Source organism: Streptomyces sichuanensis, from assembly GCF_020328095.1.
GTDB lineage: Bacteria > Actinomycetota > Actinomycetes > Streptomycetales > Streptomycetaceae > Streptomyces > Streptomyces cinnamoneus.
In genome coordinates, this window is record NZ_JAIXMK010000038.1 from 1 (window position 1) to 55,941 (window position 55,941).

51 protein-coding genes and 1 riboswitch are annotated in these 55,941 nt (G+C 72.6%); of the genes, 12 read left to right on the forward strand and 39 right to left on the reverse strand.

What is annotated here, in order from left to right:
- Window positions 1–40: 40 nt before the first annotated feature.
- The 3 genes from LE181_RS14160 to LE181_RS14170 all read right to left on the reverse strand — a co-directional run bounded on the left by LE181_RS14160 (window position 41) and on the right by LE181_RS14170 (window position 5,984).
- A complete protein-coding gene (locus tag LE181_RS14160; protein WP_225661613.1) occupies window positions 41–1,486 on the reverse strand; it encodes an aldehyde dehydrogenase family protein in 1,446 nt (481 codons plus the stop codon).
- A gap of 387 nt (window positions 1,487–1,873) precedes the next feature.
- A complete protein-coding gene (locus tag LE181_RS14165) occupies window positions 1,874–3,472 on the reverse strand; it encodes a PucR family transcriptional regulator (protein ID WP_225661614.1) in 1,599 nt (532 codons plus the stop codon).
- A 148-nt stretch (window positions 3,473–3,620) separates the two neighbouring features.
- Window positions 3,621–5,984 carry an ATP/GTP-binding protein gene (locus LE181_RS14170; protein ID WP_225661615.1) on the reverse strand — a complete coding sequence of 788 codons (2,364 nt, stop codon included), beginning with the start codon at window positions 5,982–5,984 and terminating at the stop codon, window positions 3,621–3,623.
- Between the two features lie 240 nt (window positions 5,985–6,224).
- Here LE181_RS14170 and gabT point away from each other — a divergent pair, with 240 nt between their 5' ends.
- Entirely contained in the window at window positions 6,225–7,559 is a 1,335-nt protein-coding gene (gabT, locus tag LE181_RS14175) for a 4-aminobutyrate--2-oxoglutarate transaminase (RefSeq protein WP_225661616.1), read from the forward strand.
- 357 nt (window positions 7,560–7,916) lie between these two features.
- The gene (locus LE181_RS14180; RefSeq protein ID WP_308103130.1) at window positions 7,917–8,489 is read left to right on the forward strand and encodes a phosphatase PAP2 family protein; all 573 of its coding nucleotides are present in this window, start codon (window positions 7,917–7,919) and stop codon (window positions 8,487–8,489) included.
- Here the strand turns inward: LE181_RS14180 and LE181_RS14185 are convergent.
- Genes LE181_RS14185 through LE181_RS14200 form a run of 4 tightly spaced genes read right to left on the reverse strand, consistent with a single transcriptional unit; the run spans window position 8,449 to window position 12,744 of the window.
- Complete coding sequence (locus LE181_RS14185) at window positions 8,449–9,861, reverse strand: NAD(P)/FAD-dependent oxidoreductase (protein WP_225661618.1); 1,413 nt, start codon at window positions 9,859–9,861, stop codon at window positions 8,449–8,451. The two genes, LE181_RS14180 and LE181_RS14185, sit on opposite strands and share 41 nt — an antisense overlap.
- A gap of 5 nt (window positions 9,862–9,866) precedes the next feature.
- A complete protein-coding gene (locus LE181_RS14190) occupies window positions 9,867–10,673 on the reverse strand; it encodes an ABC transporter permease (RefSeq protein ID WP_225661619.1) in 807 nt (268 codons plus the stop codon).
- Window positions 10,673–11,590 (reverse strand): ABC transporter permease, encoded by a 918-nt coding sequence (locus LE181_RS14195; RefSeq protein ID WP_225661620.1) that lies wholly within the window; start codon window positions 11,588–11,590, stop codon window positions 10,673–10,675. The genes LE181_RS14190 and LE181_RS14195 overlap by 1 nt, the downstream gene beginning before the upstream one ends.
- Entirely contained in the window at window positions 11,587–12,744 is a 1,158-nt protein-coding gene (locus LE181_RS14200) for an ABC transporter ATP-binding protein (protein WP_225661621.1), read from the reverse strand. Before LE181_RS14200 ends, LE181_RS14195 begins: the two co-directional genes overlap by 4 nt.
- Window positions 12,745–13,089: 345 nt before the next feature.
- Between LE181_RS14200 and ybiA the strand changes: the two genes are divergently transcribed.
- Window positions 13,090–13,719, forward strand: coding sequence for a riboflavin biosynthesis intermediates N-glycosidase (ybiA, locus tag LE181_RS14205; protein WP_225661664.1), 630 nt, complete (start codon window positions 13,090–13,092; stop codon window positions 13,717–13,719).
- On the opposite strand, the gene LE181_RS14210 is transcribed toward ybiA, so the two are convergent.
- Entirely contained in the window at window positions 13,662–14,471 is an 810-nt protein-coding gene (locus LE181_RS14210; protein ID WP_225661622.1) for a DUF4190 domain-containing protein, read from the reverse strand. The two genes, ybiA and LE181_RS14210, sit on opposite strands and share 58 nt — an antisense overlap.
- Window positions 14,472–14,589: 118 nt before the next feature.
- Between LE181_RS14210 and LE181_RS14215 the strand changes: the two genes are divergently transcribed.
- Window positions 14,590–15,612 carry an adenosine deaminase gene (locus LE181_RS14215; RefSeq protein ID WP_225661623.1) on the forward strand — a complete coding sequence of 341 codons (1,023 nt, stop codon included), beginning with the start codon at window positions 14,590–14,592 and terminating at the stop codon, window positions 15,610–15,612.
- 28 nt (window positions 15,613–15,640) lie between these two features.
- Window positions 15,641–16,372, forward strand: a complete 732-nt coding sequence (locus tag LE181_RS14220; protein ID WP_225661624.1) for a glycerophosphodiester phosphodiesterase — start codon at window positions 15,641–15,643, stop codon at window positions 16,370–16,372.
- A gap of 33 nt (window positions 16,373–16,405) precedes the next feature.
- On the opposite strand, the gene LE181_RS14225 is transcribed toward LE181_RS14220, so the two are convergent.
- Window positions 16,406–17,593 carry a polyamine ABC transporter substrate-binding protein gene (locus LE181_RS14225; RefSeq protein ID WP_225661625.1) on the reverse strand — a complete coding sequence of 396 codons (1,188 nt, stop codon included), beginning with the start codon at window positions 17,591–17,593 and terminating at the stop codon, window positions 16,406–16,408.
- 118 nt (window positions 17,594–17,711) lie between these two features.
- Entirely contained in the window at window positions 17,712–19,163 is a 1,452-nt protein-coding gene (locus LE181_RS14230) for a gamma-aminobutyraldehyde dehydrogenase (protein WP_225661626.1), read from the reverse strand.
- A 184-nt stretch (window positions 19,164–19,347) separates the two neighbouring features.
- Here LE181_RS14230 and LE181_RS14235 point away from each other — a divergent pair, with 184 nt between their 5' ends.
- The 5 genes from LE181_RS14235 to LE181_RS14255 all read left to right on the forward strand — a co-directional run bounded on the left by LE181_RS14235 (window position 19,348) and on the right by LE181_RS14255 (window position 24,461).
- Window positions 19,348–19,836, forward strand: a complete 489-nt coding sequence (locus LE181_RS14235; protein ID WP_225661627.1) for an Lrp/AsnC family transcriptional regulator — start codon at window positions 19,348–19,350, stop codon at window positions 19,834–19,836.
- Window positions 19,821–21,200 (forward strand): aspartate aminotransferase family protein, encoded by a 1,380-nt coding sequence (locus LE181_RS14240; protein ID WP_225661628.1) that lies wholly within the window; start codon window positions 19,821–19,823, stop codon window positions 21,198–21,200. Before LE181_RS14235 ends, LE181_RS14240 begins: the two co-directional genes overlap by 16 nt.
- A 275-nt stretch (window positions 21,201–21,475) precedes the next feature.
- Window positions 21,476–22,213, forward strand: coding sequence for an ABC transporter ATP-binding protein (locus tag LE181_RS14245; protein WP_225661630.1), 738 nt, complete (start codon window positions 21,476–21,478; stop codon window positions 22,211–22,213).
- The gene (locus LE181_RS14250) at window positions 22,195–23,421 is read left to right on the forward strand and encodes a hypothetical protein (RefSeq protein WP_225661631.1); all 1,227 of its coding nucleotides are present in this window, start codon (window positions 22,195–22,197) and stop codon (window positions 23,419–23,421) included. Before LE181_RS14245 ends, LE181_RS14250 begins: the two co-directional genes overlap by 19 nt.
- A gap of 110 nt (window positions 23,422–23,531) precedes the next feature.
- Window positions 23,532–24,461, forward strand: a complete 930-nt coding sequence (locus LE181_RS14255) for a DMT family protein (RefSeq protein ID WP_225661632.1) — start codon at window positions 23,532–23,534, stop codon at window positions 24,459–24,461.
- A 63-nt stretch (window positions 24,462–24,524) separates the two neighbouring features.
- On the opposite strand, the gene LE181_RS14260 is transcribed toward LE181_RS14255, so the two are convergent.
- From LE181_RS14260 to rpsB, 9 genes are all read right to left on the reverse strand, one after another.
- On the reverse strand, window positions 24,525–25,538 hold the full coding sequence (locus tag LE181_RS14260; protein ID WP_225661633.1) for an ABC transporter ATP-binding protein: 1,014 nt from the start codon (window positions 25,536–25,538) through the stop codon (window positions 24,525–24,527).
- Window positions 25,539–27,152, reverse strand: coding sequence for an ABC transporter permease (locus LE181_RS14265; protein WP_225661634.1), 1,614 nt, complete (start codon window positions 27,150–27,152; stop codon window positions 25,539–25,541).
- Between the two features lie 71 nt (window positions 27,153–27,223).
- Entirely contained in the window at window positions 27,224–28,315 is a 1,092-nt protein-coding gene (locus tag LE181_RS14270) for a thiamine ABC transporter substrate-binding protein (protein WP_225661635.1), read from the reverse strand.
- A riboswitch (TPP riboswitch) is annotated at window positions 28,311–28,416 on the reverse strand. (Overlaps the previous gene by 5 nt.)
- Before the next feature lie 32 nt (window positions 28,417–28,448).
- Entirely contained in the window at window positions 28,449–29,558 is a 1,110-nt protein-coding gene (gene rlmN / locus LE181_RS14275) for a dual-specificity RNA methyltransferase RlmN (protein WP_190110010.1), read from the reverse strand.
- Between the two features lie 184 nt (window positions 29,559–29,742).
- Window positions 29,743–30,855 carry a phosphatidate cytidylyltransferase gene (locus tag LE181_RS14280; RefSeq protein WP_225661636.1) on the reverse strand — a complete coding sequence of 371 codons (1,113 nt, stop codon included), beginning with the start codon at window positions 30,853–30,855 and terminating at the stop codon, window positions 29,743–29,745.
- A complete protein-coding gene (gene frr, locus LE181_RS14285; RefSeq protein ID WP_225661637.1) occupies window positions 30,855–31,412 on the reverse strand; it encodes a ribosome recycling factor in 558 nt (185 codons plus the stop codon). Before frr ends, LE181_RS14280 begins: the two co-directional genes overlap by 1 nt.
- Before the next feature lie 169 nt (window positions 31,413–31,581).
- The gene (pyrH, locus tag LE181_RS14290) at window positions 31,582–32,361 is read right to left on the reverse strand and encodes a UMP kinase (protein WP_225661638.1); all 780 of its coding nucleotides are present in this window, start codon (window positions 32,359–32,361) and stop codon (window positions 31,582–31,584) included.
- A 162-nt stretch (window positions 32,362–32,523) separates the two neighbouring features.
- Window positions 32,524–33,360 carry a translation elongation factor Ts gene (gene tsf, locus LE181_RS14295; protein WP_225661639.1) on the reverse strand — a complete coding sequence of 279 codons (837 nt, stop codon included), beginning with the start codon at window positions 33,358–33,360 and terminating at the stop codon, window positions 32,524–32,526.
- Between the two features lie 175 nt (window positions 33,361–33,535).
- Window positions 33,536–34,384: a 30S ribosomal protein S2 gene (gene rpsB, locus LE181_RS14300; RefSeq protein WP_225661640.1), complete on the reverse strand. Its 849-nt coding sequence runs from the start codon at window positions 34,382–34,384 to the stop codon at window positions 33,536–33,538.
- 315 nt (window positions 34,385–34,699) lie between these two features.
- On the opposite strand from rpsB, the gene LE181_RS14305 reads away from it, so the two are divergent.
- Window positions 34,700–35,392 carry a M23 family metallopeptidase gene (locus tag LE181_RS14305; protein WP_225661641.1) on the forward strand — a complete coding sequence of 231 codons (693 nt, stop codon included), beginning with the start codon at window positions 34,700–34,702 and terminating at the stop codon, window positions 35,390–35,392.
- A gap of 120 nt (window positions 35,393–35,512) precedes the next feature.
- On the opposite strand, the gene LE181_RS14310 is transcribed toward LE181_RS14305, so the two are convergent.
- The 18 genes from LE181_RS14310 to proS form a co-directional block, all read right to left on the reverse strand.
- Window positions 35,513–36,070 (reverse strand): TetR/AcrR family transcriptional regulator, encoded by a 558-nt coding sequence (locus LE181_RS14310; protein WP_225661665.1) that lies wholly within the window; start codon window positions 36,068–36,070, stop codon window positions 35,513–35,515.
- 86 nt (window positions 36,071–36,156) lie between these two features.
- Complete coding sequence (gene whiG, locus LE181_RS14315) at window positions 36,157–36,993, reverse strand: RNA polymerase sigma factor WhiG (RefSeq protein WP_225661642.1); 837 nt, start codon at window positions 36,991–36,993, stop codon at window positions 36,157–36,159.
- A gap of 256 nt (window positions 36,994–37,249) precedes the next feature.
- A complete protein-coding gene (gene dprA / locus LE181_RS14320) occupies window positions 37,250–38,434 on the reverse strand; it encodes a DNA-processing protein DprA (RefSeq protein ID WP_225661643.1) in 1,185 nt (394 codons plus the stop codon).
- A gap of 13 nt (window positions 38,435–38,447) precedes the next feature.
- Complete coding sequence (locus LE181_RS14325) at window positions 38,448–40,118, reverse strand: YifB family Mg chelatase-like AAA ATPase (protein ID WP_225661644.1); 1,671 nt, start codon at window positions 40,116–40,118, stop codon at window positions 38,448–38,450.
- A complete protein-coding gene (locus tag LE181_RS14330) occupies window positions 40,118–40,477 on the reverse strand; it encodes a YraN family protein (RefSeq protein WP_225661645.1) in 360 nt (119 codons plus the stop codon). Before LE181_RS14330 ends, LE181_RS14325 begins: the two co-directional genes overlap by 1 nt.
- Window positions 40,478–40,669: 192 nt before the next feature.
- Window positions 40,670–40,978 (reverse strand): DUF2469 domain-containing protein, encoded by a 309-nt coding sequence (locus LE181_RS14335; RefSeq protein WP_126916304.1) that lies wholly within the window; start codon window positions 40,976–40,978, stop codon window positions 40,670–40,672.
- Between the two features lie 39 nt (window positions 40,979–41,017).
- Complete coding sequence (locus LE181_RS14340) at window positions 41,018–41,524, reverse strand: NUDIX hydrolase (protein ID WP_225661646.1); 507 nt, start codon at window positions 41,522–41,524, stop codon at window positions 41,018–41,020.
- Window positions 41,517–42,386 (reverse strand): signal peptidase I, encoded by an 870-nt coding sequence (gene lepB / locus LE181_RS14345; RefSeq protein WP_308103131.1) that lies wholly within the window; start codon window positions 42,384–42,386, stop codon window positions 41,517–41,519. Before lepB (LE181_RS14345) ends, LE181_RS14340 begins: the two co-directional genes overlap by 8 nt.
- A 115-nt stretch (window positions 42,387–42,501) precedes the next feature.
- Window positions 42,502–43,536, reverse strand: a complete 1,035-nt coding sequence (lepB, locus tag LE181_RS14350; protein ID WP_263868905.1) for a signal peptidase I — start codon at window positions 43,534–43,536, stop codon at window positions 42,502–42,504.
- Window positions 43,475–44,557: a signal peptidase I gene (gene lepB / locus LE181_RS14355; RefSeq protein ID WP_225661648.1), complete on the reverse strand. Its 1,083-nt coding sequence runs from the start codon at window positions 44,555–44,557 to the stop codon at window positions 43,475–43,477. Before lepB (LE181_RS14355) ends, lepB (LE181_RS14350) begins: the two co-directional genes overlap by 62 nt.
- Complete coding sequence (gene lepB / locus LE181_RS14360; protein WP_225661649.1) at window positions 44,550–45,407, reverse strand: signal peptidase I; 858 nt, start codon at window positions 45,405–45,407, stop codon at window positions 44,550–44,552. The genes lepB (LE181_RS14355) and lepB (LE181_RS14360) overlap by 8 nt, the downstream gene beginning before the upstream one ends.
- Window positions 45,408–45,452: 45 nt before the next feature.
- Entirely contained in the window at window positions 45,453–45,803 is a 351-nt protein-coding gene (gene rplS, locus LE181_RS14365) for a 50S ribosomal protein L19 (protein ID WP_071961628.1), read from the reverse strand.
- 128 nt (window positions 45,804–45,931) lie between these two features.
- Window positions 45,932–46,747: a tRNA (guanosine(37)-N1)-methyltransferase TrmD gene (gene trmD, locus LE181_RS14370; RefSeq protein WP_225661650.1), complete on the reverse strand. Its 816-nt coding sequence runs from the start codon at window positions 46,745–46,747 to the stop codon at window positions 45,932–45,934.
- Window positions 46,747–47,313 carry a ribosome maturation factor RimM gene (gene rimM / locus LE181_RS14375; protein WP_225661651.1) on the reverse strand — a complete coding sequence of 189 codons (567 nt, stop codon included), beginning with the start codon at window positions 47,311–47,313 and terminating at the stop codon, window positions 46,747–46,749. Before rimM ends, trmD begins: the two co-directional genes overlap by 1 nt.
- 125 nt (window positions 47,314–47,438) lie before the next feature.
- Complete coding sequence (locus tag LE181_RS14380) at window positions 47,439–47,678, reverse strand: RNA-binding protein (RefSeq protein WP_030267150.1); 240 nt, start codon at window positions 47,676–47,678, stop codon at window positions 47,439–47,441.
- Window positions 47,679–47,680: 2 nt separating this feature from the next.
- Complete coding sequence (gene rpsP / locus LE181_RS14385; protein WP_190109993.1) at window positions 47,681–48,115, reverse strand: 30S ribosomal protein S16; 435 nt, start codon at window positions 48,113–48,115, stop codon at window positions 47,681–47,683.
- 188 nt (window positions 48,116–48,303) lie between these two features.
- A complete protein-coding gene (locus LE181_RS14390; RefSeq protein ID WP_225661652.1) occupies window positions 48,304–48,894 on the reverse strand; it encodes a hypothetical protein in 591 nt (196 codons plus the stop codon).
- A gap of 312 nt (window positions 48,895–49,206) precedes the next feature.
- Window positions 49,207–50,622: a proline--tRNA ligase gene (gene proS / locus LE181_RS14395; RefSeq protein ID WP_225661653.1), complete on the reverse strand. Its 1,416-nt coding sequence runs from the start codon at window positions 50,620–50,622 to the stop codon at window positions 49,207–49,209.
- A gap of 345 nt (window positions 50,623–50,967) precedes the next feature.
- Here proS and LE181_RS14400 point away from each other — a divergent pair, with 345 nt between their 5' ends.
- Window positions 50,968–51,795, forward strand: a complete 828-nt coding sequence (locus LE181_RS14400; RefSeq protein WP_225661654.1) for a class I SAM-dependent methyltransferase — start codon at window positions 50,968–50,970, stop codon at window positions 51,793–51,795.
- Between the two features lie 60 nt (window positions 51,796–51,855).
- Here the strand turns inward: LE181_RS14400 and ffh are convergent, their stop codons facing one another.
- Window positions 51,856–53,412: a signal recognition particle protein gene (gene ffh / locus LE181_RS14405; RefSeq protein ID WP_225661655.1), complete on the reverse strand. Its 1,557-nt coding sequence runs from the start codon at window positions 53,410–53,412 to the stop codon at window positions 51,856–51,858.
- Between the two features lie 74 nt (window positions 53,413–53,486).
- Window positions 53,487–55,889, reverse strand: coding sequence for a [protein-PII] uridylyltransferase (locus LE181_RS14410; RefSeq protein WP_225661656.1), 2,403 nt, complete (start codon window positions 55,887–55,889; stop codon window positions 53,487–53,489).
- Between the last annotated feature and the right edge of the window lie 52 nt (window positions 55,890–55,941).

Sequence of the window (55,941 nt, forward strand, 5' to 3'; positions counted from 1 at the left end):
CGAGGGGCCGGAGCGCACTGCCCGGCTTGCGGTGTGGCCCTTACAGGCTCAGGCCCGTCAGGACCAGGACGCGCTCGTACGTGTAGTCGTCCATGGCGTAGCGCACGCCCTCGCGGCCCACGCCGGACTGCTTGGCGCCGCCGTAGGGCATCTGGTCGGCCCGGTAGGAGGGCACGTCGCCGATGACCACGCCGCCGACCTCCAGCGCGCGGTGCGCACGGAAGGCGGTCTGCAGGTCGTGGGTGAAGACGCCGGCCTGCAGGCCGTACGGGGAGTCGTTGACGGCCGCGAACGCCGCGTCCTCGCCCTCCGCCTTGGTGATGGTCAGGACCGGGCCGAAGACCTCCTCACAGGCGATCGTCACGCCGGCCGGGACCTCGGCCAGGACGGTCGGGGCGTAGGTCGCGCCCTCGCGCTTGCCGCCGGCGAGCAGCTTCGCGCCGGCCGCGACGGCCTCGTCGACCCAGGACTCGACCCGCTGGGCGGCGTCCTCGCTGACCAGCGGGCCGACGTCGGTGGAGGCGTCGGACGGGTCACCGGTGACCTGGGCCTCGACGGCCGCGACGACCTTCGGCAGCAGGCGGTCGTAGACCGAGGCGTCGGCGATGACGCGCTGCACGGAGATGCAGGACTGGCCGCCCTGGTAGTTGGAGAAGGTCGCGATGCGCTGCGCGGCCCAGTCCAGGTCCTCCTCGGAGGACCAGTCGGCGAGGACGACGGCCGCGCCGTTGCCGCCGAGCTCCAGGGTGACGTGCTTGCGCGGCGCGGAGTCGAGGATCGACCAGCCGACCGGGCCGGAGCCGGTGAAGGAGATGACCGGCAGACGCTCGTCCTGCACGAGGGCGGGCATGCGGTCGTTGGGAACGGGCAGCACGCTCCACGAGCCGGCCGGCAGGTCCGTCTCGGCCAGGATCTCGCCGAGGACGAGGGACGAGATGGGGGTGGCCGGGGCGGGCTTGAGGATGATCGGGGCGCCGACGGCGATGGCCGGGGCGACCTTGTGCGCGCTCAGGTTGAGCGGGAAGTTGAACGGCGCGATGCCCAGGACCGTGCCGCGCGGGACGCGGCGGGTCAGCGCGAGGCGGCCGGTGGAGCCCGGGTCGGTGTCCAGGCGCTGGGCCTCGCCGGCGTTGAAGCGGCGGGCCTCCTCGGCGGCCCAGCGGAACACGGAGACGGCACGGCCGACCTCGCCGCGGGCCCACTTGATGGGCTTGCCGTTCTCGGCGGAGATCAGCTGGGCGATCTCCTCGGTGCGCTCGGCGAGCCGCTTGGCCACGTGGTCGAGGGCGGCGGTGCGCACGTGCGCGGGCGTCGCGGCGAACTCGTCGCGCACGGCGTGCGCGGCGGCCACGGCCTCCTCGACCTGCGCCTCGGTGGGCACGCTCACGGTGCCGACGAGACGACCGTCCCAGGAATTCGTGACGTCGAAGGTCTCCTCGCCGGTGGCCTCGCGGCCGGCCAGCCAGAACGCGTGGGGAGCAGTCACGGATTCCCTCCGGGGGGTACAGACGAAATGGGCTCCCTCACCGTAGGGCTGCGGCGGGCCGGGGTCGTTTGTCCGTCATGGAGCACGGTGGGGGGTGGGTGCGCCGCATTGGAAGGGGTGGTGTGCGTCCGGTCCGGCACCGCCGGACGTCCCGGGGGTCGCGCGCCGTCGCGGCGGCAGGTGTTCCCCGTACACCCCTTCCCGGAACCGGGGCTCTGCCCCGGACCCCGGGGGCGAGGGCCACCGCGGCCGCCCGCCCGCGGGGCTCCGGGGCGGCAGCCCCGGGGAACGGGGGAAGGGAGGGACTGGGGACCCTCCCCCGCGCCGACCGGCGCCCCGGCGGTGCCGAACCGGCGCAGCCCGCACATCCGCCATCCGCCATCCGGACTACTCCGACGGCCCCGCCGTCGCCTTCAGCGCCAGCCACAGCTCCATCCGTGCGTCGGGGTCGTCCAGCGAGCGGCCCAGGATCTCCTCGACGCGCCGCATCCGGTACCGCAGCGTGTGCCGGTGCACGCCGAGGTCCGCGGCGGCCGCGTCCCACTGTCCGTGCCGGGCGAGCCAGGCCCGCAGGGAGGCGACCAGGTCGCCGCGGCCCTTGGCGTCGTGCTCGTACAGCGCCCGCAGCATGCCGTCCGCGAAGGCCCGCACGGCGTCGTCGGCCAGCAGCGGCAGGACCGAACCGGCGGAGACCTCCTCGTGCTCGACCAGCACCCTGCCACGGCGGCGGGCCACCGACAGGGCCTGCTCGGCCTGGCGGAAGGCCGTCCCGGCGGCGGCCGGGGCGGCGGGGGCGGAGACGCCGAGGCTCGCCTCGGTGGCGGGGGCGGCCTCGGCGGACCCGGTCCGGCGGGCCTCGGCGGCGCGCGCGTGGGCGATGCAGGCGGCGACCACGGCGCCGCCGTCCGGCGCGAGGACGACGATGCGGTGGCCCTCGGGAACGGCCAGCACCGGCTCCGCCGCCCGGCTCGCCGCGGTGTCGACCGCGTCGGCCAGCGCCGCGAGGACGGCATCGGCGTCGGCCTGGCCCTCGGCCGTCTCGGCCACCACGATCCGGAACGGCGCGTCCAGCAGCCCGCCGTACAGCTCGCCCGCCACCGCCCGGGCGTTCTCCGGCTCGCCGGCCAGCAGCATGCGCAGCACCGCGGCGCCCAGCCGCTGCTCGGCGTCCTGCAGGGCGCGCGAGCGCTCGGTGGTGAGGGTGAGCAGGGCGATGGCGGAGTGCACGGCGTAGCGCTCGGCGGTGCCGAGGGGGGCGTCCGTGCCGACGGCGAGGACGCCGCGGGTGCGGCGGCCGGAGCCGAGGGACTGCAGTTCGACGCGGTCGCCGCCCTCCTCGGCGTCGTCGGAGCCGACGACGGCGGTGGCGGGGGCGGGCCGCTCGCGCAGCCGTTCGACGTCGGCGCCCAGCCGGGCCGCGCGCCGGGCCGCCCAGTCGGGTGCGGCGGCGACGACGGCGCCCGAGGCGTCGTACAGCGCGGCCCATCCGCCGAGGTGGGCGGCGAGCCGGGCGATCAGGGCGGCCGGCCCCTCGGGGGCGAGGGCGGCGCGGGTCAGTTCGCGCTGGGCCTCGAAGCCGGCGGTCACCGCCCGGTACTGGTCGGCGGCGATGGCCGCGGAGACCGCCTTGGTGATGGCCAGGAAGGGGGTGCGGCGCGGCACCTCCAGGAGCGGCAGCCCCTCCTCGCGGGCCGCCTCGACCAGGGCGTCCGGCACGTGCTCGTAGTTGACGCCGACGGCGAAGCCGAGCCCCACCACACCGGCGCGGACCAGGCGCCGAACGTAGCGGTGCATCGCCTCCCGGTCCTCGGCGTCGATCTTCATGGCCGTGATGAGCAGCAGTTCCCCGCCGTCCATCCAGGGCACCGGGTCGGCCAGCTCGCTGACGTGCGCCCAGCGGACGGGGGTGTCCAGCCGGTCCTCGCCCGCGAGCACGGTGAGCTTGAGCGCCGAGTGCTGGACGAGCGAGGCGAGGGTGGGCGGCATGGGCGCGAACTTTCGGCGGGGCGGAACACGGGAAACGGCGGAACGGGGGGCGGTCCGGGAGGAACACGGAGAGCCCGGAGAGGGATTACGCCGTCCCGTATGAACGGCTCTCCTCAATTCTGCCAGGTCGGCAGGTTGCCCCCGCCCTTCAGCCGCGCAGGTCCACCAGCAGCGGAGGCACGTGTTCCCCGCCGACCGTCGTCAGGGACAGCACGGCGTGGTCCGCGGGCACCTCGCGCGCCAGCTCCGAGGCCGACCAGCGCTCCCGCTCCACCTTCCGTACGGTCACCGCGTCCCGGGTGACCGCCTGGCCGGTGACGAGCCGGCGCAGGGCGTGCACGGCCCGGGTGAGCGGCTGGTCGGCGAAGACGGCGTGGTGGGCGACCTCTCTGGTCTCGACCCATTCGGTGCCCCACGCCTCCGCGAACCGCCGGCCGTCCCAGGTCGTCACCCCCGAGAAGGCCATGTGGCAGCCGGCCGCGCCGAGCAGGGCGATGTGCAGGCCCTCGGGCACGTCGTCGACGGTGCGCAGGGCGAGCACCGCTCCGGCGTTGGCCGAGCGCAGGCGCTGGACGCCGCGGACGGTGCCGGCGGTGAGGGTGCCGGTGGCGTCGTCGAGGACCAGGCAGGTGAAGAGCGAGCGGTCGGCGCGGGCCGTGGCCATGGCCGTGAACTGGGCGAGGATCAGCCGGGCGAGCAGCCGGGACGCCTCCGTGTGGGCGCGCTCGGGCAGATCGATGCGGACGCGCAGCGGGTGGTGCTGCACGGAGCGCAGGGAGAAGGGCCGGGCGGTGGGGCCGACGGCGAAGAAGTCGGCGAAGGCCGGCCGGTCGAGCAGGGCCACGCGGTCGGCGAGTGCGGGGCAGGGGTCGGAGGCGGAGCCGCTCTGCCTCAGCCGGGCCTCCAGCTCGCGCAGCATCGCGGGGTGCCCGTCCTCGTCGAGCTTGCGGCGCAGACCGGCCAGGACGGACGGGGTGCCGCTGAGGAGCTCGTAGAGCTCGGGGACGGCCGGGAAGCGGCCGTGGGCGGCGTGGTGGGGGCCCAGCAGCTGGGCCAGGGCGGTGGCGGCCCGGCGGGTGTCGACGCCGGGGAGGTCTCCGACGAGGCCCTCCGCGAGGAAGGCGGCGGCCTCGTCGGGGTCGGTGGCCCCGCCGTAGAGGTCGAGGTCGTGCAGGGACGTGCCGTCGCCGGGCTTGACCACGACGTCGTAGGCGTCGTCGGGGCCGAGGGGCGTGCCGGCGGCGCAGACGGCGACGACGCTGCACCGGCGGGCGAGGGCCTGCAGGGCGAGGGACTCGGTGACGGGCCTGATGAGGCGGTGGGTCTTGCCCGCGCCGGGCGGCCCGACCGCGAGCAGTGACGTGCCGAGGACGGCGGGGTCCAGGGCGACGCCGGAGCCGCGGCGCTCGTAGGGGTTGCGGGCGTGGTCCGCGCTGCGGCCGATGCGGACCTGGCCCGTGAGCAGGTCGTGGGTGGCCGTGCGGGAGGGCAGGTCGCGCTCGCCGGAGGGGTGGGCCCAGGAGGCCGCGCCGTGGCGCAGGACGGTGTCGGTGAACGAGGCGAGCCGGGCGTGGTCCGTGCGCGCGGCCGTCCAGGCATGGCGGACCCGGACGCAGTCGACGTCGTTCATGCGGCCGGCGGCGAGCTCCGCGGCGAGCCGCTCGGCGGCCTCCGGCCGGCCCGCCTCCCGCAGCTCCGGCCAGTCCGCCCGGCCGGGGGCGGCGGGGCCTGGCGGCGGCGCGGCGGGCCGGGGCTGGCCGCGGCGGAGGGTGCGCAGGAGGCCCGGCCAGTCGCCCAGCCGTGCGAAGGGCCACAGGAGGGCGGCGACGATGAGGGTGTAGAGGCCGTAGACGACCACGGCGGCGCGGTAGTGGTCGCCGCCGCCCTGCAGCCAGGACTCGGGCGTGAGGACGAAGACCGGCTCGATGACGGGCAGCGTGCCCTTCCAGGTCAGCAGCTGGATGAGGCCCGCGAGGAGCGCCGCGGCCGCGGCGCGGGAGGGCTGGGGGCGGCTGCTGACGAAGCGCCGGAGCAGCTCGGGCCAGTTGCCCAGGCGGCCGAAGCCGTAGATCAGCAGGCCGGCGATGACGGCGCGGTAGACGATGGTGGCCTCAACCGCGTCCATCGTCGCCGGGCCGCCCATGACGCCGGCGCGCCACCACTCGGGCGGGGTGACCAGCTTCATGGGGACGCGCCAGTAGGGGATGTAGCCGTTCCACAGCAGGGTCCACAGGAGCACGCCGGACAGCAGGGAGATCAGCGCTCCGGACACCAGCGCGCGGTCCGGTACCCGGTCGGGGCGGATCGTGGGCGGCGGTACGTGGCCGTGCCGGAAGACGCCGGGCGGGGCGGGACGTCGCGGTGCGTTCAGCCACTGCACGATCGCCGGCCGGGGGGCGGCCGGGGCGTGCGCGGGACGGGGTGGGGCGGCCGGTGGCGGGGGCGGCGCGGCCGGGCGCGGCACCGCATGGGCGCGGGTGCCGCGCGCGTCGTACGTGTCTTCGGTGTCCATCGGCCCCTCGACCCCCCTGACCAGCCATGCCCGCATCCGGGCGGTGCCGGAGCTCAATCTAGTGCCCGGCACCGACAGTTCCAGCGTTTCGGGGCGGACCGGGGCCGGGCACCCGCCATGTCCGCGACGGACAACGACACGTGCGGACCACTACCGAACGGCGCATGCCCGACCCGCGCCCCCGCACCTAGCCTGCGGGGAAAGACCCCGGATGTGTCCGATTCACCCCCAGGAGCCCCCATGAGCGCGATTCCGCAGGAGCGCCGCGTCGTCACCGCCATCCCCGGCCCGAAGTCGCTGGAGCTGCAGGCCCGCCGTACCGCCACGGTGGCCGGTGGCGTGGGCTCCGTGCTGCCCGTCTTCACCACGCGCGCGGGCGGCGGCATCATCCAGGACGTCGACGGCAACTCCCTGATCGACTTCGGCTCGGGCATCGCCGTGACCTCGGTCGGCGCCAGCGCCGAGGCCGTCGTGCGCCGCGCCTCCGCGCAGCTCGCCGACTTCACCCACACCTGTTTCATGGTGACCCCCTACGAGGGCTACGTGGAGGTCTGTGAGCAGCTCGCCGAGCTGACGCCGGGCGACCACGCCAAGAAGTCCGCGCTGTTCAACTCGGGCGCCGAGGCCGTCGAGAACGCCGTCAAGATCGCCCGCGCCTACACCAAGCGCCAGGCGGTCGTCGTCTTCGACCACGGCTACCACGGCCGCACCAACCTGACGATGGCGCTCACCGCCAAGAACATGCCGTACAAGCACGGCTTCGGCCCGTTCGCGCCCGAGGTCTACCGCGTGCCGGTGGCCTACGGCTACCGCTGGCCGACCGGTGCCGAGAACTGCGGCCCCGAGGCCGCCGCCCAGGCCATCGACCAGATCACCAAGCAGGTCGGCGCCGAGAACGTCGCCGCGATCATCATCGAGCCGGTGCTGGGCGAGGGCGGCTTCATCGAGCCGGCCAAGGGCTTCCTCCCGGCGATCGTGAAGTTCGCCAACGACAACGGCATCGTCTTCGTCGCGGACGAGATCCAGTCCGGCTTCTGCCGCACCGGTCAGTGGTTCGCCTGTGAGGACGAGGGCATCGTCCCGGACCTGATCACCACCGCCAAGGGCATCGCCGGCGGTCTGCCGCTCGCCGCCGTCACCGGCCGCGCGGAGATCATGGACTCGGCGCACGCGGGCGGCCTCGGCGGCACCTACGGCGGTAACCCGGTGGCCTGCGCCGGTGCGCTGGGCGCCATCGAGACCATGCGCGAGCTGGACCTCAACGCCAAGGCCAAGCGCATCGAGGAGGTCATGAAGGGCCGCCTCGCCGCCATGCAGGAGAAGTTCGGGATCATCGGTGACATCCGCGGCCGCGGCGCCATGATCGCCATCGAGCTGGTGAAGGACCCGGCGACGAAGGAGCCCAACGCGGAGGCCGCCGGCGCGCTCGCCAAGGCGTGCCACGCGGAGGGCCTGATCGTGCTGACCTGTGGCACGTACGGCAACGTCCTGCGCTTCCTGCCGCCGCTGGTCATCGGCGAGGACCTGCTGAACGAGGGCCTCGACATCATCGAGGCGGCGTTCGCCCGTCTGTAGGCGTTCGCCCGCGCGTAAGGGAGTGAAGAACCTGTGCGGAGGGGGTGGTGGACGGGTGATCCGACTATCGGACCCGGCTTACCTGCCGTACGGTTTCTGCAGATGAACGCAACACCCCGTCCGCAGGGGACTGCGGACGATGCCGTGCCGGTGCTTCCCCAGTGCCGACCCGGCCGTGCCTTCGCGCACACCCCTGGAGCCTCCGGCTCCGGACATCCTCACCGATCGGACGGCCGCTCGCCCCAGACCCCCCGGGGCGCGCGGTTCACCGGCCGGCACGGCGGCCCCGGAACCACCCCCCCTGTTCCGGGGCCGCCGTATGTCCGCCTCCGCCGCCTCGCCGTCCCGGTGCTCGCCGTGCTGCTGTTCGCCGTCGTCACCTGGCAGGTCGCCGCGCACGGGCCGCTGCGCGTCCTCGACGAGCGCGCCGGCCGGGCGGCCGCCCGCTCCGGCGCCGTCCCCGTCTCCGTCGCCGAATTCCTCGCCGATCTGGGCAACACCGTCGTGGCCGTGCCCGTGCTGGCGGCGGCCGCGCTCTGGACGGGCCTGCGCTCCCCCGGGACGCGTCGCCGGCTGCCGCCGCTGGCCGCCGCCCTGGCGATGGCCGCGGTGCCGGCGCTGATCGTTCCGCTCAAGGCGTGGATCGCCCGGCCGGGGCCGCCGGCCATGGGCGGCGACCCCGGGTTCTTCCCCTCCGGTCACGCCGCGACGGCGGCCGTGGCGTACGGGGGCGCCGCACTGCTGCTCCTGCGCCGCCGCAGGTGGCCGTGGGCCGTCGGCTGCGTCCTGCTCAACGCGGGCGTGGCGCTGGGGCTGGTGCTGCGCGGCTACCACTGGCCGCTGGACGTGGCCGGCGCGTGGTGCCTGTCGGCCGCGGTGCTGTGGGGGCTCAGCTGTCGAATCCCAGGCCGGCCTTGTCCATCGCCTTGAGCCAGAGGTTGCGGCGGCCACCGTTGGCGTCCGCGCGGGTCATGGCCCACTGGGTGATGCCGATGCCCACCGACCGCACCGGTTCGGGCGGGAACGGCAACGGTTTGCTGCGGACCATCTCCAGCTCCGTGCGCTCGGTGCGCTCGCCGCTCAGCAGGTCGAGCATGACGTCCGCGCCGAAGCGGGTCGCTCCGACGCCGAGCCCGGTGAAGCCCAGGGCGTAGGCGACGCGGCCGCGGTGGGCGGTGCCGAAGAAGGCGGAGAAGCGGGAGCAGGTGTCGATGGCGCCGCCCCAGGTGTGGGAGAAGCGCACGCCCTCCAGCTGGGGGAAGCAGCGGAAGAAGTGCCCGGCCAGGCGCCGGTAGGTGGCGGGGTGGTGGTCGTACTCGGCCCGTACGCCGCCGCCGTAGCGGTAGACGATGTCGTAGCCGCCCCACAGGATGCGCCGGTCGGCGGTGAGCCGGAAGTAGTGGAAGTGGTTGGCGCTGTCGCTCAGCCCCTGCCGCCGCCGCCAGCCGACGGAGGCGAGCTGCTCCGGCGTCAGGGGCTCGGTCATCAGGGCGTAGTCGTAGACGGGGGCTATGTAGGGGCGCAGGCGCTTGACGAGCGAGGGGAAGGCGTTGGTGCCGAGCGCGGCGTGGCGGGCGAAGACACGGCCGTAGGGGGTGCGGACGGCCACTCCGGCGCTGCGGGAGGACAGTCCGGTGCCGGGCGTGTGCTCGTAGATGCGCACGCTCAGGGCCAGGCAGGCACGCTTGAGGCCCCAGGCGAGCCGGGCGGGGTGCAGCATGGCCACGCCGCGGCGGTTCCAGAGGCCGGCGAGGAAGGTCGGGGAGTCGACCTCGGCGCGTACGGCGTCGCGGTCGAGGAAGACGTGGCCGCGGACGCCGAGGGTCTCCGCCTCCTCGGCGGCCTCCTTCAGCTCGTGGACCTGGTGGGGTGCGGTGGCCACGTCGATCTCGCCGGTGCGCTCGAAGTCGCAGTCGATGCCGTGGCGGGCGAGGGCGGCCTCCAGGCCGTCGAGGTTGCGGTGGCCGAGCTCCTCCAGGGCGGTGAGCTCGGCCGGCCAGCGTGCACGGCCGTTGGCCCAGCCGTGGGTGAGGGAGGCGGCGCAGAAGCCGCCGTTGCGGCCGGAGGCGGCCCAGCCGCTCTCCTGGCCCTCGATGAGGACGACGTCCCGGCCGGGGTCGCGCTCCTTGGCGTTCAGGGCGGTCCACAGGCCGGTGTAGCCGCCGCCGACGACGAGCAGGTCGCAGTACTCGTCGCCGACGAGGGCGGGCAGCGCCTCCGGCCGGGAGGGGTCGTCGAGCCAGTAGGGGCGCAGGGTGGCGTCGGACAGGGCTTTCACGGGGTTCATGGCGCCGGTGGCCATGGGTCTCAGCTCCTTTTGCGGCGTCTCCCGGCCAGTTGAGCGACGAGGACGCACAGCACGGCGATGGCGAACATCGCCGTTCCGATGACATTGATCTGAACGGGTGTGCCTCTTTGTGCGGATCCCCAGACGTACATGGGGAAGGTCACGGTCGAACCGGAGTTGAAGTTGGTGATGATGAAGTCGTCGAAGGAGAGCGCGAAGGAGAGCAGGGCGCCTGCCGCGATGCCGGGGGCGGCGATGGGCAGGGTGACCTTCAGGAAGGTCTGCAGCGGGGTGGCGTAGAGGTCCTGAGCGGCCTGTTCGAGGCGGGGGTCCATGCTCATCACGCGGGCCTTGACGGCGGTGACCACGAAGCTCAGGCAGAACGTGATGTGGGCGATGAGGACGGTCCAGAAGCCGAAGCTGACGCCCGTGTTGAGGAAGAGGGTGGCCAGCGAGGCGGCCATGACGACCTCGGGCATCGCCATCGGCAGGAAGATCAGGCTGTTGACCGACGAGCGGCCGCGGAAGCGGTGGCGGGCGAGCGCGAAGGCGATCAGCGTGCCGAGGACGGTGGCGCCGACGGTCGCCCAGAGCGCGATCCACAGGCTGAGCGAGAGCGAGCCGCACAGGTCGGCGACGCCGCAGGGGTCGGTCCAGGCGTCGGTGGAGAAGCGCTGCCAGGCGTAGTTGAAGCGGCCGTTGGGCTTGTTGAACGAGAACACCGTCACGATGACGTTGGGCAGCAGCAGGTAGGCGAGGGTGCCCAGTCCTGCGATCACCACGAGGTTGCGGCGCAGGGCGCGCGCGACGCGGGAGTGCGGAGCCATCAGACGACGTCCTCCGTCCCGGACTTGCGGAGGTAGACGGTGACCATGGCGAGGATGGCGGCCATCAGCAGGAACGACAGGGCCGCGGCGGTCGGGTAGTCCAGGACGCGCAGGAACTGCGACTGGATGACGTTGCCGATCATCTTCTGGTCGGTGGAGCCGAGCAGCTCGGCGTTGATGTAGTCGCCCGTCGCGGGGATGAACGTCAGCAGCGTGCCGGCGACGACGCCGGGCATGGACAGCGGCAGGGTCACCTTGCGGAAGGTGGTGACGGGCCGGGCGTACAGGTCGTGGGCGGCTTCGTGGAGGCGGCCGTCGATGCGTTCGAGCGAGGTGTACAGCGGAAGGATCATGAAGGGCAGGAAGTTGTAGGTCAGACCGCAGACGACGGCGAGCGGGGTGGCGAGCACGCGGTGGCCCTCGGTGACGCCGAGCGCGTCGGTGAGGGAGAGGACGTGCAGGGCGTCGAGGGTGGAGACGACGGGGCCGCCGTCGGAGAGGATCGTCTTCCAGGCGAGGGTGCGGATCAGGAAGCTGGTGAAGAACGGCGCGATGACCAGGACCATCAGGAGGTTGCGCCAGCGGCCGGCCCGGAAGGCGATGAGGTAGGCCAGCGGGTAGCCGAGGAGGAGGCAGAGCGCGGTGGCGGTGGCGGCGTAGCCGACGGAGCGCAGGAACTGCGGGTAGTACTCGCTCAGCGCGTCCGCGTAGGTGGCGAAGTGCCAGGTGACCTCGAAGCCCTCTTCGAGGGAGCCGGTCTGCACGGAGGTCGACGCCTGGTAGACCAGCGGCGCGACGAAGAAGACGAGCAGCCAGAGGATGCCGGGGAGCAGGAGCCAGTAGGGCACGCGCCGGGTGCGCCGGGCGGCCTCGGGGGTGGCGGCGGGGGCCACCGGGGGGAGGTCGGTGTCGATCATCCCGCACCCTCCGCTTCCACGTCCGTGCCCGCCTCGACGTTCTGCGCGGCGTCCAGGCCGAAGCTGTGGCCGGGGTTCCAGTGCAGGACGACCTCGGCGCCGGGGACGAGGCGGGAGTCGCGCTCGATGTTCTGCTCGTAGACGCACAGGCCGGTACCGGCGGGGCCGTCGACGAGGTACTGGGTGCTGACGCCGGTGAAGCTGGACTGGGCGATGCGGCCGCGGACGCGGTTGCGGCCGTCGGCGACGGTGCCGGCGTCGTCGGCGTGCGTCAGCGTGATCTTCTCGGGCCGTATGCCGACCAGGAGCTTCTCGCCCGTGCGGGCGGTGGCTGTACATCGTGTCGCCGGAAGGGTGAGTTTGGTATCACCGGCCCGCAGAAGGATGTCGTCGCCCGCGGTGCCGAGGACGTCGGCGGTGATGAGGTTGGAGGTGCCGAGGAAGTTGGCGACGAAGGTGGTGCGGGGGGTCTCGTAGAGGTCGGCGGGGGCGCCGAGCTGCTCGACGCGGCCCGCGTTCATCACCGCGACCGTGTCGGCCATGGTCATGGCCTCCTCCTGGTCGTGGGTGACGTGGATGAAGGTGATGCCGACCTCGGTCTGGATGCGCTTGAGCTCCAGCTGCATCTGGCGGCGCAGCTTGAGGTCGAGGGCGCCGAGCGGCTCGTCGAGGAGGAGCACCTGCGGGTGGTTGATGAGCGCGCGGGCGACGGCGACGCGCTGCTGCTGGCCACCGGAGAGCTGCTGGGGCTTGCGGCGGGCGAGGTCGCCGAGCTGGACGAGGTCGAGCATCTCGTCGACCTGCTTCTTGACGGACTTGATGCCGCGGCGGCGCAGGCCGAAGGCGACGTTCTCGTGGATGTCCAGGTGGGGGAAGAGCGCGTAGTTCTGGAAGACGGTGTTGACGGGCCGCTTGTACGGGGGGAGACCGCTGACGTCCTTGCCGGCGAGCTCGACCGTGCCGGTGGTGGGGTCCTCCAGGCCGGCGATCATGCGCAGGGTGGTGGTCTTGCCACAGCCGGAGGCGCCGAGCAGGGCGAAGAACGAGCCCGCGGGCACCGACAGGTCGAGGGGGTGCACGGCGGTGAAGCCGCCGTAGGTCTTGCTGATACCGGTCAGGCGGACGTCGGTGCCGGTGGTGGCGGTTGCCGTCATGGGTCTGGGTCCAGGGGGTCGGGAGAGATGAGAGCAGATAACAGTGACATACAGCGGCGTGTGGGCCGATTCGGGCCGGGGCCACGAATCCGAAGAGCGGTTGTTTGTCTCGAATATCGGAATCTACTGCCGTCCTGGAACCGAGTGGGGCACCGCAGCGCTCCGACCCGGAATGATTGCTGATCCTGGCAGAGTGATCCGCTCTCAACAAGGGATTCCGTCGCCATGTTTTGACTGGGCGACGGATTCTGTGCGGAGCACCCGGCCGGCACCCGGCCGGGCCGTCGGCCCGCTGTCAGAGGCCGCTGCCAGAATGACGGCATGACGGAACGGGGGACGGACGCCATGGACACAGAGCGGATCCGTGCAGAGCGGATCACCGCGGACGGTCCGCGGACGGTGGCGGAGCTGGCGGCGGCCGCCGCCCGCGGCGAGCGGGCGAAGTACGTGTACTTCTGGGGCCACCGCCCGCGCCGCGACGGCAGCGTGGGAGCCGGCTGCTTCAGCCAGTGGTGGCCCTCGCCCTTCACGGTGGACGGCACGGTCTACGCCACGGCCGAGCACTGGATGATGGCCGGCAAGGCACGGCTCTTCGGCGATGCCGAGGCCGAGGCCCGGGCGCTCGCGGCCGGCCACCCCAAGCAGGCGAAGGACGCGGGCCGTTCGGTGCGCGGCTTCGACGAGGAGGAGTGGCGCCGGCACCGCTTCGAGCTGGTCGTCGAGGGCAGCGTCCACAAGTTCGGTCAGCACCCGGAGCTGGGCGCCTACCTGCTCGGCACGGGCACGCGCGTCCTGGTGGAGGCCAGCCCGCTGGACCGGGTGTGGGGCATCGGCCTGGCCGCCGACGACGAGCGCGCGCAGGACCCGGCCTGCTGGCGCGGGCTGAACCTGCTGGGCTTCGCGCTGATGGAGGCGCGTCAGCGCCTGGCGGCCGCCGGGAGCAGCGGGCCCGGTCCGGGCGGCGCGCTCATATAGGCGCCGTAGACGGCCTCGTCGGGGTCGTCGTCCAGGTTGCTGTCATCGTCGTCCACGGTGATGAGGAAGACGAGCATCAGGGCCGTGGCGAGGAGTGCCACACCGCCCAGGATCAGCCCCGCCAGGGCCTGTCCGCCGTTGGTCGCCTCGCCCGTGCCCGCCTTGGTGCGGCCCATCGCGCCGAAGACGATCGCCAGCACCCCGAGGATGACGCCGAAGACGACGGTGGGCGACAGCACGGTGCCCACGATGCCGAGCACCAGGGCGGTCACCCCGAGGCTGTTGTTGGGCGCGGGGACCGGCGCCGGCCAGCCCTGCCCGTAGGCCGCGGCCGGGTAGCCGTAGGCGCCCGTCCCGTAGCCGGTCTGCCCGTAGGGGCCCTGGGCGTAGGGGTCCTGACCGTACGGCGCGGGGCCGGCGCCGTAGGGCGCCGGGGCCTGCTGCGGGTACGGGCCGGGCTGCCCGTAGCCGTAGGGAGCGCCGGCGTACGCGCTGGGCGTGCCCGGGCCGGTCGGCGCGAGCGGCACGGGCGGGACGGCGCCGGGCTGCGGTGCGCCGGGTCCGGGCTGGGCGGGTACGCCCACGGTGGGCCCGGGGAAGGGCGGTGCGAGCGGGGCAGGCTGTGCCTGTTGCGGCATGACCGGCGCCGCTGCGGTGCCGGGCTTGTCGAGCGGCACGCGCCGCTCCGGCGCAGGCGGAGCCCAGGGATCGCTGTGCTGCGGCTCCGGCTGCGTGTCGTCCTTGTCGGACATGACCCTCCCCAGTCGTTACCCCGTCATGCTACGGCCTGAGCACGGCCCCGACTCCCACCGCGCATACGATGATCGGCACGCCGTTGACCGAGCACCACGAGCAGCCATGGAGGCACGCATGCCCGCACTCGACTCGTTCATCGCAGGGCTCCCGAAGGCGGAGCTGCACGTGCACCACGTGGGGTCCGCGTCCCCGCGCATCGTCGCCGAGCTCGCCGCGCGCCACCCCGACGGGCCGGTGCCCACCGACCACGAGGCACTCGCCGACTTCTTCACCTTCCGGGACTTCGCCCACTTCATCGAGGTCTACCTCTCGGTGGTCGACCTGATCCGCGACGCCGAGGACGTGCGCCTGCTGACCTACGAGGTCGCCCGCGACATGGCCCGGCAGAACATCCGCTACGCCGAGCTGACCGTCACCCCCTACAGCTCCACCCGGCGCGGCATCCCGGACGCCGCCTTCGTGGAGGCCATCGAGGACGCCCGCAAGGCCGCGGAGTCGGAGCTGGGCGTCGTCCTGCGCTGGTGCTTCGACATCCCGGGCGAGGCGGGGCTGGCGGCCGCCGAGGAGACGGCGCGGATCGCCTGCGACCTCAAGCCGGAGGGACTGGTCTCCTTCGGTCTGGGCGGCCCCGAGATCGGGGTGCCCCGCGGTCAGTTCAAGCCATTCTTCGACCGGGCCATCGCCGCCGGGCTGCACAGCGTGCCGCACGCCGGGGAGACCACCGGCCCGCAGACCATCTGGGACGCCCTGACCGAGCTGCGCGCCGAGCGCATCGGCCACGGCACCAGCGCCACCCAGGACCCGCGCCTGCTGGCCCACCTGGCCGAGCACCGCATTCCGCTGGAGGTCTGCCCGACCTCCAACCTCGCCACGCGCGCCGTGACCGACCTGGACCTGCACCCGATCAAGGAGATGGTCTCCGCCGGGGTGCTGGTGACCGTCAACAGCGACGACCCGCCCATGTTCGGCACCGACCTCAACACCGAGTACGCGGTCGCCGCCCGCCTCCTGGACCTCGACCCGAAGGGCATCGCGGCGCTCGCCAAGAACGCCGTGGACGTGTCGTTCATGGACGAGTCGGCCAAGGCGCGGCTGCGCACGGAGATCGACACCTACACGGCGACCTGGCGGGGTTGACGGCGCGGGCACCGGCGTTCCCGCCACAATGGGCCGCATGGTCACCGCCTTCACCGCCGTCGCCCACCGCGGCGATCCGTATGTGCACCGCGAGAACACCCTCCCCTCGATCCGCTCCGCGCTGTGGGCGGGGGCGGGTGCCGTGGAGATCGACGTCCGGCTGACCGCCGACGGCGTGCCCGTCCTGCTGCACGACGCGACGCTGGGCCGGCTGTGGGGCCGGGAGGTGGCCCTGTCGGCCCTGACGGCCGAGCAGGTGCGCAGCCTCACCCACGGCCGGGTGCCCACGCTCCAGGAGGCCCTCGCCGAGGTCATGCGGCCGGGGCGGGAGACTGCGGGCAGGGCCGGAGGGGCGCCGGCGCGGCTGTTCGTCGACCTGCCGGATCCGGCCGCGGCCGCGGCGGCCGTCGCCGCCGTCCGGGCGAGCGGAGCCGCGGAGCGCGCGTACTACTGCGGCGGGCCGGTGGCGATGCTCAACGTGCGCCGCGCGGACCCCGACGCCGAGATCGCCCTGACCTGGACGACGCTCGCACCGCCCCGCCCGTCCCTGCTGGCCGAGGTGCGCCCGCGCTGGCTCAACTACCGCTTCGGGATCGTCACGCCGGAGCTGGTGGCGCGCAACCACGCCGACGGGCTGCTGGTGTCGGCCTGGACCGCGGACACCCGTCGCACGATGCGACGGCTGCTGCGCGCGGGCGTCGACTCGATCACCACCAACCGCATCGGCGCCCTGCGCTCGCTGCTGCCCACCCCCGCCTGAGCTGCTGCCCGCCCCCGCTTGAGAGCGGCGGGCTCACAGCCCGACGATCTCGTTCCACTCCTTGGTGAAGGCCGGCCGTTCCCGGGCGGTCATGTCGCGGGCGGTCGCGAGCCGCCTGCGCATGTCCTCGCTGGGGAAGATCAGCGGGTTCTCGGCGAGCCCGGCGAGTTCCTTGTCCCGGGACGAGGCCAGGACGTCGCGGGCGGCCGGGACCGGGCAGACGTAGTTGACGGAGGCGGCGAGCTCCGCGGCGACGTCGGGCCGGTAGTAGTGGTCGATGAGCGCTTCCGCGTTGCGCTTGTGGCGGGCGAGGTTGGGGATCATCAGGCTCTCGGCCCACAGCTCCGCGCCCTCCTCGGGCACGACGAACTCGATGTCCGGGTTGTCGGCCTGGAGCTGGATGATGTCGCCCGAGTACGCCTGGCAGGCCAGGACGTCGCCGGAGGACAGGTCCTTGATGTAGTCGTTGCCGGTGAAGCGGCGGATGTGCCGCTTGCGGACGAGCGTGCGCAGCTGCTCGGTCATGGTGTGGAAGTCGTCGGCGGTCCAGCGCGTGACGTCCGCGCCGTTGCCCTGCATCAGCAGGGAGAACGCCTCGTCCATGCCGGACAGCAGGGTGACGCGGCCGCGCAGGTCGTCGTGCCACAGCTCCGCGGTGCGCCGGATCTCGCGCCCGAGCTTGCGCCGGTTGTAGGCGATGCCGGTGATGCCGGACTGCCAGGGCACGGTGTGCAGGCGTCCGGGGTCGAAGGAGGGCTTGCGCAGCAGCGGGTCGAGTTCCCTGGCGACGTGGGGCTGGGCGGCGCGGTCCATCTGCTGGACCCAGCCGAGCCGGACGTAGCGGGAGGCCATCCAGTCGCTGACGACGATGAGGTCCCGGCCGGTCTCCTGGTGGTTCATCAGGGCCGGGCTGATCTTGCCGAAGAACTCGTCGTTGTCGTTGATCTCCTCGGTGTACTTCACCGAGATGCCGCTGCGCTTCTGGAATTCGTCGAGGGTGGGACGTTTCTGCGGGTCGTCCTCGTCCGCGTCGATGTACAGCGGCCAGTTGGCGAAGACCAGACGCCTGTCGCGCGCGGAGCGGTCCGCCGCGGCCCGGTCGCCCGGGGCGACGTAGGCGGCGGGCACCCCGCACCCGGCGAGGGCTGCGGCCCCGGCGCCGGCACCCAGCGCGCGCAGGAGGGTCCGGCGGGAGAGGGGCTTCACGGGCTTTACTCGCATTCCGGCGGGATGGCGGGCAGGACGTACGGGCCGGTCGGCCGGGCGTCGATGATACGCGCACGCACGTACGGACCGTACGTGCGTGCGCGACCGGGGTGCGGTGTGACCCGGGGAGGGGTCAGCCCAGCGAGGTCATCACGTGCTTGATGCGGGTGTAGTCCTCGAAGCCGTAGGCGGAGAGGTCCTTGCCGTAGCCGGACTTCTTGAAGCCGCCGTGGGGCATCTCGGCGACCAGCGGGATGTGGGTGTTGATCCACACGCAGCCGAAGTCGAGGGCCTTGGACATCCGCATGGCCCGGCCGTGGTCCTTGGTCCACACCGAGGAGGCCAGGGCGTACTCGACGCCGTTGGCGTAGGCGACGGCCTGCTCCTCGTCCGTGAAGGACTGGACGGTGATGACGGGGCCGAAGACCTCGTGCTGGACGATCTCGTCGTCCTGCTTCAGGCCGGAGACGACGGTCGGGGCGTAGAAGTAGCCCGTGTCACCGACGCGGTGGCCGCCGGCCTCGACCTTGGCGTGGGCGGGGAGGCGCTCGATGAAGCCGGTCACCTGCTGCAGCTGGTTGGCGTTGTTGAGCGGGCCGTAGAGCACGTCCTCGTCGTCCGGCCGGCCCGTCTTGGTGTCGGCGGCGGCCTTGGCGAGGGCGGTGACGAAGTCGTCGTGGACGGACTCGTGGACGAGCACGCGGGTGGCGGCCGTGCAGTCCTGGCCGGCGTTGAAGTAGCCGGCGACGGCGATCTCCTCGACGGCCTTGGCGATGTCGGCGTCCTCGAAGACGACGACGGGCGCCTTGCCGCCGAGCTCCAGGTGGACGCGCTTGAGGTCCTTGGAGGCGGACTCGGCGACCTGCATGCCGGCGCGGACGGAACCGGTGATGGAGGCCATGGCGGGCACGGAGTGCTCGACCATCAGGCGGCCGGTCTCGCGGTCGCCGCAGACGACGTTGAAGACGCCCTTGGGGTGGCCCAGCTCCTCCAGCACGCCGCCGACGATCTCGGCGATCAGGACGGTGGAGGCGGGGGTGGTGTCGGAGGGCTTGAGGACGACGGTGTTGCCCGCGGCGAGGGCCGGGGCGAACTTCCACACGGCCATCATCATCGGGTAGTTCCACGGCGCGACCTGCGCGCAGACGCCCACGGGCTCGCGGCGGATGATGGAGGTCATTCCCTCCATGTACTCGCCGGCGGAGCGGCCCTCCAGCAGGCGGGCGGCGCCGGCGAAGAAGCGGATCTGGTCGACCATGGGCGGCACCTCCTCGCTGCGGGTGAGCGAGAGCGGCTTGCCGGTGTTCTCCGACTCGGCGGCGACCAGCTCCTCGGCGCGCGCCTCGAAGGCGTCGGCGATCTTGAGGAGGACCTTCTGGCGCTCGGCGGGCACCAGGTCGCGCCAGGCGGGGAAGGCGGCCTCGGCTGCGGCCATGGCGGCGTCGACGTCGGTGGCGCCGGACAGCGGGGCGGTGGCGTACGCCTCTCCGGTGGCCGGGTTGACGACCTCGGTGGTCCGCCCGTCGGCGGCATCGCGGAACTCTCCGTCGATGTAGTTACGCAGGCGGCGCAGCTCGGTGGTCACGTTGTGCCACCCCTTCTGTCGAAATCTCCGTTGACTTGCGGCGCCCAGCCTAATCAGTGAGGTGACGCTTTCAACATACCCATCACCCATGAACAACGGAATCAGTGCTTCTACGCTTGATCGGCAACGAATTTCATCGCTCAATGCTTGCCACGCCACCGACTTCTCATGCACAGTGGGGTGCGTGGCCACTCGTAGTGCAGATCCGAAGAGCGTGAACAGCACGCAGCCGATCGATGCCGTCTCCCTGGCGATCATCGAGCAGCTCCAAGAGGACGGGCGCCGCCCGTACGCGGCGATCGGCAAGGCCGTGGGACTGTCCGAGGCGGCGGTCCGGCAACGCGTGCAGAAGCTGCTCGACCAGGGCGTCATGCAGATCGTCGCCGTCACCGACCCGCTCACCGTGGGATTCCGGCGCCAGGCGATGGTCGGCGTCAACGTCGACGGGGACCTCGATCCCGTCGCCGACGCCCTGACCGCGATGGACGAGGTGGAGTACGTCGTCGTCACCGCAGGTTCCTTCGATCTCCTCATCGAGATCGTCTGCGAGGACGACGACCACCTCCTGGAAACGATCAACAAGCGCATCAGGACCCTCCCGGGCGTGCGCTCGACGGAGAGCTTCGTCTATCTCAAGCTCCGCAAACAGACCTACACATGGGGAACCCGATAGCCGTGAGCAAGGACCTCAGCAGGACGGCGTACGACCACTTGTGGATGCACTTCACCCGCATGTCGTCGTACGAGAACGCACCCGTGCCCACCATCGTGCGCGGCGAAGGCACCTACGTCTTCGACGACAAGGGCAAGCGCTACCTCGACGGCCTGGCCGGCCTGTTCGTGGTCCAGGCCGGCCACGGCCGCACCGAGCTCGCCGAGGCCGCCAGCAAGCAGGCCCAGGAACTCGCCTTCTTCCCCGTGTGGAGCTACGCCCACCCCAAGGCCGTCGAGCTGGCCGAGCGGCTCGCCCACTACGCCCCGGGCGACCTCAACAAGGTCTTCTTCACCACCGGCGGCGGCGAGGCCGTCGAGACGGCCTGGAAGCTGGCGAAGCAGTACCACAAGCTCACCGGCAACCCCTCGAAGTACAAGGTCATATCCCGGGCCGTCGCCTACCACGGCACCCCGCAGGGCGCCCTCGCCATCACCGGCCTGCCCGCCCTCAAGGCCCCCTTCGAGCCGCTGGTCCCCGGCGCGCACAAGGTGCCCAACACCAACATCTACCGCGCGCCGATCCACGGGGACGACCCGGAGGCGTTCGGCCGCTGGGCCGCCGACCAGATCGAGCAGCAGATCCTCTTCGAGGGCGCGGACACCGTCGCGGCCGTCTTCCTGGAGCCCGTTCAGAACGCCGGCGGCTGCTTCCCGCCGCCGCCCGGCTACTTCCAGCGGGTGCGCGAGATCTGCGACACCTACGACGTGCTGCTCGTCTCCGACGAGGTCATCTGCGCCTTCGGCCGTCTGGGCACGATGTTCGCCTGCGACAAGTTCGGCTACGTCCCGGACATCATCACCTGCGCCAAGGGCATGACCTCGGGCTACTCCCCCATCGGCGCGGCCGTCATCTCCGACCGCATCGCCGAGCCGTTCTTCAAGGGAAGCAACACCTTCCTGCACGGCTACACCTTCGGCGGCCACCCGGTCTCCGCCGCGGTCGCGCTCGCCAACCTCGACATCTTCGAGCGCGAGGGCCTCAACCAGCACGTGCTGGACAACGAGGCGGCCTTCCACGCCACCCTGTCCCGGCTGCACGACCTGCCGATCGTCGGCGACGTGCGCGGCAACGGCTTCTTCTACGGCATCGAGCTGGTGAAGGACAAGGCCACCAAGGAGTCCTTCACGCCGGAGGAGTGCGAGCGGCTGCTGTACGGCTTCGTGTCGAAGAAGCTGTTCGAGAACGGCCTGTACTGCCGGGCGGACGACCGGGGCGACCCGGTCATCCAGCTGTCGCCGCCCCTGATCTCGGACCGGTCGACGTTCGACGAGATCGAGCAGATCGTCCGCGGCGTCCTCACGGAGGCGTGGACGAAGATCTGACGGGACCGCACCCCGACGGGCACCTCCCACACCTCGGGCCCGTCTCCCCGCCACGGCCCACGGACGCGCTCGCTCCCCCGCGCGCACGTGGGCCGCGGCACGCCCGGCGCACGCCCCCGGCGATGAGCCCGATGGAAGGAAAGTGAGGCCCTCCAGCGCCGAGCCTGGACGGAGGCTAGGATCCCGGTTCCGTACGGTGCCAGTGACCCAATGGCCTCCGGTTCGTTCACCCGGACAGGGGAAACGGACCCTCTCAGCGACCCGAGGTGCTCGATATGGTGGCCCCGCCGGACAACGACGTGCTCTGGGCACGCGGTCTGCATTACTCCTACAGCGGTTCCCCGGCCCTGACCGGGGTGTCCATCGGCGTCCGCGAGGGCGAGATCCTCGCCGTGACCGGACCCCGCGGCTCCGGGAAGACCACGCTCCTCAAATGCCTGTCGGGTCAGCTCCTGGCCGACCCGGGCGAGGTGTGGTTCAACAGCGCGCCCGTGCACACCCTCTCCCGCGCCGCCCGCGAGCGGCTGCGCCGTGAACGGTTCGGCTGGATCGACAGCGAGCCCCACCTCGTACCGGAGCTGACGGGCTGGGAGAACGCCGCCCTGACCCTGCTGGTGCGCGGCGTCGGCCACCGCACGGCCAAACAGACGGCCACCGAATGGCTCGAACGCCTCGACGTCGGCGACTGCGCCCGCAAGCGCCCCGGGGCCCTCACCCAGGCCCAGCGCCAGCGGATCTCCATCGCCCGTGCCCTGGCCGCCGAGCCGACCGTCGTCTTCGCCGACGAGCCGACCGCACCGCTGCACACGACCGACCGGGCCCAGGTGCTGCGCACGCTGACCACGGCCGCCCGGTCGCACCACATCACGGTCGTCCTGGCCACCCTCGACGAGGAGAGCGCCGCCCTCGCCGACCGCACGGTCACCCTCGTGGACGGCCGCCGGGGCGGGGCGATCCCGTCCCCCGACGCGTCCGAAGGGGAGGGCAGGGCCGCGTGCTCAGTCTCCGCCTAGCGCGCGGCGCGCACCCGCTCGTCCACCTGCGCCGGCTGCTGGTGGCGGGCGCGGCGTCCGGAGTCGGCTTCCTGCTGCTGTGCGCACTGGGCCACGGCGTGGCGCACCCCGGGGCGGCCGGGGAGTCGCTCGTACGGCTGCTGTGGTGCGCGGTGCCGCTGGCGGCGGTCGTGTACTTCGCGGTCGCCGTCGCCCGCAACGACCCCTCCACCCGCCCCCGCGACGGCATGGACGCGGTCGGGTTCGGGCCGGTGCGGCTGTCGGTCCTCGCGGCGACGTCGACGGCCGTCTCGTGCGGGCTGGGCAGCGTCGTCGCCCTGCTGGCCTATCTCGAACTCCGCGGAGACCTGGGCGGCACCCCGCTGAGCGGCACCGCGGCCGGCCTGCTGGACGGGCACGCCGCCCTGCCGTGGGCGGGGGCGCTGACCCTCCTCGGGCTGCTGCCCGTACTGGCGGCCGGCGCGTGCGTCGTCGTGCTGCGCCCGCGCAGGCAGCGCTCCTCGGGTGCGACCGCGCCCGCCCCGGACGCCGGCTCCGCCGACGCCCCCGCGCCCGCGGTGCCGCACGCGCCCCGGCCGGGCTACGCGGGCCTGCCCTGGGGCGTCGCGATCGTCTCCTGCGGGCTGGCCCTGGAGGCGTACGTCGGTCACGCACCGGCGCCCGCCCCGGACCACCTGCTGGCCCTGCCCGGCCAGGAGGGCGGCGCCTCCCCCGGCCTCCTGGCCGGCTGGCTGCTCGCCTCCTTCGGTCTGGTGCTGGCCGGTCCCGGGCTCATCCACGGGTGCGGCGCGCTGCTGGCGGCCGGGCGGCCCGGGGCCGTGCGGCTGCTGGCCGGGCGGATACTGCAGGACGCCGCGGTGCGCCTCGGCCGGCCGCTGGGGGTGCTGTGCGCGGTCGCCGCGGGCGCGCTGGCGGCCCTGGAGCTGTACGGCCCGGCGGGGGCGCACACCGGCCCCCGCCCGTTCGGGCCGCTGACCGGGCTCGGCGCGGCGGTCGTGATGGCCTGTGTGACGGCCACGGTGATCACCGCCGCCCTCGACACCCGGGTGTCCCGGGCCGGGACCAACGACGCCCTGGCGCGGCTGGGCGTTCCGGCCTCCGTGATGCGCGGGGCGGTGGCGGTGCGCACCGGCGCGCTGCTGGCCGTGCTCGCCCCGCTGACCTGGCTGATCGCCGAGCTCACCACCCTGCCGCTCACCCGTTCTTGACCAGTTCTTGACCCAAGGCAACTCCGGCGCCGAAAAGTACGTCTGCTTCAAAAGGCAGGACTACGTCCGCTGCATCAGCACGACGGACTATCAGGCGAACGGAGCTATTGGTGATCATCGGCCTTGTCACGGCTGTCGCGGCCTCGGCGTGTTACGGCACAGGATCGGTCCTCCAGGCCGTGGGGTCGCGCAAGTCGGCCCAGCGGGAGGCCGCCAGGGGTGCGTCCGCCGCGGGCACCACCCAGCACGGCGGCCCCAGCCTGTCGTCCACCGCGAAGGCGGCGGTGACCTGGGAGTTCATGGTCGGCACCGTCCTGGACTTCGTGGGCTTCGCGCTCGGCGCGCTGGCCGCCCGGATGCTGCCGCTCTTCCTCTCCCAGACGGTGATCAGCGCCAACCTCATCGTCACCGCCCTGCTGAGCGTCAAGCTGCTCGGCATCCGGCTGAACCGCAAGGAGTGGATGTCGATCGGCGTGGTCTGCGCGGCGCTGGTGCTGCTGGCGACCGCCGCGGGCCACGAGGGCAGCGGCGAGGCCGCCCGGTCCACGCACTGGTGGCTGCTGGCCATCACCGTCGTGCTGATGGGCGGCGGCTGGATAGCCGTCCACTTCCTCGGCTCGAAGGCCGCGATCCTGGCCGGTCTGCTCTCCGGCCTCGGCTTCGGCGCCATCGGTGTGGGCGTGCGCATCCTCGACGGCATCGACCCGTTCGACCTGCCCACGATGCTCGCGGACCCGGCGTTCTACGCCATCTTCATCGCCGGCGGCGTCGGCATGTACCTGCACACCGTGGCCCTGCAGATCGGCTCCGTCAACGGCGCCACCGCCGCGCTCGTCGTCGGTGAGACGGTGCTGCCCGGCATCATCGGCGTGGTCTGGCTGGGCGACACCTCCCGGGCGGGCTTCGCGTGGATGGCCGTCCTCGGCTTCCTGCTGGCCGTCGCCGGTGCGGTGGCCGTGGCCTGGTTCGGCGAACCGGACGCCCACTCGGCCGCCCCGGCGGGCGACGTGAAGGAGCCGGAGCCGACGGCCGTCAGCTGAGCGGACACCGGACGGGCCGGCCATCCGGCCCGTCCCATGGCACCTCCCGGCCGTCGCGGTGGCTCAGGGGAGGACGACCACCTCGTCGGGCGCGAACCCGACGCCCACGTCGGCGCCGACCTCCGGCGCCTCACGCAATCCGCACGCCGCCTCCAGCTCCGGCCCGCTCCCGGGCCGCAACCGCACCACCACGTGGTCCCCGCGGAACGTCCGGGCCGTGACCGTGCACGCCAGCCCCTCGCCCGCCGTCAGCCGCACCCCGGCGGGCCGGACGAGCAGACGCCCGTCCCCCTGCCGCGACCCGGCGGGCACCGGCAGCACGCCCCAGGGCGTCTGCGCGCGCTCGCCGCGCACCGTCGCCTCGACCACGTTGTCGAAGCCGAGGAAGCGCGCCACGAACTCCGACGCGGGCCGCCGCCACACCTCCAGCGGGGTCCCGGCCTGGGCGATGTGCCCGTCGCGCATCACCACCACCCGGTCGGCGAGCGCGAACGCCTCGCCCTGGTCGTGGGTGACCGCCAGCACCGTCGTCCCCAGCCGGCCGAAGAGCGAGCGCAGCTCCACCACGAGCCGTTCGCGCAGGCTCCGGTCCAGCTGCCCCAGCGGCTCGTCGAGCATCAGCAGCCGCGGCTCGGGGGCCAGCGCCCGCGCCAGGGCGACGCGCTGCTGCTCGCCGCCCGACAGGGCCCCGACCGGCCGGCGCTGCGCGCCCGGCAGGCCCACCAGCTCCAGCAGCTCGGCGACCCGGCGGGCCGACTCCGCGCGCCCGGTCCCGCGCATGCGCAGTCCGAAGGCGACGTTTCCGGCCACGTCCCGCTGCGGGAAGAGCTGGTGGTCCTGGAACATCAGGCCCACCCCGCGGCGGTGCGTGGGCACCGCGCTCTGGTCCTTGCCTGCCAGGAGCACCCGTCCGGCGTCCGCCCGCTGAAGGCCGGCCACGACGCGCAGCAGCGTGGACTTGCCGCTGCCGCTGGGCCCGAGGACGCACACGGTCTCGTGCTCGGCGACGGCGAGGTCGACGGCGTCCAGCACCGGGCGCTCGCCGAAGCGGACGGTCACCTCTTCGAGGCGCAGCATCTAGAACTCTCCCGTACGGTCGGTGCGCAAGCGCTCCAGCACCAGCAGCGCCGCCGCGCACACCAGCATCAGGATCGTGCTGAGGGCCATCGCCTGCCCGTAGGTGAGCGCCCCGGGGCGGCCCAGCAGCCGGGCCACGGCCACCGGCAGGGTGGGACTGTCGGGCCGGGCGATGAAGACGGTCGCCCCGAACTCGCCCAGGGACACGGCGAACGCGAAGCCCGCCGCGACCGCGAGCGCCCGCCCGACCAGGGGCAGGTCCACCTCGCGCCACGCCCGCAGCGGCGAGGCGCCGAGGACGGCGGCCGCCTCGCGCAGCCGGACGTCCACCGCGCGCAGCACCGGCAGCATGGTGCGGACGACGAACGGCACGCCCACCAGCGCCTGCGCCAGCGGCACCAGGATCCACGAGGTGCGCAGGTCCAGCGGCGGCTCGTCGAGGGCGATGAGGAAGCCGAAGCCGACGGTGACGGCCGAGGTGCCCAGCGGCAGCATCAGCAGCGCGTCGAAGCCCCGGACGAGCCGGCCCTCCCGGTGGGTCAGGGCCGCCGCGGCCAGGCCGCCGACTACCACCGCGACGGCGGTGGCGGCGAGTGCGTACGCCAGGGAATTGCCGATGGCCTCCAGGGGGGCGACGACGAACGTGCCGCCGTTGTCGCCGGCCGAGGCGAGGGCCCGGTAGAAGGTCAGGCCGTACCCGTCGGGGCCGTCGAAGGAGCGCAGGACGAGCACCACGAGGGGGACGAGCACGAGGAGGGTGACGACGGCCAGGACGGACGCCAGCAGGGCCCACTGGGCCGCGCCCTGCGGGCGGCGGGCGGTGCGCGCGGCGTCGACGAGCCTCAGCGTCGCCTCGCGGCGCCGGACCGTCCAGGCGTGCACGCCCAGCAGCGCGGCCACGGCCGCGAACTGCACGAGGGTGAGGACGGCGGCCGTGGGCAGGTCGAGGAGCTGCGCGGTCTGCTGGTAGATCTCCACCTCCAGTGTGGCGTAGCGCGGCCCGCCGAGGATCTGGACGACGCCGAAGGAGGTGAAGGTGAACAGGAAGACCATCAGGGCCGCGGCGGCCACGGCCGGCCCCAGGGCGGGCAGGGTCACCCGCCGCCAGGCGGCCAGGCGGCCGGCGCCCAGGACGCGGGCGGCCTCCTCCTGCCGGGGGTCGAGCTGGGCCCACAGCCCGCCGACGGTCCGCACGACCACGGCGTAGTTGAAGAAGACGTGGGCGAGGAGGATCGCCCAGACCGTGGTGTCCAGCCGCACGCCCCACAGCTCGTCGAGCAGCCCGCCGCGGCCCAGCAGCGCCAGGAACGCCGAGCCGACGACGACCGTCGGCAGGACGAACGGGACGGTGACCAGAGCCCGCAGCAGCTGCTTGCCGGGGAAGTCGAAGCGCGCGAAGACGTACGCGCCGGGGAGCGCGAGCAGGAGCGTGAGCGCGGTGGAGGCGGCGGCCTGCCAGGTGGTGAACCACAGGACGTGGCCGATGCGGGGATCGGTGACGACCTCGCCGACGCGGGCGAACTGCCAGCTGCCGCCGTCCTTCAGGCCGCGCGAGACGATCGAGGCGACGGGGTAGGCGAAGAAGACGCCGAAGAAGGCGAGCGGCACGGCCATCAGGCCGAGCCGCGTCGCCGTCCGCCGCCGCCCACCCGGGCGGACGGCGGCGCGCGGTGGCGTGGCAGGGCCTACTTCAGGACGAGCGAGGACCATTCCTTGACCCACTGGTCGCGGTTCTTGGCGATCTTCTCGGGGGCGAGCGTCGCGGGCTTGTCGATCTGCGCGCCGTACTTGGTGAAGACCTCGGGCAGCTTGGCGTCCTGGCTGACGGGCTTGACGAACATCTGCAGCGGCATGTCCTCCTGGAAGGTTTCGCCCAGCATGAAGTCGATCAGGGCCTTGCCGCCCTCGGTGTTCTTGGCGCCCTTCAGCAGGCCCGCGAACTCGGTCTGCCGGAAGCACGTGCCGGTCGCCACGCCCGTCGGGCCCTCCTGCGGCTCCGGCTTCACGCCGAGCACCTCGGCGGGCGGGCTGGAGGCGTAGGAGACGACGAGGGGCCGGTCGCCCTTGGCCTTCCTGCCCGCGGCGGAACCGGAGAAGCGGTCGTTGTACGCCTGCTCCCAGCCGTCGACGACCTCGACGCCATTGTCCTTGAGCTTCTTCCAGTAGTCCTTCCACCCGTCGTCGCCGTACTGGGCGACGGTGGCGAGCTGGAAGGCCAGCCCCGGGGAGGACGTCGCGGCGTTCTCGGTGACCAGGAGGTTCTTGTACTCCGGCTTGACCAGGTCGTCGAAGGACTGCGGCGGGGTCAGCTTGTGGTCGGCGAAGTAGGCACGGTCGTAGTTGACGCAGATCTCGCCGGTGTCGACGGGCGTCACGCGGTGCTCGCCGGCGTCGGCCTGGAACTCCCGCGGCACCCGGTCCAGGCCCTTGGCCTCGTACGGGGCGAAGAGGTCCTTGTCGAGTGCCCGGGAGAGCAGGGTGTTGTCGACGCCGAAGAAGACGTCGCCCTGCGGGTGGCTCTTGGAGAGGATCGCCTGGTTGACGGCCCGGCCGGCGTCACCGCTCTTGAGGACCTTGACCGTGTAGCCGGTCTTCTCGGTGAACTCCTTGAGCACGGCCTCCGAGGCGACGAAGGAGTCGTGGGAGACGAGGGTGACGGTCTTGCCACCGGACTCCCCCGAGCCCTTGTCGTCGGAGCTGCCGCAGGCGGCCAGGGCGGGCACGCCCAGCGCAAGGGCGGCGGTCGCGCCCAGGGCACGCCGAAGGATGGTGTTCATGGTGGTGCTGACTCCCTACGCCGGTACTAACCGGATCAGGTCCGAGGGTCTGCGGGCCGTGCCGCACTCTCAGCGCTCGCTGCGCTCCCCTGTCGGATTGTTCATTTGTGCGAAGTGATGCAGGTGGACAGTATCAGCGCTCGGTGGCGGCCAGCTGGCCGCAGGCCCCGTCGATCTCCTGGCCTCGCGTGTCACGGACGGTGACCGGCACGCCGTGCGCGGCGATCGCCGCGACGAAGGCCCGCTCGTCCTCCGGCCGGGAGGCCGTCCACTTCGAGCCGGGGGTGGGGTTGAGCGGGATGAGGTTGACGTGCACCCGCTTGCCCTTGAGCAGCCGGCCGAGCAGGTCACCGCGCCACGCCTGGTCGTTGATGTCGCGGATCAGGGCGTACTCGATGGAGATCCGGCGGCCGGACTTCTCCGCGTACTCCCAGGCGGCGTCCAGGACCTCGCGGACCTTCCAGCGGGTGTTGACCGGCACGAGGGTGTCGCGCAGCTCGTCGTCCGGCGCGTGCAGCGACACGGCGAGGCGGCACTTGAAGCCCTCGTCGGCGAAGCGGTGCATCGCCGGGACGAGGCCGACGGTGGAGACGGTGATGCCGCGCTGCGACAGGCCCAGGCCGTCGGGCTCGGGGTCGGTGAGGCGGCGGATGGCGCCGACGACGCGCTTGTAGTTGGCCAGCGGCTCGCCCATGCCCATGAAGACGATGTTGGACAGCCGGGCGGGGCCGCCCGGCACCTCGCCGTCGCGCAGGGCGCGCATGCCGTCGACGATCTGGTGGACGATCTCGGCCGTGGACAGGTTGCGGTCCAGGCCCGCCTGGCCGGTGGCGCAGAACGGGCAGTTCATGCCGCAGCCGGCCTGGGAGCTGATGCACATGGTGACCCGGTCGGGGTAGCGCATCAGGACCGACTCGACGAGCTTGCCGTCGTGCAGGCGCCAGAGGGTCTTGCGGGTGGTGTCGTCGTCGCACGAGATGTGCCGCACGACACTCATCAGCTCCGGCAGCAGTTCGCCCGCGAGCTTCTCGCGGGCGGCGGCCGGGATGTCCGTCCAGGTGGCCGGGTCGTGCGCGTACCGGGCGAAGTAGTGCTGGGACAGCTGCTTCGCGCGGAACGGCTTCTCGCCGATCGCGGCGACCGCCTCGCGACGCTCGGCGGGGCTGAGGTCGGCGAGGTGCCGCGGGGGCAGCTTGGCACCGCGGGGGGCGACGAACGTCAGTTCTCCAGGCGCGGGGGCCATGAGCGGAAACTCCTCATTGCGACGAGAGCGGATGATCTCCGCTGTCGCGGAGCCAGCGGCAGGACGATGCCGGAACCCGGAGATCTCACACGGGGCACCCCCGCGGGCGCGGGGCCGGAAAAGGGCCCGCCGCGCAGCGACGAGCCCTTCCAGGGTACCTGGCACGGATCCAGGCCGAATCGATCTAGGCGGAGCCCACGAACGCGACCATCAGCAGCCACACCACCGGAGCGGTCGGCAGCAGCGAGTCCAGCCGGTCCATGATCCCGCCGTGGCCGGGGAGCAGGGCGCCCATGTCCTTGATGCCCAGGTCCCGCTTGATCATGGATTCGCCGAGGTCGCCCAGGGTGGCGCTGACGGCGACCGCGAGGCCCAGCAGCAGACCCTGCCACCACACGCCGTCGTCGATCAGGTACTGCATGCACAGGGCGCCCGCCACCATCGCGAACGCCACCGCGCCGAGCAGGCCCTCGCGCGTCTTGCCGGGGCTGATGCGCGGGGCGAGCTTGTGCTTGCCGAAGCGCCAGCCGACCGCGTAGGCGCCGGTGTCGCTGACGACCGTCAGGACGAGGAACGTCAGCACCCGCCAGGCGCCGTCGCCGGCCGCGAGCATCAGCGCCACGAAGGTCGCGAGGAACGGCACGTAGAACGCCGCGAAGATGCCGGCCGTGACGTCCTTGAGGTAGTCGTCCGGCGGCTCCGTCATCCGCCACACGAGCACGGCGAGCGCGGTGAAGGCCATGGCCACCCACGCGCCCTCGGGCCCGTTGACGTAGCCGGCCACCGTCATCGCGGCCCCGCCGATGGCGAGCGGCACCAGCGGGGCCTTGATGGCCTTGCGCTCGGCGAGCCGGGACGTCAGCTCCCACAGCCCGACCACCACGGCGACGACGATCACGCCGAGGAAGACGGGCTTGTAGATGAACAGGGAGGCGAGGATGACGGCCCCGAGGCCCACGCCGACCCCTATCGCGGCCCGCAGATCGCGGCCCGCGCTCTTCTTGGCCTTGGCCCCCTGGGGGGCGGCAGGCTCCTGCGGCCGGATGTCGGGCTCCTGTTCATCGCGGAACAGGGGGCCGCCGATGTGCGCGGCCCCCTGCTCACGGTCGGCTCCGTCGTCCTGGTATCCGCCTGCTCCGGGCACAATGGGCATGGGGCGAGTCTGCGCCGCGGCGCCCCCCTCGTGCAGAGGACCCGCCGGTGGGGGTCCTTCCCAGCCGTGGAGGGGGGAAGGACCCTGGTCGGTGACTCCCCAGCTACCGGCGCGCGGCGGGGCTCCCCAGGATGCGTCGTTCATCAGACCTCAAGCAGCTCGGCTTCCTTGTGCTTGAGCAGCTCGTCCACCTGCGCGACGTACTTCGCGGTGGTGTCGTCGAGCTCCTTCTCCGCGCGGCGCACCTCGTCCTCGCCGGACTCCTTGTCCTTGACGAGCTTGTCGAGGGCGTCCTTCGCCTTGCGGCGGACGGAGCGGATCGAGACCTTGGCGTCCTCGGCCTTGGTCTTGGCGACCTTGACGTACTCGCGGCGGCGCTGCTCGGTGAGCTCCGGGAACGTCACCCGGATGATGTTGCCGTCGTTGCTCGGGTTGACGCCGAGGTCGGAGTCGCGGATCGCCTGCTCGATGTTGCGCAGGGCGCTCTTGTCGAACGGCGTGACCACGGCCATGCGCGGCTCGGGCACCGAGAACGACGCCAGCTGGTTGATGGGCGTCAGCGCACCGTAGTAGTCCGCCACGATCTTGTTGAACATCGCCGGGTGCGCACGCCCGGTGCGGATCGCCGCGAAGTCCTCCTTGGCGACCACAACGGCCTTCTCCATCTTCTCCTCGGCTTCGAGGAGGATCTCTTCGATCACCACTTGCTCCTGGTGTTATCAGTAAGCAGAGCCTCGCCCCTGCGCGCGTCTTCTCCTGCACGGTGTCCGACCGGCAGGCGGTTGTCCATCCCCGTGCCGAGGTCTTCCCGCGGCAGCGAGTTGCCGTCGGTGGCACCTCGGGTGCTCACCATGGACGGCGTTGCGGGTCTCAGTCCCGCGTGGCCTGGTCGCTCACGAGCGTGCCGATCTTCTCACCCTTCACCGCACGCGCGATGTTGCCCTCGGCCAGCAGCTCGAAGACCAGGATCGGCAGCTTGTTGTCCATGCACAGGCTGATGGCGGTGGCGTCGGCGACCTTCAGGCCGCGGGCGAGCACCTCGCCGTACTCCAGGGCGTCGAACTTCACCGCGTCGGGGTTCTTCTTGGGGTCGGAGTCGTAGATCCCGTCGACGCCGTTCTTGCCCATGAGGATCGCCTCGGCGTGGATCTCCAGGGCGCGCTGGGCGGCGGTGGTGTCGGTGGAGAAGTAGGGCATGCCCATGCCGGCGCCGAAGATCACGACGCGGCCCTTCTCCAGGTGGCGCACGGCGCGCAGCGGGATGAACGGCTCGGCGACCTGGCCCATGGTGATGCCGGTCTGGACCCGGGTCTCGACGCCTTCCTTGGCCAGGAAGTCCTGGAGGGCGAGGCTGTTCATCACGGTGCCGAGCATGCCCATGTAGTCCGAGCGGGCCCGGTCCATTCCGCGCTGCTGCAGCTCGGCGCCGCGGAAGAAGTTGCCGCCGCCGATGACGACCGCGATCTCGTAGCCCTCGCGGACCACGGCCGCGATCTCGCGGGCGATGGCGTGCACGACGTCGGGGTCGACGCCCAGCCCACCGCCACCGGCGAAGGCCTCACCTGACAGTTTCAGCAGGAACCGACGGGGCTTGCCCTGGTCGGCGCTCGTGTCGTCGGCGGCCTGCTTGGCGTCCGCGCCCTGGTTCATTGGAGTTCTCCTCGTGCACATACGAAGAAGGCCATTGCCGGATGGATCCTTTCGGTTCCCTCTGCGGCAATGGCCTCCTCGTCACATCAGCGGCCGGCCGGTGGACGGTCGGCTGCGTACGACCCTAGCGGGTCGCGGGTCATTCGCTGTCCTGCGGACAGCTCAGGCGCCGACGCGGATGCGGGCGAAGCGCTTCAGCGTGACACCGGCCTCGTCCAGGACCTTCTGGACGGTCTTCTTGTTGTCCTTCGCGAAGGGCTGGTCCAGCAGGACCTGCTCCTTGAAGAAGCCGGTGAGGCGACCCTCGACGATCTTCGGCAGGGCGGCCTCGGGCTTGCCCTCCTCGCGAGCGGTGGCCTCGGCGACGCGGCGCTCGTTCTCCACGACGTCGGCGGAGATGGCGTCACGGGAGAGGAACTTCGGAGCGAACGCGGCGATGTGCTGCGCGACGTCCTTGGCGACCTCGGCGTTGTCCTTGTCCAGCTCGACCAGGACGCCGACCTGCGGGGGCAGGTCCGCGGCGGTGCGGTGCATGTAGGAGTAGACCTTGCCGTCGGCGAACTGCGCGAAGCGGTCCACGACGATCTTCTCGCCCAGGGTGGCGTTGGCCTCGTCCACGAACGCCTGGACGGTCTTGCCGGCCTCGATCTCGGACGCCATCAGGGTGGCGACGTCGGCCGGAGCGGTCTTGGCGATGTGGGCGGCCAGGGCGTCGGCGACGGCGACGAACTTCTCGCCCTTGGCGACGAAGTCGGTCTCGCACTTGAGCTCGACGATGACACCGGAGGTGTTGTCCTCGGCGATGAGGGAGGCGACGGCGCCGTTCTCGGTGGTGCGGCTCTCGCGCTTGGCCACACCCTTCAGGCCCTTGACGCGGACGATCTCGATGGCCTTCTCAAGGTTGCCCTCGGCCTCGTCGAGCGCCTTCTTGCAGTCCATCATGCCGGCGCCGGTCTGCTCACGCAGCTTCTTGACGTCAGCGGCGGTGTAGTTCGCCATCCTTCAATCCTTCTTCTGCACTACGCCTTGCCCGGCCTTCGCGGCGTCACGGGCAAGGCTGGTCCGTCTTGAGGTCACCACACCTGCCGGTCCCCGTCCCGCTGACGGGGCCCGACAGTGGATCCACCGGACGACAGCGGGGGCTCTCACCCCCGCCGTCGGTCACGGGAGGGTGTCAGGCCTGCTCGGCGTCGGCCGGCTTCTCGGCCTCGGCCTCGGCCGGCTTCTCGGCGGCGGCCTCGTCGGCCTTCTTCTCGCCCTCAAGCAGGTCGCGCTCCCACTCGGCGAGGGGCTCGCCGGCGGCCTTCTCGCCCTTGCCCTCACCGGCACCACCGGAGCGGGCGATGAGGCCCTCGGCGACGGCGTCGGCGATCACGCGGGTGAGCAGGGTGACGGAGCGGATGGCGTCGTCGTTGCCCGGGATCTTGTAGTCGACCTCGTCGGGGTCGCAGTTGGTGTCGAGGATCGCGACGACCGGGATGCGGAGCTTGCGCGCCTCACCGACGGCGATGTGCTCCTTCTTGGTGTCCACGATCCAGACGGCGCTGGGCACCTTCTGCATCTCGCGGATACCACCGAGGGTCTTCTCCAGCTTGGCCTTCTCGCGGGAGAGGACCAGGAGCTCCTTCTTGGTGAGGCCGGAGGCGGCCACGTCCTCGAAGTCGATGAGCTCGAGCTCCTTCAGGCGCTGCAGGCGCTTGTAGACGGTCGAGAAGTTGGTGAGCATGCCGCCCAGCCAGCGCTGGTTGACGTAGGGCATGCCGACACGGGTCGCCTGCTCGGCGATGGCCTCCTGGGCCTGCTTCTTCGTACCGACGAACATGATGGAGCCGCCGTGCGCGACGGTCTCCTTGACGAACTCGTAGGCGCGGTCGATGTACGACAGCGACTGGAGCAGGTCGATGATGTAGATGCCGTTGCGCTCCGTGAAGATGAAACGCTTCATCTTCGGGTTCCAACGACGGGTCTGGTGACCGAAGTGGACGCCGCTCTCCAGCAGCTCCCGCATCGTGACGACGGCCATGGCCGCGCTCCTTGAAATACTCGGTTCCACGACGGCCGGGCGGCCGCCGCTCCTGACGCCCCGACGCGCCTGCCGTGGACGTCACCCTTGCGAGGAGCCGTTCCATGGACCGAGAGACACGGCCACCGTGCTGCCCGAGAGGGTCTGACGCGCCGGTGGCGGGGCGTGCGAAGTCGACCCGGTGACCCGGATCGCCATGAGAAGTGTACGGGACCGGAGAAGCGCCGGGTGACGGCGTTGTCCACAACCCGCGAGTAGTCCACAGGTTGCGCTCAAGATCCCCGAGCACCGCCGCCTTCCGGGCATGGTGACTCCATGCGACGACTCCGTACGGCTGTGCGACCGCTGGTGCTCGGCGTGCTCGCCCTCCTCCTCTGCACCACCGCGCCCCAGGCCGCCCCCGCCCCGGCGCCGCGCCCGGGCCCCCAGGGCCCGGGCCCCGAGAGCCCGGGGCCACAGGGCCCAGGCCCACAAGGCCCGGGTCTGCAGAGGCCAGGTCCGCAGGGGCCAGGTCCGCAGGGGCCGGCCGCCAGCCGCTCGTGGCCGCTGGCTCCCCGGCCACCGGTCCTCCGGGCCTGGCGCCCGCCTCCGGCCCCCTGGGCCGCCGGACACCGGGGCGCGGACCTGGGCGCCCCACCGGGCAGCCCGGTGCGGGCCGCCGCCCCCGGAACGGTGTCCTTCGCGGGCACGGTCGCGGGCCGCGGGGTGGTGGCGGTCGAGCTGACGGGAACGGGCAGCCCGCCGCTGCGCACGACGTACGAACCGGTGCGCGCGATGGTGCGCGAGGGCGACCGTGTGACGGCGGGTGCGGTGCTGGGAGTGCTGGAGGCCGGCCCGTCCCACTGCGGCGCGACGACCTGCCTGCACTGGGGCCTGCGCCGCGGCGACGCCTACCTGGACCCGCTGACGCTGCTCCCACCCTGGATGCTGCGCCGCCCGCCCTCGCGCCTGCTCCCCCTGACGGACGGGCGCCCGGGCACCACCATCGGGTTCGGGTTCACGCAGTAGACGCAGTGAAGGGGTCTGCAGGCAGTGGAGGGGGCCGGGGAGGGGGGAGGGGGGGAGGGGGGAGGGGGGAGGGGGGAGGGGGGAGGGGGGAGGGGGGAGGGGGGAGGGGGGAGGGCCCCGTCAGCCGCGGACGCCTCGTAGTGCCATGGCGACGGCGGCCTCGGTGATGCGGTCCGGTTCCTCGGCCGCGCCGAGCTCGATGCGGCGGACGGCGGCGTCGACGACGCCCTGGAGCAGCATGGCGATCAGGCGGGGCTGCTCGTGGCCGAGGGCCATGAGTGCTTCGCCGACCATGGTGACCAGGCCGCCGTGCGCGGCGCGGATCTTCTCGCGGGCGCCGGCGTCCAGCTCCCCGGCGGAGATGGCGACCACGGCGCGGTGGCGGCGGTCGCCGACGAGCGTCAGCTGCTGCCGCACATATGCCTCGATCTTCCCCTCAGGCGTGTCGGCCCGCTCCATGGCGGCCTCGACCTCCGCCGCCCAGACGGGGAAGTCGACGGCGCACAGTTCCTCGACCACGGCGGCCCGGGAGCGGAAGTACTCGTAGACCGAGGACCGCGCGAGTCCCGTGCGCTCGGCGAGGGCGGGGAAGGTCAGGGCCTCCGTCCCGCCTTCGGACAGCAGGGAGCGGGCGGCGTCCAGCAGGGCGCCGCGCTGCATCGTCCGGTGCTCGGCCACTGAGGCCGCTCGAATCCTGGGCACGCTCCCACTTTACGGACAGGGCCTGCCGGGGACGACGCTGGAGGGACGATTCAGCGGACGATTCAGCGCCCGACGTCCGCGAGCTTGGCCCTCAGCTGCAGGACGGACTTGGTGTGGATCTGGCTCACCCTGCTCTCGGTGACGCCGAGGACGTGGCCGATCTCGGCGAGGGTGAGCCCCTCGTAGTAGTAGAGGGTGACCACGGTCTTCTCCCGCTCGGGGAGGGTGTTGATCGCGCGGGCCAGCAGCCTGCGCAGCTCGTGGTCCTCGGCGACCTCGACGGGGTCGTCGGCCGCGGTGTCCTCCAGGGTGTCCATGAGGCTCAGGCGGTCACCGCCCTCGCCGCCCGCGTGCAGCAGCTCCTCCAGGGCGACCACGTTGGCCAGGGACAACTGGCTGAAGACCGCATGCAGTTCGTCGAGGGTGACGCCCATCTCGGCCGCGACCTCGGCCTCCGATGGCGTACGACGCAGCTCGGCCTCCAGGGTCGCGTAGGCGCGTTCGACGGCGCGCGCCTTCTGCCGGACGGAGCGCGGGATCCAGTCCAGCGCCCTGAGTTCGTCGATCATCGCGCCGCGGATGCGGGTGATCGCGTAGGTCTCGAACTTGATGGAGCGGGTGGGGTCGAACTTCTCGATGGCGTCGATGAGGCCGAAGATCCCGGAGGAGACGAAGTCGGCCTGCTCCACATTGGGCGGCAGCCCGACGCTGACGCGGCCCGCCACGTATTTCACCAGGGGTGAGTAGTGAAGGATCAGTTGCTCCCGCAGCCGGTCGTCGCCCGATGCCTTGTACGACCGCCACAGCTCATCGAGCGTCGAGGGTGCGGGAGGGCGCACGGCGCCGCGTGCTGCGGGCGGTGCCGGCGCGCGGTCGGACCCGGAGGTGTGCTGGGGCATTCGTCGTCTTGAGCCGTTCTGCTGTGGACGGTGGATCGGGTGGTACGAATGGATGGATTCCGTGAGCGTAGCGTGACTGCGGCGCTGCGGTGAGCGAGGAGACCCCTTCGATATGCACGGATGCGTTCCGCGGGGTGGGGCCCTCCGCGGGCCGCTTCACGCGTGACGGCCACGGGCGGCGACCGTCGGCCGCACGGAGCCCGCCGTATCGGCCGTCGCGGTCACCTCCTTAACCCTTTCACCCGATCACCCCAGGTCAAGGACCGCCTCGCCGCACAGGGGGGCGCCGTCCGGGGGGCTTGGTGGTGCCGGATGTTGACGCCGCGTCAGCCAACTGCCAGCGATCGCCCAGCCGTTCCACGAACCCCAGCGCCCGGAGTTCGTACAGGCTGGCGAGCGTGCGGTCCCGGCCCATCCCGGCGTTGCGGGCGATGAGCGCGAGCTCGCCGCCGCCCCGGCCGGGCACCGCCTCCAGGGCTCGCCGGGCCCCCGGCTCCAGCAGGTCCCGGGGGATGACCGGCCCTCGTCGCTCGGGGGCGAGCTCGCCGATGCTGCCGACCAGCTCGGTGACCTCGTCGGCGTCGGTCACCAGGCACGCCCCTTCGCGCAGCAGTTCGTGCACCCCGGCGGAGAGCCCCGAGGTGATGGGGCCGGGCACGCCCATCGTCTGCCGCCCCAGCGCGCGGGCCCGGCGGGCGGTGACGAGCGATCCGCTGCGGTACTCGGCTTCCACGACCACCGTTCCGCGCGTCAGGGCGGCGATGACGCGGTTGCGCATCACGAAGCGGCTGCGCGTGGGGTGCCCGCCCGGCGGCAACTCGGCGAGGACGAGACCCTGTTCGGCGATCCGCGCGATCAGTTCCGCGTGTCCGCGCGGGTAGGGCACGTCGACCCCCGAGGCCAGCACGGCCACCGTCGCCCCGCCCGCGGCGAGCGCTCCCCGGTGCGCCGCGCCGTCGACGCCGAACGCCGCTCCGGAGACCACCACCCAGCCGCGCTCCGCGAGCCCCGACCCGAGGAGGGCCGCGACGTGCGAGCCGTAGTCGGTACAGGCCCGGGCGCCGACGACGGCGACGGACCGCAGCGCCCACAGCCGTACGTTCGCGCTGCCGCGCACCCACAGCCCGATGGGCCGGGCGTCCCCCAGGTCGTCGAGCTGTCCGGGCCATTCGGGCTCGCCCGGGCACAGGAAGCGGCCGCCGAGCCGGGCGACGGCGGCGAGGTCGGCCCGGGGATCGAGCGTCTCCGCCCGGGCCCGGCATCCCTCCAGCCGGTCCGGGCGGGCCCCTTCGGGCGGCGGTCCGGCCCCGGTCAGCGCCTGCACCAGCTCCACCGCGCCCAGCTGCCGCAGCCACCGCCCGACGTGTTCGTCACCCGGCTCGGTCAGCCGCGTCAGCGCCGCCCGCGCCAGCCGCTCCGCATCGCTCACTCCCCCGCTCACGACGGGCCCCCGCTCACGACTCGTCTCCGCGGACCGGCACCCGTTCGGGCAGCAGCACCGGTCGCCGGACCGGCAGCGGGGCGCCCCGGGCGATGCCGGTGCGCAGCTCCAGGGCCAGGGTCACGTCGTCGGCCTCGGGGCGGTCGTGACCGGTGAGGTCCGCGAGGGTCCAGGCGACCCGCAGGACGCGGTCCAGCCCACGGGCCGTCAGCAGGCCCCGTTCCAGGTCGCGCTCGGCGGGGGCGAGTGCTCCGGGGGCCGCCTGCCAGCGGGTGCGCAGCTCATGGCCGGGCACTTCGCTGTTGGCGGTCCAGGGGGTGTCCGCGAGCCGGGCGGCGGCCCGGGCTCTTGCCTCGGCGACCCGCGCGGCGACCACGGCCGTCGGCTCGCCCCGGCCGCCCTGTCCCAGGAGGTCGGCGCGCTGCACGGGTTCGACCTCGACCCGTAGGTCCACCCGGTCCAGCAGGGGGCCGGAGAGCCGGGCCTGGTATCGGCGGATGACCGAGGCGGGGCATTCGCAGCCCGCTCCGTGCAGGGTGTGCCGGCCGCAGGGACAGGGGTTGGCGGCCAGCACCATCAGGAAGCGGGCGGGCAGCCGCACCACTCCCGCCGTGCGGGCCACCACCACGTGCCCGGACTCCAGCGGCTGGCGCAGCGCGTCCAGGGCCTTGGTGCTGAACTCCGGCGCCTCGTCGAGAAAGAGCACTCCCCGGTGGGCGAGGGAGACGGCGCCGGGTCGGGGCAGGCCGTTGCCGCCGCCGACCAGCGACTGCATCGTCGCGGAGTGGTGCGGCGCGCAGTAGGGAGCCGCCGCGACCAGGGGCTCGCCCGGCGGCAGCATGCCCGCCACCGAGTGGACTGCGGTCACCTCCAGGGACTCCTGCTGTGTCAGCGGGGGAAGGATCGCCGGAAGTCGTTCGGCGAGCATCGTCTTGCCCGCGCCCGGCGGTCCGGAGAGCAGCAGGTGGTGGCGGCCGGCGGCGGCCACTTCCAGGGCGAGCCGTGCGGTGTGCTGGCCCGCCACGTCCGCGAGGTCCGGCCCGCCCGTCCCTTCCCCGGCCGTGCGGGCGCTGGCGGCCGAGCCGCTTCCCACGCCGGCGCCGGGCACCAGCAGGCCGGCCAGCATGGGGTCGGGCCGGCCCTGTCCCGGGGGTTCCTCCTCCGGCACCGGGGCGTCGGTGAGGATCGCGATGAGCTGGCGCAGACTGCGCACTCCCAGGACGGAGACGCCGGGCACCAGTGCCGCCTCCGCCGCGGTCTGTTCCGGCACGACGACCTGGCGGTATCCGGTGTCGGCTGCGGCGAGCACGGCCGGGAGGATGCCCCGTACGGGGCGGACCCGGCCGTCGAGCCCCAGCTCACCGATCATCACCAGGTCGGCGATGGCCGCGGGATCGACGGCTTCGGCGGCGCCCAGCACCGCCACGGCCACCGCGAGGTCGAATCCCGAACCGCTCTTGGGCACGGAGGCCGGGCTGAGTCCCACGGTGAGCTTTTTCTGCGGCCATTCGGCACCGGAGTTGACCACGGCGGCCCGCACCCGGTCCCGGCTCTCGACCAGGCTCTTGTCGGGCAGCCCCACCAGCGTGAAGGCGGCCACGCCGGGCTCCAGGTCGGCCTGGACCTCGACGACCACCCCTTCGACCCCGACCAGGGCCACCGAGCACGTACGGGCGAATCCCATCAGGCCACCCCCCTGACGTGCTCGACGACGGGCGCGCCGCGGTCCGGGACCACCACGCCCACCACGTCGATGCGCACCCCGCCCGGCGGTGCCCCGCCGTGCCGGGCCATCCAGTGGCCGGCCAGTATCCGCAGGCGGTCGGCCTTGCCGGGCCGGACCGCCGCCATCGGGTGCTCGTACGCGCCGCCGCGCCGGGCCTTGACCTCACAGATCACCAGGACGTCGCCGTCGAGCGCCACGACGTCGATCTCGCCCTGGCGGCACCGCCAGTTGCGTGCCAGCACCGTCATTCCGGCCTCGGTCAGCCGGCGCACCGCCAGGCCCTCCCCGTAGCGGCCGAGTCCCCCTCGGGCGTTCATCAACACCACCTCCGGTGCCGACTATGAAGCCCCCGGGCCATCCCGTTGGATCTTGGTGGATAACCCGTCGCTTGGGGAAAACCCCGCCACTCGAACGAGAGGTTCCGGCCCCACCCTGGGCCCCGGCCCGGACCCCCGGCCCCAGCCAAGCCCAGCCCCGGCCCCGGCCCCAGCCCCGGCCGCGACGAAGGCTCAGGTCCCCGGCAGGTCGAGGTCCGTCTTGTTGAGCTCCTCGATGTTCACGTCCTTGAACGTGAGCACCCGCACCTGCTTCACGAACCGCGCGGGCCGGTACATGTCCCACACCCAGGCGTCGGCCATCGAGACCTCGAAGAAGACCTCACCCTGGACGGAGTGCACCTGCATCTCGTAGTCGTTCGTGAGGTAGAAGCGGCGCTCGGTCTCGATCACGTATTTGAACAGACCGACGACGTCGCGGTACTCCCGGTAGAGCTTCAGCTCCATCTCGGTCTCGTACTTTTCGAGGTCCTCGGCGCTCATGGCATGTTCCCCTTCAGCCGTGCGTCCCCCCATTGTGCGTCAGGCGCGCTCAGTCTCCAGGAGCACTGGCGTATTCGGGGGCCCCTCGTCGAGCAGCGTACGCAGCAGCTCGGCGAGCCTGGTCGGATACACCGTCTCACGCGCCGCCAGCAGTTCCGCGCACGTCCACCAGCGCAGTCCCGTGATGCTGCGCCGTTCCAGCTCCGTCCCGCCGCCGGTCCAGGCGGGGGTCTGCTCGGTGCGGGCGAGGTAGTAGCGCTCGTCCTGCTCCCAGTGCCGCCCGTCGAAAGGGAAGGAGCAGGTCCGCAGCCAGAGCACCGGCCCGAGCTCGATCTGTGTGATGCCGGTCTCCTCGGCCAGCTCGCGGCGCGCCGCCTCCTCCCAGCTCTCGTCTCCCTCCAGTCCGCCGCCCGGGGTGAACCACCAGGTGACGGCCGGGTCGGCGGGCTCGTAGCCGTGCATCAGCAGTACGCGGTCGGCGGGGTCGAGCAGGATGACGCGGGCGGCCCGGCGCAGGCCGGGGCCGGGGGGACCAGGGTCAGCCATGGGGCACCGCCGCCTTTCCGCGTCCCGTCAGGCGCCGGGCCAGCGGTCCGTACGCCGCACCTCCCAGGATGAGCGCCGCGCCCGCGACGACGCACGTCGTGATGAGCACCAGCGGGCCGGGGCGGGAGGTGCCGCCGGGCAGCGCGGCGAAGGAGGCGGGCCGGTCGAGCATGCCGGCGCGGGCGAACGGCCAGGCCGTGGCGTCCACGCGTGCCGTGACCGCGCCGCGCGGAACCGTGCCCTGTCCGCCGTCGGCCATGTGGCTGCGGGAGTCGAGGGAGTCGGTGCGGTGGTCGCCGAGGAGGAACAGCCGGCCCTCGGCCACGGTGGCGGAGAAGCCGGTGCGTGAGGCCGGGCCGTCGGCGTCGATGTACGGCTCCTCGACGGGCTCGCCGTTGACGGTCAGCCGGCCCTGCCGGTCACAGCACTCGATCTTGTCGCCGCCGATGCCGACGACGCGTTTGACCATCGGGGAGCTGCCCCATGCCTGGTCCACGAAGACCACGACGTCGCCGCGGCGCACCTGGTCGCCGGATATGGACTGGGCCAGGATCCGGTCGCCACGGCCGATCGTGGGCTCCATCGAGTCGGTGGGGATGGTGTAGGGCCGGTACAGCAGGGCCGCCCAGGCGAAGCCGCCGAGGAAGAGCACACAGCCGACGGCCACGGCCAGCCCGGACAGCACCCTGCCCGTCCGGCCGCGGCCGTCGTCATCACGTTCCGCTGCGCCGGCCGCGCTGCGTTCCGCACCGTCGGTCGCGCCGCGTTCCCCACCGTCGGTCGCGCTATGTTCCGCGCTGCTGGGGGCGCTGCTTTCCGCACCGCCTGCCGCGCTGCGTTCCGTTCCGTCGGTTGCGCTCATGCCGTCTCCCGCCCCGCTTCAGGATCCACGGGGCGGTCGCACGCCCCTATGGAAGATCGGATTCCGCATGCCCGGGGGCACGGAATCGCACACTACCCGGCGGTACCGGCGTCGGTCAGCCCCTGGCGAGGGCTTCGGCGTCCTTGCGCAGCGCACGGCGCCGGCGCCACAGCACCAGCGGCACCGCGCCCGCGAGCCCGAGCGCCGGCGGTGCGACGGCCGCGGCCGCGCTCAGGCCGGGCTGGTCGAAGGTCGACGGGACGGGGAGGGTGGACCAGCGGTTCACCGGCCAGGCGATCACGATGGCGCGGCCGACGACCTCGTCCTCCGAGACCGTGCCCTGGAAGCGGTCCAGGTCCTGGTGGTAGCGGGAGTCGAGGGAGTCCTGGCGGTGGTCGCCCATCACCCAGATCCGGCCGTCCGGCACCTTGATCGGGCCGAAGGGCTTGTCCCCGCAGGGCGTGTTGCCGGGGAAGATGTACGGCTCGTCCAGCGCCTTGCCGTTGACCACGACCGGGTCGTTGTTGCCCTTGCACTCGACGGTGTCGCCGCCGACCGCGATGACCCGCTTGATCAGGTCCTTCTCCTCCGCGGAGGGCATCAGGCCGACGAAGCTGAGCACCTTCTGGATACCGCCGGCCACCGGGCCGTTGTCCGCGGCCGGGGTCTCGCCCAGCCAGCCGCCCGGGTCGTGGAAGACGACGACCTCGCCCCGCTCGGGCTTCGCCCCGAACCACGGCGTCAGCTTGTCCACCAGCACCCGGTCGCCGCGCTGGAGGGTGTTCTGCATCGACTCGGAGGGGATCGAGAACGCCTGCACCAGGAAGGTCTTGATGACCAGCGCCAGTAGCAGGGCGATGCCGACGAGGATCGGCAGTTCCTTCCAGAAGGATCGTTGCTTCTTCGGCTCCCTGCGGGGCCGCGCGGCTCCCTCGCCGTCGCCCGCGTCCCCGCCGCCCGCCCCGGGCGTCACGGGCGCGGCGTCGGGGCCGGCGCCGACGGGACCCGGGGCCGCCTGGGCCCCGGCACCGCCCGGCGCGTCCGCGGCGGCCGCGCCGCCGGGTCCGCCGGACGCCTGCCCGAGCGGCTCATCCGTCCGCCCGGGCCGCTTTTCGGGCTCTCCGTGACCGGAACGTGCGCCGACCGCCAAGTCCCCCACATCCACTCCTCACTCCACGCTGCCGCCTGTCGCACACACGACGCAGGCCCACCACTCCCATAACGAGCGGGAGTTCCGCAGGGCTCGGGAGCCGGATCAACCCTTCTTGATCCATGGAGGACACACTATGCGCCGAAGCGTCCGCTCGCGTCCCCGTACGGGGCGCGTCCCGCACGGCGGCGAAGGGCTCCGGCTGCGACAGTCCGCGCCAGTGCCCCAGGGGCCAGGCGATCACCACCGCACGCCCCACGACCTGGCCTTCCGCGATCGTTCCCTGCCCCGGCTCGGTCAGGTGGTACCGCGAATCCGCCGAATCGGAGCGGTGGTCCCCCATGACGAAGAGCCGGCCCGCGGGGACCTTCACCTCGAACTTGAGCTGCGAGGGCGGATTCCCCGGATGGACGTACGGCTCGATGAGGGGCTTTCCGTTGACCGTGACCCGTCCGTCGTTGTCGCAGCACTTGACGGTGTCCCCGCCGGTGCCGATCACCCGTTTGATCAGGTCCTGCTCGCCGGCCGAGGGGAGCAGGCCGATGAAGGCGAGCCCCTCCTTCACCTGCTTGACGACCACCGGGTCGTGGCCGCCGTAGGACTGCTCGCCGTCCAGCCACCCCCCGGGGTCCCGGAAGACCACCACGTCGCCCCGCTCCGGCCGGGAGCCGAACCACGGCGTCAGCTTGTCCACCAGCACCCGGTCGCCGATGCGGATGGTCTGTTCCATCGACCCCGACGGGATCACGAACGCCTGCAGGAGGAAGGTCTTCAGCACCAGGGCGATCAGCAGCGCCACCCCTATGAGGATGGGCACCTCCTTGATCGCCGACCGTTGGCGGCGCCGCTTGGCCCGCTTCGCGGCCTTGCGCCGGGACGCCCGTCCCCCGGTGGCGGCGGGCGGCGCCCCCGCTTCGGCGGGGCCGTGGTCCGGGGCCGCGGGGGTGGTGCGGGCGTGGGAGCCGGTGCGTGCACGAGCCCCCGCGCCCGTCCGTACCTGTGTACGCCCCCGACTACCCATGGGGACCGCCGGGATGCCCCGCGCCCCCTCCCGGAGCGCCCGGGTCCGGGACGTTCGCGAAGGCGTCCGGTCGCTTCAGCGACGTCATCCGGCCCAGCGGCCAGCCGATCCAGTCGGCACGCCCGATGACCCGGTCCAGCGGGACCGTGCCACCACCGGGCTCGCCCAAGTGGTCTCGGGAGTCACGGGAGTCACTGCGATGGTCACCCATGACCCATAGCTTGCCCTCCGGCACCACGATGTCGAACGGGACTCGGGAAGGTTCGTCACCCGGATACAGATACTCCTCCAGCACCGGCCGGCCGTTGACCTCCAGCCGCCCGCGCCGGTCGCAGCACCGGACCCTGTCCCCGCCGACGCCCACGACGCGCTTGATGTAGTCGGTCTCCGCCGGGCGCATCAGCCCGACGGCCGAGGCGCCCTTGCGGATCAGCGCCGTCACGAGGTTTTCCGACGGCGTGTCCTGGACGAAGGAGCCGGTGCCGTCGAAGACGATCACATCGCCGCGCCGCGGCCGCTCGCCGAAGCGGTAGGCCAGCTTGTTGACCAGTACGCGGTCGCCGACCCGGAAGGTCTGCTGCATCGAGCCGCTGGGGATCTGGAAGGGCTGCACAACGTAGCTGCTGACCAGAAGCAGGAAGACCAAACAGACGATCAGCAGCAGACCCGCGCGGCGCAGCGGACCGCCGCCGGTCAGCCACTGCCGGACCAGCCGGAGCTGCCGGACCCGCCGGGGAAAACGAGCGGAGCGCGACCCCTGCTCCGCGCCCTGGGCGGGCATCCCGTCGCCGGGTGCCTCATCGGGTGCTGGAGAGCGGTCGCGCTCCGAAAGCTGTGCGTCGGTGTCCATCGGACCGAAAGCCTATCCGGCCGGTCCGGGACTCCGGCGAGAAGCTCAGTTGTCGCGCTTCTCCTTGATCTTCGCGGCCTTGCCGCGGAGCTCACGGAGGTAGTACAGCTTGGCGCGACGGACGTCACCGCGGGTCACGAGCTCGATCTTCTCGAAGATCGGGCTGTGCACCGGGAAGGTGCGCTCGACGCCGACGGAGAAGGAGACCTTGCGGACCGTGAAGGTCTCGCTGACGCCCGCGCCCTGACGGCGGATGACGACACCCTTGAACTGCTGGATGCGGGAGCGGTTGCCCTCGATGACGCGAACGTGGACGTTCACGGTGTCGCCGGGGCGGAAGGCCGGGACGTCGGTGCGCAGGGAGGCGCCGTTGACGTTGTCGAGCAGGGAGGACATGTGCGTCTGCTTCCTCGCCGATGCCACAGGTCATCAGCGGAATCGTGCCGAAGTGGGAGGGTGCCGGTGCGCCGGGCGGACGTCGTTCCCCCTGTGGCAGGGGCGTGCGCCGGGCGGACGGCAACGGCTTATTCTTCCACGTCCGGGGCCGTACGCCCAAATCGGCCGTCCTCGCCCGGGCCCCAGCCCAGGATCGAGAGCATCTCGCGGTCCTTCTTGTCGAAGGCGGCCGGGTCGGCCCGCTCGATGAGGTCCGGCCGGTTGGCGGTCGTCCGGCGGAACGCCTCGTCGCGGCGCCACCGGGCGATCTTCCCGTGGTGGCCGCTGAGCAGGACGTCCGGGATGCCGCGGCCGCGCCACTCCGGCGGCTTGGTGTAGACGGGTCCTTCGAGCAGGTCGGCCATGGCGCCGGGGGCGAAGGAGTCGTCGCGGTGCGACTCGGCGTTGCCGAGCACGCCGGGCAGCAGCCGGGCGATGGCCTCGACCATGACCAGGACCGGGGCCTCGCCGCCGGCCAGGACGTAGTCGCCGATGGAGACCTCGCGCACGTCGAGGCGGTCGCCGTACTCCTCGATGACACGGCGGTCGATGCCCTCGTAGCGGGCGGGGGTGAAGACCAGCCAGGGCTGCTCGGACAGCTCGACGGCGAGCGCCTGAGTGAACGGCTTGCCACTGGGCGTGGGCACGACGACGACCGGGCGCGCGCCCTCCTCGCCGGATGCGATGACCGAGTCCAGGGCCTCGCCCCAGGGCTCGGGCTTCATGACCATGCCGGGGCCGCCGCCGTACGGCGTGTCGTCGACCGTGTTGTGCTTGTCGTGCGTCCATTCCCGCAGGTCGTGGATGCGCACGTCCAGCCGGCCGCGGGCCCGGGCCTTGCCGACGAGCGAGACGTTCAGCGGTTCGAGGTACTCGGGGAAGATCGTGACGACGTCGAGGCGCATCAGGCGTCACCCTCACCGGACTCGTCGGCGTCGCGGGAGCTGGCCACCTCGGCCTCCTCGCTGTCGAGGAGACCGCGCGGCGGGTCGACGACCGCCCGCTGCTCCTCCAGGTCGATCTCCGTGACGATCTCCTCCACGAAGGGGATCATCACCTCGCTGCCGTCGGGCCGCTCGACGATCAGCAGGTCCTGGGACGGCAGGTGGGAGATCTCCGTGATCCGGCCGACGGGCGTGCCGTCGACGGTGACGACGTCGAGGTCCATCAGCTGGTGGTCGTAGAACTCGTCCGGGTCCTCGGGGGTCTCGTCCGGGTCGACCTCGGCGATCAGCAGCGTGTTGCGCAGCGCCTCCGCGGCCGTGCGGTCACCGACGCCGGCGAAGCGCAGCAGCAGCCGTCCACTGTGCACGCGGCCGGTCTCGATGGTCAGCGGTCCCACGCCCGCGGGGTCCGTGGCCAGCACCGCCCCGGGCCCGAGCCGCAGCTCGGGCTCGTCCGTGCGGACCTCAACGGTGACCTCGCCCTTGATGCCGTGGGCGCGGCCGATCCTGCCGACTACGAGCTGCACGCTACTAATTCCTTCTCACACGCTTCTTGGATGAACACGGCCGTACGAACGCAACAGCCGTACGAACGCAACAACGGGCCGGGAAGGGAAACCCTTCCCGGCCCGTGCCGGTGCTCTGTCGCTTCTCAGCGGACCTGGTCCACATCGACGAGGTCGACACGGATGCCACGGCCGCCGAGGGCGCCCACGACGGTGCGCAGTGCGCGCGCGGTGCGGCCGTTGCGGCCGATCACCTTGCCGAGGTCGTCGGGGTGCACCCGGACCTCCAGCACGCGCCCGCGGCGCAGGTTGCGCGAGGCGACCTGCACGTCGTCGGGATTGTCGACGATGCCCTTTACGAGGTGCTCAAGGGCCTCCTCGAGCATCCTCAGGCCTCGGTCGACTCAGAGGACTCGGCCGCCTCGGCCTCGTCCTTCTTCTCCGACTTCTTCGCCTTGGGGGTGATGGCCTCACCCTTCGCGTCGCCGACGGCGCTCACGGCGGCGTCGAAGAGACCGCTCTTGTCGGCCTTCGGCTCGGCGACGAGCATCGGGGCCGGGGCCGGCAGGCCCTTGAACTTCTGCCAGTCGCCGGTGACCTTGAGGATGGCCATGACGGGCTCGGTCGGCTGCGCGCCGACACCCAGCCAGTACTGGACACGGTCGCTGTCGACCTCGATGCGCGAGGGGTTCTGCACCGGGTGGTACAGACCGATCTCCTCGATGGCCCGGCCGTCACGGCGGGTACGGGAGTCGGCGACGACGATGCGGTAGTGAGGCGAACGGATCTTGCCCAGACGCTTCAGCTTGATCTTGACTGCCACTGGAGTGGTGTCTCCTGGTCTTGACGTGGTGGGGCACAACGAGATGCCACGTGGGGTTTGCGGTACTCGGGGTGCCCGATGGACGCGTCAGCCGGAGGAGAGAGGGGTCCTATGCGACTGTCGAGTACAGCCACTCATTGTGCCACACCACCACGAGCCCGCCGAACCGCGGCGGGAACCCGCCGCGCTCAGCCGACCGAGACGGCCTCGGGGATCCGGAACGGCTGGCCGCAGCCCCCGCACATGATCGGCGCCTGGGCGAGGACCGAGGGGACGACCCGGACGTTGCGCCCGCACTCGCAGACCGCCTTCACCCGCACCCCGCCGCCGGACGAGCCGTGCCGTGCCGCCGGCCCGCGGAAGGTGCGCGAGGTGTCGGCGGTGGTGGCGACCGTGTGCGCCTTCAGGGCGCGCTGCAGTCTGTCGATCGTCGGGCGGTAGCGCTTGCGCGCCTCCGGATTGAGCACGACGAGCGAGAACCCGCTACTGGGATGCGGCTCATCGCTGTGGTCGAGCCCCAGCTCCTCGGCGATCGCCAGGAACCGGCGATTGTGATAGCGGCCGGCGCGTGAGGTGTCCCGGACACCGCGGGCGGCCGCGATGCCGTGCACTGCCTCGTGCAGCAGCCTTTCGAAGGAGAGCTCGGCGCCGCAGGCGGACGACGACTCCCCGATCAACGATTCGGGCGCGGCTAGATCCGGCAGCTCGGGGTGGAACCGCTGAATGTCGGCCCACGCCTGCGCCAGCTCTGCGGCGAGAACAGGTGGTGTCGTGCTCACGTCGTGACAACGAGCAGGGGCAGCCCGGTGTTCCGATACCGGGCCATCCCAAATAATTTGCACGTACCAGTCAGTTTCCCGCCTCATACGTCCTGAGGAGGGCGGGTGCGCAGAACTGCGGAGAAGGCGGATGAGCCGTGCACCAGTTCGCAAGGTGGGACGTACTGACGCATCAGTAAGAACGCACCGGCCCGTCGGACGACCGTCGGACGGGCGAGACGATCGATCGGACGACCCCTCCGGGCGCCGCTGCACGCCCCGCGCGCAAAACCCCCGGGCGCGCGCCGGAGCGCACACCCGGGGGCAGGCGGATCAGTAGGCGCGCGCGACGATGGCGACGGCGCCCGGGGCGTCGTCCGACTCCGGCACCGAGCCGTCCTCGGCCACCAGGCAGCGCACGGTCACGGCCTGCTCGGCGAGCTTGGCCTCGCCCTCGGCGCCCAGCGTCGCCCACGGGATGCGCGCCCAGCCGCCGGCGGCGGCGGCCTCGGCGGCCTCCTCGATGGTCTTCACGTCCGTCGTGCGGGACTCGCGGCGCTCGCGCGACTCGCGCAGCAGCTGCGCCTGGTCCTCCTCCAGGACCTTGGGCAGCAGCGCGGCCAGCTCGTCGATGCGCACCGGCTCCTTGCCGCCCGGGATGCGGCGGGCCAGCATGGCCGTGCCGTTCTCCAGGTCGCGCGGGCCGATCTCGATGCGGACGGGCACGCCCTTGAGCTCCCAGTCCACCGCGCGGCGGCCGAAGGGGGTGTCGGTGCGGTCGTCGACCTGCACCCGCACGCCGGCGGCCTTCAGCACGTCGCCGATCTCGCGGACCTTGGCCAGCACGGCCTCGTCGCCCTTGATCGCCAGGACCACGGCCTGGACGGGGGCGAGCCGCGGCGGGACGCGCAGGCCGCTGTCGTCGCCGTGCGACATGATCAGACCGCCGACCATGCGGGTCGAGACGCCCCAGGAGGTCTGCCAGACGAGCTCCTGCTTCCCGTCCTTCGACAGGTACGAGGTGTTGAACGCCTTGGCGAAGTTCTGGCCGAGCTCGTGGCTGGTGCCCAGCTGCAGGGCCTTGCCGTCGCCCATCATGCCTTCGAGCGTGAGCGTGTTGATCGCGCCCGCGAATCGCTCCTTGGGCGTCTTGCGGCCGAGCACGACGTCGATACCGAGGACGTTCACCATGAAGTCGTAGTAGACGTCGCGGTGGATGCGGGCCGCGTAGTCGCGGGCGTCCTCGTACGTGGCGTGGGCGGTGTGGCCCTCCTGCCAGAGGAATTCACTCGTGCGGAGAAAGACGCGCGGACGCATCTCCCAACGGACGACGTTCGCCCACTGGTTGATCAGCAGGGGCAGGTCGCGGTAGCTCTGCACCCACTTCGAGAAGTACTCGTTGATGATCGTCTCGGACGTCGGCCGGACGACGACCGGCTCCTCCAGCTCCTTGCCGCCGCCGTGCGTGACGACCGCCAGCTCGGGGGCGAAGCCCTCGACGTGCTCCGCCTCCTTCGTCAGGTAGGACTGCGGAATGAAGAGGGGGAAGTACGCGTTGGAGGCGCCCGCGTCCTTGATGCGGGCGTCCATCTCCTGCTGCATCCGCTCCCAGAGCCCGTAGCCGTACGGTCGGATGACCATGGTGCCGCGCACCGGGCCGTTGTCGGCCAGCTCGGCCTTGTTGATCAAGTCCTGGTACCAGCGCGGGAAGTCTTCCGCCTGGGGGGTGAGAATGGGAGCCTTTGCCATGCTGCGAATGGTACGGGGCCCGTCAGGCCGAGTGTGAATCCGTCCGCCCGCAACCCCGTCTTCCCGGCCGGAGCGTCCTTTCCGGCCGCCCCTCCGCAGCCGGTTCCATTTCGTGCGATGACGCCCGGCACATGCCATCGTGGGCATACGGGCACCTTCTCGCGCCCTCCCCCTGGACTCACGGGCGGAAGCGGAGTTTTCTGGCATCGGGGGGTTCTTCGCCACGGCGTGGACGACGCACGGACCACGCACGGGCACGGCACCGACAGCACTCGGCAGCACTCATGGGGGCGGAACCACGGATCAGGACCAGGACACCTCACCCGGCGGATTGGGGCGCATTCGATGACACCAACGCTCGTGCGGCGGCACCGGCCGTCCCCGACCTCGCCCGCTTCACGGGCCCGCGACTGGGCGGAAATCCAGGAACGGATGCTGGTGCCGCTCTACGAAGCGGTGTACGAGCGCCTGGAGGCCGGCCCCGGCACCCGCCTGCTCAGCCTCGGCTGCGGCTCCGGTCTGGCGCTGCTGATGGCCGCCGCCCGCGGTGCCACGGTCTGCGGCGTCGACCGCGACGCCCGCCGGCTGGAGCTGGCCCGCGAACGCCTCCTGCCCGAGGGCGCCCCCGGCAACGGCACCCGCCTCGGCCTCGGCGGCCCCGAGACCGTCCGCGGCCCCGACGGTCCCGCCTTCACCCTCATCACCGCCTTCGACCCGCTCTTCAGTGCGGGCGCCGGCTCGCGCGGCCTGGCGCAGGCCCTCGCCGACGCCGCCGCCTGCGCCGAGCCCGGCTCCCCCGTCGTCCTCGCCGGCTGGGGCCCGCAGGAGCGCTGCGCGGCCTCGGGAGCGTTCCGGGTGGCCGCGCGCCTGGCCGATCCCATGTGCGCCCCCGCCCGCTGGCGGCCCAGCGGCCGCGACGACCTGGAGAACCTCGCCCGCGAGGCGGGGCTCACCCCCGACGGCTCGGGCCGGGTCGCCTGCCCGTACGGCTACGCCGACCTCACCAGCGCGGTGCGCGGCCTGCTCTCCACGGGCGCCTTCGACGCGGCCGCCCGCGCCACGGACGAGGAGCAGGTCGTCAAGGAGCTCACCGAGGCGCTCCACCCGTACCTGCGGGGCGACGGCACGGTGTGGATGCCCAATGTGTTCCGCTACCTGATAGCGCGGGTGTAGCCCGGTACGCACGAGAGCCCCCCGGCCGGCGCCGGGGGGCTCTCGCACGTACGGACGGGATCAGCCCATGAACTTCTTGAACTCGTCGGGCAGTTCGAAGTCCTGGCCGGGCTGGCCGGGCGGCAGGCCCAGCGGGCCCGCGGCCTGGGCCTGCTCGCGGCGGGCGGCCGCGGCCTGCTCCTCGGCCTTGCGCTTCATCGGGTTGCCCGACTGGCGCTTGCCCTTGCCCTGCTTGACCTGCTTCTTCTTGCGCGCTGCGCCACCGCCCATGCCCGGCAGACCCGGCATGCCCGGCATGCCCGGCATGCCACCGCCCTGCGCCATGCGCGACATCATCTTGCGGGCGTCGAAGAACCGCTCGACGAGGTTCTTGACGGCGCTGACGTCGACGCCCGAACCCTTGGCGATGCGGGCCCGGCGCGAGCCGTTGATGATCGTCGGGTCCTGGCGCTCGGCCGGGGTCATCGACTTGATGATCGCGGCGGTGCGGTCGACGTCACGCTCGTCGAGGTTGTTGATCTGGTCCTTGATCTGGCCCATGCCGGGGAGCATGCCGAGCAGCTTGGAGATGCTGCCCATCTTGCGGACCTGCTCCATCTGGGACAGGAAGTCGTCGAGCGTGAACTCCTTCGGCCCCTTCGCCAGCTTGGCCGCCATCTTCTCGGCCTCGTCCTGGCTGAAGGTCTGCTCGGCCTTCTCGATGAGGCTGAGCATGTCGCCCATGCCGAGGATGCGGGACGCCATGCGGTCCGGGTGGAACGCGTCGAAGTCGTCCAGCTTCTCGCCGTTGGAGGCGAACATGATCTGCTTGCCGGTCACGTGCGCGACCGACAGCGCGGCACCACCGCGGGCGTCGCCGTCGAGCTTGGAGAGCACGACGCCGTCGAAGCCCACGCCGTCGCGGAACGCCTCGGCGGTGTTGACCGCGTCCTGACCGATCATGGCGTCGACGACGAAGAGGATCTCGTCGGGACGCACCTCGTCGCGGATGTCCGCGGCCTGCTGCATCATCTCGGCGTCGATGCCGAGGCGGCCGGCGGTGTCGACGATGACGATGTCGTACTGCTTGGTGCGGGCGTACTCGATCGAGTCCTTGGCGACCTGGACCGGGTCGCCCACGCCGTTGCCCGGCTGCGGCGCGTACACGCCGACGCCGGCGCGCTCGGCGACGACCGAGAGCTGGTTGACGGCGTTGGGGCGCTGGAGGTCACAGGCGACGAGCAGCGGGCTGTGGCCCTGCGCCTTCAGCCAGCTGCCGAGCTTTCCGGCGAGCGTGGTCTTACCGGCACCCTGCAGACCGGCGAGCATGATGACGGTCGGCGCGGTCTTGGCGAAGCGCAGCCGGCGGGTCTCGCCGCCGAGGATGCCGATGAGCTCCTCGTTGACGATCTTGATGATCTGCTGCGCCGGGTTGAGCGCCTTCGAGACCTCCGAGCCGAGGGCGCGCTCCTTGACCTGCTTGATGAAGGCCCGCACGACGGGCAGGGCCACGTCGGCCTCAAGGAGGGCGATACGGATCTCGCGCGCCGTGGCGTCGATGTCCGCTTCACTCAAGCGGCCTTTGCCCCGCAGGGTCTTGAAAGTCGCTGCGAGGCGATCGGAGAGGGTATCGAACACGGTGGTCGCGGATCCTTCTGTCGGAGTCGGGGCGGCAGCTGACCCCCAAGGGTATCCGCCCCTTCGCGGTCCGGTCAGCCGCCCAGCGACTCCTGCACCCTGCGGGCCACCTCCGGCGCCGCCCCGTCCGCCAGCGGGGCCCCCTCGGGACCCGTGACGTAGAACGCGTCCACCGCGCTCGCCCCCATCGTGCTCACGTGCGCGCTGCGCACCCACACCCCGGCGTCCTCCAGGGCCCGCCCGATGCGGTGCAGCAGGCCGGGGGCGTCCTGGGCGCGGACCTCCAGCACCGTCGCGTGCCGGGAGCCGCCCCCGGCGACCGTGACCCGCGCCGGGGCGTGGACTGCCGCGCGGCGGCGCCTGCCGTACGCGGCCTCGCGCTCGGCCAGGCGGGCCGCGATGTCGAGGGTGCCGTCCAGGGCGCGGACGAGGTCGCCCCGCAGGAGGGCCGCCTCGGGCAGGGAGCCGAACTCGGCCGCCACCCGCCAGTTCAGCAGCAGCGTGCCGCCCACGGCCCGCAGCTCCGCCGCCCGGACCGTCAGGCGGTGCAGGGCCAGGACACCGGCCGTGGCGGGCAGGACGCCGGGCTGGTCGGGGACCGCGACGGTCAGGGCGACCGTCTCCCCGTCCCCGGGGCCGGGGTGCGGGCCGAAGGCCACCACCGGTCCCGCCGTGCGTGCGGCCTCGGCCGTCAGCCGTTCCTCCCCGGGCGTCGGCGGTGCCGGCTCCGTACGGCCGGGCAGCGGCTCCCCCGCCATCGCGGCGGCGGCGCGCCGGACCAGCTCGGCCACCAGGCCGGCCCGCCAGCCGCTCCAGGCCGCGGGTCCGGTGGCGAGGCCGTCGGCCTCGGTGAGGGCGTGCAGCAGCTCCAGGGTGCCGGCCGAGCCGACGGCGTCCGTGACCGTACGGATCGTGGCGGGGTCGTCGAGGTCCCGGCGGGTGGCCGTGTCCGCGAGCAGCAGGTGGTGGCGGACGAGCGTGACGAGGACGTCCGTGTCGGCGGCGCCGAAGCCGAGCCGGGGCGCGATGGCGCGGGCGAGCGCCGCCCCCGTCTCGCTGTGGTCGCCGGGCCGGCCCTTGCCGAGGTCGTGCAGCAGGGCGGCGACGAGCAGCAGATCGGGGCGGCCGACGCCGCGGGTGAGGGAGGAGGCCCGGACGGCCGTCTCGACCAGGTGCCGGTCGACGGTCCAGCGGTGCACGGCGTTGCGCTGCGGGCGGCAGCGCACGTGCTCCCACTCGGGCAGCAGCCGGGAGACGACGCCCTCGGCCTCCAGGGCCTCCCAGACGGCGACGGTGGGTTCGCCCGCGCCGAGCAGGGTGACGAGCTGTTCCCGGGCCTCGGCGGGCCAGGGCACCGGCAGCGGGGCCGCGCCCGCCATGCGCCGCACGGCGTGCCGGGAGAGCGGCAGCCCCGTCCGCGCGGCCGCGGCGGCCGCGCGGACGGGCAGGACGGGGTCGCGGTCGGGCCGTGCGGTCCGGGCGAGCACGACCTCGCCGTCCTGCTCGACGACGCCCTCCGCGAGCGGGACGCGCTCGGGCTCGACGAAGCCCCCGCGGCCGCCACGGCCGCCGAGGATGCGGCGCAGCCGGGGTCGTCCGGAGCGGGCCCGCAGCACCCTGCCCACCTCGCGCCAGGTGACGTCGGCGGCGTAGGAGACGGTGCGGGCGGCCTCGTACACGCCGCGCAGCAGGGCGTCGGCGTCGGTGAGGCCGAGCCGTTCGGCGACCTGGTCCTGCTCCTGGAGGGCCAGCCGGTCGCCGGCGCGGCCGGTGGCGAGGTGGAGGGCGTCGCGGGTGTCGAGGAGGAGGGAACGGGCGTCTTCGAGGCCCTCGCGGGGGGCGTCGGCGAGCCAGGAGGCGGCGACGGCGCGCAGGGCGGTGGCGTCGCGCAGTCCGCCGCGCGCTTCCTTGAGGTCGGGTTCGAGCAGGAAGCGCAGCTCGCCCTGGCGGCGGGCGCGCTCCTCGCACAGCTCGCGCAGTTCGGGCAGGCGGTCGGGGGCCTGGGCGCGCCAGTCCTCGTAGGCGGCGGTGCGCAGGGCGGTGGTGAGGGCGGGGTCGCCGGCGAGGTGGCGGGCGTCGAGCAGGCCCAGGTGCACCTTGAGGTCGGCGGCCGCGGTCTTGCGGGCCTCGGCGGGGGTGCGCACGGAGTGGTCGAGGGCGAGGCCCATGTCCCACACGGGGTACCAGACGCGGTCGGCGACGGCGGCGATGCCGGGGGCGCCGGTCCGGCCGTCGTGCAACAGGAGGACGTCGAGGTCGCTGCGCGGGGAGAGCTCGCCGCGCCCGTAGCCGCCGACGGCGACGAGCGCGACGCCCCGGGCGTCGCCGAGGAGGTCGCTCAGCCACCGGTCGGTGATGCGGGCGAGCCCGGTGCGCAGGGGCGGGCCGGAGAGGGACTCCTCGTGGAGGAGGCGCAGCCGGGCCGCCGCGTAGCCGCCGGGTGCGGGGTCGGTGGCGGTGGCAGCGGTCTGCGTCATGTCGGGGCCCCTCTCCGATGGTGCCGGTGCCTCGCGGCTTCTCCGGCTCTGT

What these genes read in the sequence shown, in the direction of transcription:
- LE181_RS14165 (WP_225661614.1), bottom strand. Translation starts at nt 3,472, where the DNA reads ATGCCGCCCACCCTCGCCTCGCTCGTCCAGCACTCGGCGCTCAAGCTC.
- LE181_RS14170 (WP_225661615.1), bottom strand. Translation starts at nt 5,984, where the DNA reads ATGGACACCGAAGACACGTACGACGCGCGCGGCACCCGCGCCCATGCG.
- gabT (WP_225661616.1), top strand. Translation starts at nt 6,225, where the DNA reads ATGAGCGCGATTCCGCAGGAGCGCCGCGTCGTCACCGCCATCCCCGGC.
- LE181_RS14185 (WP_225661618.1), bottom strand. Translation starts at nt 9,861, where the DNA reads ATGGCCACCGGCGCCATGAACCCCGTGAAAGCCCTGTCCGACGCCACC.
- LE181_RS14190 (WP_225661619.1), bottom strand. Translation starts at nt 10,673, where the DNA reads ATGGCTCCGCACTCCCGCGTCGCGCGCGCCCTGCGCCGCAACCTCGTG.
- LE181_RS14195 (WP_225661620.1), bottom strand. Translation starts at nt 11,590, where the DNA reads ATGATCGACACCGACCTCCCCCCGGTGGCCCCCGCCGCCACCCCCGAG.
- LE181_RS14200 (WP_225661621.1), bottom strand. Translation starts at nt 12,744, where the DNA reads ATGACGGCAACCGCCACCACCGGCACCGACGTCCGCCTGACCGGTATC.
- ybiA (WP_225661664.1), top strand. Translation starts at nt 13,090, where the DNA reads ATGGACACAGAGCGGATCCGTGCAGAGCGGATCACCGCGGACGGTCCG.
- LE181_RS14210 (WP_225661622.1), bottom strand. Translation starts at nt 14,471, where the DNA reads ATGTCCGACAAGGACGACACGCAGCCGGAGCCGCAGCACAGCGATCCC.
- LE181_RS14215 (WP_225661623.1), top strand. Translation starts at nt 14,590, where the DNA reads ATGCCCGCACTCGACTCGTTCATCGCAGGGCTCCCGAAGGCGGAGCTG.
- LE181_RS14220 (WP_225661624.1), top strand. Translation starts at nt 15,641, where the DNA reads ATGGGCCGCATGGTCACCGCCTTCACCGCCGTCGCCCACCGCGGCGAT.
- LE181_RS14225 (WP_225661625.1), bottom strand. Translation starts at nt 17,593, where the DNA reads ATGCGAGTAAAGCCCGTGAAGCCCCTCTCCCGCCGGACCCTCCTGCGC.
- LE181_RS14240 (WP_225661628.1), top strand. Translation starts at nt 19,821, where the DNA reads ATGGGGAACCCGATAGCCGTGAGCAAGGACCTCAGCAGGACGGCGTAC.
- LE181_RS14245 (WP_225661630.1), top strand. Translation starts at nt 21,476, where the DNA reads ATGGTGGCCCCGCCGGACAACGACGTGCTCTGGGCACGCGGTCTGCAT.
- LE181_RS14260 (WP_225661633.1), bottom strand. Translation starts at nt 25,538, where the DNA reads ATGCTGCGCCTCGAAGAGGTGACCGTCCGCTTCGGCGAGCGCCCGGTG.
- LE181_RS14265 (WP_225661634.1), bottom strand. Translation starts at nt 27,152, where the DNA reads ATGGCCGTGCCGCTCGCCTTCTTCGGCGTCTTCTTCGCCTACCCCGTC.
- LE181_RS14270 (WP_225661635.1), bottom strand. Translation starts at nt 28,315, where the DNA reads ATGAACACCATCCTTCGGCGTGCCCTGGGCGCGACCGCCGCCCTTGCG.
- rlmN (WP_190110010.1), bottom strand. Translation starts at nt 29,558, where the DNA reads ATGGCCCCCGCGCCTGGAGAACTGACGTTCGTCGCCCCCCGCGGTGCC.
- LE181_RS14280 (WP_225661636.1), bottom strand. Translation starts at nt 30,855, where the DNA reads ATGAACGACGCATCCTGGGGAGCCCCGCCGCGCGCCGGTAGCTGGGGA.
- pyrH (WP_225661638.1), bottom strand. Translation starts at nt 32,361, where the DNA reads ATGAACCAGGGCGCGGACGCCAAGCAGGCCGCCGACGACACGAGCGCC.
- tsf (WP_225661639.1), bottom strand. Translation starts at nt 33,360, where the DNA reads ATGGCGAACTACACCGCCGCTGACGTCAAGAAGCTGCGTGAGCAGACC.
- rpsB (WP_225661640.1), bottom strand. Translation starts at nt 34,384, where the DNA reads ATGGCCGTCGTCACGATGCGGGAGCTGCTGGAGAGCGGCGTCCACTTC.
- LE181_RS14305 (WP_225661641.1), top strand. Translation starts at nt 34,700, where the DNA reads ATGCGACGACTCCGTACGGCTGTGCGACCGCTGGTGCTCGGCGTGCTC.
- whiG (WP_225661642.1), bottom strand. Translation starts at nt 36,993, where the DNA reads ATGCCCCAGCACACCTCCGGGTCCGACCGCGCGCCGGCACCGCCCGCA.
- LE181_RS14325 (WP_225661644.1), bottom strand. Translation starts at nt 40,118, where the DNA reads ATGGGATTCGCCCGTACGTGCTCGGTGGCCCTGGTCGGGGTCGAAGGG.
- LE181_RS14330 (WP_225661645.1), bottom strand. Translation starts at nt 40,477, where the DNA reads ATGAACGCCCGAGGGGGACTCGGCCGCTACGGGGAGGGCCTGGCGGTG.
- LE181_RS14335 (WP_126916304.1), bottom strand. Translation starts at nt 40,978, where the DNA reads ATGAGCGCCGAGGACCTCGAAAAGTACGAGACCGAGATGGAGCTGAAG.
- LE181_RS14340 (WP_225661646.1), bottom strand. Translation starts at nt 41,524, where the DNA reads ATGGCTGACCCTGGTCCCCCCGGCCCCGGCCTGCGCCGGGCCGCCCGC.
- lepB (WP_308103131.1), bottom strand. Translation starts at nt 42,386, where the DNA reads ATGAGCGCAACCGACGGAACGGAACGCAGCGCGGCAGGCGGTGCGGAA.
- lepB (WP_225661648.1), bottom strand. Translation starts at nt 44,557, where the DNA reads ATGGGTAGTCGGGGGCGTACACAGGTACGGACGGGCGCGGGGGCTCGT.
- lepB (WP_225661649.1), bottom strand. Translation starts at nt 45,407, where the DNA reads ATGGACACCGACGCACAGCTTTCGGAGCGCGACCGCTCTCCAGCACCC.
- rplS (WP_071961628.1), bottom strand. Translation starts at nt 45,803, where the DNA reads ATGTCCTCCCTGCTCGACAACGTCAACGGCGCCTCCCTGCGCACCGAC.
- trmD (WP_225661650.1), bottom strand. Translation starts at nt 46,747, where the DNA reads ATGCGCCTCGACGTCGTCACGATCTTCCCCGAGTACCTCGAACCGCTG.
- LE181_RS14380 (WP_030267150.1), bottom strand. Translation starts at nt 47,678, where the DNA reads ATGCTCGAGGAGGCCCTTGAGCACCTCGTAAAGGGCATCGTCGACAAT.
- proS (WP_225661653.1), bottom strand. Translation starts at nt 50,622, where the DNA reads ATGGCAAAGGCTCCCATTCTCACCCCCCAGGCGGAAGACTTCCCGCGC.
- LE181_RS14400 (WP_225661654.1), top strand. Translation starts at nt 50,968, where the DNA reads ATGACACCAACGCTCGTGCGGCGGCACCGGCCGTCCCCGACCTCGCCC.
- LE181_RS14410 (WP_225661656.1), bottom strand. Translation starts at nt 55,889, where the DNA reads ATGACGCAGACCGCTGCCACCGCCACCGACCCCGCACCCGGCGGCTAC.